The 57,309-nt window shown below is 60.4% G+C and carries 53 protein-coding genes and 1 pseudogene (2 of these 54 running past the window's edge); 27 read left to right on the forward strand and 27 right to left on the reverse strand.

The genetic code is table 11. The features are described from left to right. On the reverse strand, positions 1-212 hold the beginning of the coding sequence (locus tag KHO31_RS27685) for a ribonuclease activity regulator RraA (protein WP_201086018.1). It extends 511 nt beyond the left edge of the window; only the first 212 of its 723 coding nucleotides appear in the window; it begins with the start codon at positions 210-212; the stop codon falls past the left edge of the window. Between the two features lie 494 nt (positions 213-706). Here KHO31_RS27685 and KHO31_RS27690 point away from each other — a divergent pair, with 494 nt between their 5' ends. Further along, positions 707-1,219 (forward strand): response regulator, encoded by a 513-nt coding sequence (locus tag KHO31_RS27690; protein WP_201078617.1) that lies wholly within the window; start codon positions 707-709, stop codon positions 1,217-1,219. 39 nt (positions 1,220-1,258) lie between these two features. Here the strand turns inward: KHO31_RS27690 and KHO31_RS27695 are convergent, their stop codons facing one another. From KHO31_RS27695 to KHO31_RS27705, 3 genes are all read right to left on the reverse strand, one after another. Further along, positions 1,259-1,837, reverse strand: coding sequence for a Fur family transcriptional regulator (locus KHO31_RS27695; protein ID WP_201078615.1), 579 nt, complete (start codon positions 1,835-1,837; stop codon positions 1,259-1,261). 97 nt (positions 1,838-1,934) lie between these two features. Next, a complete protein-coding gene (locus tag KHO31_RS27700; protein WP_201122887.1) occupies positions 1,935-2,561 on the reverse strand; it encodes a glutathione binding-like protein in 627 nt (208 codons plus the stop codon). Positions 2,562-2,582: 21 nt separating this feature from the next. Next, complete coding sequence (locus KHO31_RS27705) at positions 2,583-3,209, reverse strand: glutathione S-transferase family protein (RefSeq protein WP_211624580.1); 627 nt, start codon at positions 3,207-3,209, stop codon at positions 2,583-2,585. Positions 3,210-3,444: 235 nt separating this feature from the next. On the opposite strand from KHO31_RS27705, the gene KHO31_RS27710 reads away from it, so the two are divergent. After that, a complete protein-coding gene (locus KHO31_RS27710; protein WP_201078609.1) occupies positions 3,445-5,130 on the forward strand; it encodes an ATP-binding domain-containing protein in 1,686 nt (561 codons plus the stop codon). 66 nt (positions 5,131-5,196) lie between these two features. Here the strand turns inward: KHO31_RS27710 and KHO31_RS27715 are convergent, their stop codons facing one another. Next, positions 5,197-6,144, reverse strand: coding sequence for a phosphoribosyltransferase (locus KHO31_RS27715; RefSeq protein ID WP_201078683.1), 948 nt, complete (start codon positions 6,142-6,144; stop codon positions 5,197-5,199). A gap of 272 nt (positions 6,145-6,416) precedes the next feature. On the opposite strand from KHO31_RS27715, the gene KHO31_RS27720 reads away from it, so the two are divergent. Together KHO31_RS27720 and KHO31_RS27725 are read left to right on the forward strand one after the other, a co-directional pair. Then, a complete protein-coding gene (locus tag KHO31_RS27720; RefSeq protein ID WP_201078607.1) occupies positions 6,417-6,959 on the forward strand; it encodes a molybdopterin-dependent oxidoreductase in 543 nt (180 codons plus the stop codon). Beyond that, entirely contained in the window at positions 6,929-8,776 is a 1,848-nt protein-coding gene (locus KHO31_RS27725; RefSeq protein ID WP_201086019.1) for an ATP-binding response regulator, read from the forward strand. Before KHO31_RS27720 ends, KHO31_RS27725 begins: the two co-directional genes overlap by 31 nt. Before the next feature lie 79 nt (positions 8,777-8,855). Here KHO31_RS27725 and KHO31_RS27730 read toward each other — a convergent pair whose 3' ends face one another. From KHO31_RS27730 to KHO31_RS27740, 3 genes are all read right to left on the reverse strand, one after another. Further along, on the reverse strand, positions 8,856-9,710 hold the full coding sequence (locus tag KHO31_RS27730; protein WP_201086020.1) for a helix-turn-helix domain-containing protein: 855 nt from the start codon (positions 9,708-9,710) through the stop codon (positions 8,856-8,858). Between the two features lie 304 nt (positions 9,711-10,014). Further along, positions 10,015-11,355, reverse strand: a complete 1,341-nt coding sequence (locus tag KHO31_RS27735) for a type II toxin-antitoxin system HipA family toxin (RefSeq protein ID WP_201108323.1) — start codon at positions 11,353-11,355, stop codon at positions 10,015-10,017. A 2-nt stretch (positions 11,356-11,357) separates the two neighbouring features. Next, positions 11,358-11,612, reverse strand: a complete 255-nt coding sequence (locus KHO31_RS27740; RefSeq protein ID WP_201078599.1) for a helix-turn-helix transcriptional regulator — start codon at positions 11,610-11,612, stop codon at positions 11,358-11,360. Positions 11,613-11,818: 206 nt separating this feature from the next. Here KHO31_RS27740 and KHO31_RS27745 point away from each other — a divergent pair, with 206 nt between their 5' ends. The 6 genes from KHO31_RS27745 to zwf all read left to right on the forward strand — a co-directional run bounded on the left by KHO31_RS27745 (position 11,819) and on the right by zwf (position 17,814). Continuing rightward, positions 11,819-12,451, forward strand: coding sequence for a C39 family peptidase (locus tag KHO31_RS27745; RefSeq protein ID WP_201078597.1), 633 nt, complete (start codon positions 11,819-11,821; stop codon positions 12,449-12,451). A gap of 97 nt (positions 12,452-12,548) precedes the next feature. Then, positions 12,549-12,809 (forward strand): hypothetical protein, encoded by a 261-nt coding sequence (locus KHO31_RS27750; RefSeq protein WP_211624582.1) that lies wholly within the window; start codon positions 12,549-12,551, stop codon positions 12,807-12,809. Positions 12,810-12,942: 133 nt separating this feature from the next. Then, on the forward strand, positions 12,943-14,046 hold the full coding sequence (locus tag KHO31_RS27755) for a potassium channel family protein (RefSeq protein ID WP_201078593.1): 1,104 nt from the start codon (positions 12,943-12,945) through the stop codon (positions 14,044-14,046). A gap of 81 nt (positions 14,047-14,127) precedes the next feature. Continuing rightward, complete coding sequence (gene lhpH, locus KHO31_RS27760) at positions 14,128-15,135, forward strand: trans-3-hydroxy-L-proline dehydratase (protein ID WP_201078591.1); 1,008 nt, start codon at positions 14,128-14,130, stop codon at positions 15,133-15,135. 40 nt (positions 15,136-15,175) lie between these two features. Further along, positions 15,176-16,129 carry a bifunctional Delta(1)-pyrroline-2-carboxylate/Delta(1)-piperideine-2-carboxylate reductase gene (gene lhpI, locus KHO31_RS27765; RefSeq protein WP_201078589.1) on the forward strand — a complete coding sequence of 318 codons (954 nt, stop codon included), beginning with the start codon at positions 15,176-15,178 and terminating at the stop codon, positions 16,127-16,129. 203 nt (positions 16,130-16,332) lie between these two features. After that, positions 16,333-17,814, forward strand: a complete 1,482-nt coding sequence (gene zwf / locus KHO31_RS27770) for a glucose-6-phosphate dehydrogenase (RefSeq protein WP_201078587.1) — start codon at positions 16,333-16,335, stop codon at positions 17,812-17,814. A gap of 111 nt (positions 17,815-17,925) precedes the next feature. Here zwf and KHO31_RS27775 read toward each other — a convergent pair. The 3 genes and pseudogenes from KHO31_RS27775 to KHO31_RS27785 all read right to left on the reverse strand — a co-directional run. After that, positions 17,926-18,102 (reverse strand): annotated as a pseudogene (locus tag KHO31_RS27775) (DotU family type IV/VI secretion system protein); the annotation flags it as partial. Between the two features lie 413 nt (positions 18,103-18,515). Then, positions 18,516-19,472: a LysR family transcriptional regulator gene (locus tag KHO31_RS27780; protein WP_201078585.1), complete on the reverse strand. Its 957-nt coding sequence runs from the start codon at positions 19,470-19,472 to the stop codon at positions 18,516-18,518. A 1,111-nt stretch (positions 19,473-20,583) separates the two neighbouring features. Further along, positions 20,584-21,636 (reverse strand): NAD(P)-dependent alcohol dehydrogenase, encoded by a 1,053-nt coding sequence (locus KHO31_RS27785; protein ID WP_201078583.1) that lies wholly within the window; start codon positions 21,634-21,636, stop codon positions 20,584-20,586. Positions 21,637-21,956: 320 nt separating this feature from the next. Between KHO31_RS27785 and KHO31_RS27790 the strand changes: the two genes are divergently transcribed. Then, on the forward strand, positions 21,957-22,967 hold the full coding sequence (locus KHO31_RS27790) for an AraC family transcriptional regulator (RefSeq protein ID WP_407945968.1): 1,011 nt from the start codon (positions 21,957-21,959) through the stop codon (positions 22,965-22,967). Positions 22,968-22,988: 21 nt separating this feature from the next. Here the strand turns inward: KHO31_RS27790 and KHO31_RS27795 are convergent, their stop codons facing one another. From KHO31_RS27795 to KHO31_RS27805, 3 genes are all read right to left on the reverse strand, one after another. After that, positions 22,989-23,762, reverse strand: a complete 774-nt coding sequence (locus KHO31_RS27795) for a molybdopterin-dependent oxidoreductase (RefSeq protein WP_201078581.1) — start codon at positions 23,760-23,762, stop codon at positions 22,989-22,991. Further along, complete coding sequence (locus KHO31_RS27800) at positions 23,759-24,391, reverse strand: cytochrome b/b6 domain-containing protein (protein WP_201078579.1); 633 nt, start codon at positions 24,389-24,391, stop codon at positions 23,759-23,761. Before KHO31_RS27800 ends, KHO31_RS27795 begins: the two co-directional genes overlap by 4 nt. A 99-nt stretch (positions 24,392-24,490) precedes the next feature. Continuing rightward, positions 24,491-25,123: a hypothetical protein gene (locus tag KHO31_RS27805; protein WP_201078577.1), complete on the reverse strand. Its 633-nt coding sequence runs from the start codon at positions 25,121-25,123 to the stop codon at positions 24,491-24,493. Positions 25,124-25,307: 184 nt separating this feature from the next. Between KHO31_RS27805 and KHO31_RS27810 the strand changes: the two genes are divergently transcribed. Together KHO31_RS27810 and KHO31_RS27815 are read left to right on the forward strand one after the other, a co-directional pair. After that, entirely contained in the window at positions 25,308-25,979 is a 672-nt protein-coding gene (locus KHO31_RS27810) for a heavy metal response regulator transcription factor (protein WP_201078575.1), read from the forward strand. Beyond that, complete coding sequence (locus tag KHO31_RS27815; protein ID WP_201078573.1) at positions 25,976-27,376, forward strand: heavy metal sensor histidine kinase; 1,401 nt, start codon at positions 25,976-25,978, stop codon at positions 27,374-27,376. Before KHO31_RS27810 ends, KHO31_RS27815 begins: the two co-directional genes overlap by 4 nt. Here KHO31_RS27815 and KHO31_RS27820 read toward each other — a convergent pair. The 6 genes from KHO31_RS27820 to KHO31_RS27845 all read right to left on the reverse strand — a co-directional run bounded on the left by KHO31_RS27820 (position 27,373) and on the right by KHO31_RS27845 (position 37,983). Further along, the gene (locus KHO31_RS27820) at positions 27,373-27,792 is read right to left on the reverse strand and encodes a VOC family protein (RefSeq protein ID WP_201078571.1); all 420 of its coding nucleotides are present in this window, start codon (positions 27,790-27,792) and stop codon (positions 27,373-27,375) included. The two genes, KHO31_RS27815 and KHO31_RS27820, sit on opposite strands and share 4 nt — an antisense overlap. A gap of 289 nt (positions 27,793-28,081) precedes the next feature. Beyond that, positions 28,082-28,942, reverse strand: a complete 861-nt coding sequence (locus KHO31_RS27825) for an HAD family hydrolase (RefSeq protein ID WP_201078569.1) — start codon at positions 28,940-28,942, stop codon at positions 28,082-28,084. A gap of 49 nt (positions 28,943-28,991) precedes the next feature. Further along, entirely contained in the window at positions 28,992-35,612 is a 6,621-nt protein-coding gene (locus KHO31_RS27830; RefSeq protein WP_201078567.1) for a non-ribosomal peptide synthetase, read from the reverse strand. 47 nt (positions 35,613-35,659) lie between these two features. Then, positions 35,660-36,490, reverse strand: a complete 831-nt coding sequence (locus tag KHO31_RS27835) for a hypothetical protein (RefSeq protein ID WP_201078565.1) — start codon at positions 36,488-36,490, stop codon at positions 35,660-35,662. Between the two features lie 134 nt (positions 36,491-36,624). Further along, a complete protein-coding gene (locus tag KHO31_RS27840; RefSeq protein ID WP_201078563.1) occupies positions 36,625-37,245 on the reverse strand; it encodes an acyl-homoserine-lactone synthase in 621 nt (206 codons plus the stop codon). 15 nt (positions 37,246-37,260) lie between these two features. Beyond that, the gene (locus tag KHO31_RS27845) at positions 37,261-37,983 is read right to left on the reverse strand and encodes an autoinducer binding domain-containing protein (protein ID WP_201078561.1); all 723 of its coding nucleotides are present in this window, start codon (positions 37,981-37,983) and stop codon (positions 37,261-37,263) included. 635 nt (positions 37,984-38,618) lie between these two features. Here KHO31_RS27845 and KHO31_RS27850 point away from each other — a divergent pair. From KHO31_RS27850 to KHO31_RS27860, 3 genes are all read left to right on the forward strand, one after another. Then, the gene (locus tag KHO31_RS27850; protein ID WP_201078559.1) at positions 38,619-39,953 is read left to right on the forward strand and encodes a hypothetical protein; all 1,335 of its coding nucleotides are present in this window, start codon (positions 38,619-38,621) and stop codon (positions 39,951-39,953) included. Between the two features lie 78 nt (positions 39,954-40,031). After that, positions 40,032-41,264, forward strand: coding sequence for an MFS transporter (locus KHO31_RS27855; protein WP_201078557.1), 1,233 nt, complete (start codon positions 40,032-40,034; stop codon positions 41,262-41,264). 83 nt (positions 41,265-41,347) lie between these two features. Continuing rightward, positions 41,348-42,475, forward strand: coding sequence for a porin (locus KHO31_RS27860; RefSeq protein ID WP_211624584.1), 1,128 nt, complete (start codon positions 41,348-41,350; stop codon positions 42,473-42,475). Positions 42,476-42,555: 80 nt separating this feature from the next. Here KHO31_RS27860 and KHO31_RS27865 read toward each other — a convergent pair whose 3' ends face one another. Then, positions 42,556-42,897: a zinc ribbon domain-containing protein YjdM gene (locus KHO31_RS27865; protein WP_074287721.1), complete on the reverse strand. Its 342-nt coding sequence runs from the start codon at positions 42,895-42,897 to the stop codon at positions 42,556-42,558. A 207-nt stretch (positions 42,898-43,104) separates the two neighbouring features. Between KHO31_RS27865 and KHO31_RS27870 the strand changes: the two genes are divergently transcribed. Next, positions 43,105-43,428, forward strand: coding sequence for a VOC family protein (locus tag KHO31_RS27870; RefSeq protein ID WP_211624586.1), 324 nt, complete (start codon positions 43,105-43,107; stop codon positions 43,426-43,428). Positions 43,429-43,632: 204 nt separating this feature from the next. Then, the gene (locus KHO31_RS27875; protein WP_211624588.1) at positions 43,633-43,935 is read left to right on the forward strand and encodes a putative quinol monooxygenase; all 303 of its coding nucleotides are present in this window, start codon (positions 43,633-43,635) and stop codon (positions 43,933-43,935) included. A 91-nt stretch (positions 43,936-44,026) separates the two neighbouring features. Here the strand turns inward: KHO31_RS27875 and KHO31_RS27880 are convergent, their stop codons facing one another. After that, positions 44,027-45,559, reverse strand: a complete 1,533-nt coding sequence (locus KHO31_RS27880) for a sensor domain-containing diguanylate cyclase (RefSeq protein ID WP_201078549.1) — start codon at positions 45,557-45,559, stop codon at positions 44,027-44,029. A gap of 227 nt (positions 45,560-45,786) precedes the next feature. Between KHO31_RS27880 and KHO31_RS27885 the strand changes: the two genes are divergently transcribed. Next, positions 45,787-46,719 carry a 2-hydroxyacid dehydrogenase gene (locus KHO31_RS27885; RefSeq protein WP_201078547.1) on the forward strand — a complete coding sequence of 311 codons (933 nt, stop codon included), beginning with the start codon at positions 45,787-45,789 and terminating at the stop codon, positions 46,717-46,719. A 64-nt stretch (positions 46,720-46,783) separates the two neighbouring features. Here the strand turns inward: KHO31_RS27885 and KHO31_RS27890 are convergent, their stop codons facing one another. Further along, complete coding sequence (locus KHO31_RS27890) at positions 46,784-47,542, reverse strand: GntR family transcriptional regulator (protein ID WP_211624590.1); 759 nt, start codon at positions 47,540-47,542, stop codon at positions 46,784-46,786. A 296-nt stretch (positions 47,543-47,838) separates the two neighbouring features. Between KHO31_RS27890 and KHO31_RS27895 the strand changes: the two genes are divergently transcribed. From KHO31_RS27895 to KHO31_RS27920, 6 genes are read left to right on the forward strand one after another with little or no spacing between them, the layout of a single operon-like run. Next, on the forward strand, positions 47,839-48,573 hold the full coding sequence (locus KHO31_RS27895) for a succinate dehydrogenase/fumarate reductase iron-sulfur subunit (RefSeq protein WP_211624592.1): 735 nt from the start codon (positions 47,839-47,841) through the stop codon (positions 48,571-48,573). Continuing rightward, positions 48,570-48,914: a succinate dehydrogenase gene (locus KHO31_RS27900; RefSeq protein WP_200653704.1), complete on the forward strand. Its 345-nt coding sequence runs from the start codon at positions 48,570-48,572 to the stop codon at positions 48,912-48,914. The genes KHO31_RS27895 and KHO31_RS27900 overlap by 4 nt, the downstream gene beginning before the upstream one ends. Next, positions 48,911-49,306, forward strand: a complete 396-nt coding sequence (sdhC, locus tag KHO31_RS27905) for a succinate dehydrogenase, cytochrome b556 subunit (RefSeq protein ID WP_211624594.1) — start codon at positions 48,911-48,913, stop codon at positions 49,304-49,306. The genes KHO31_RS27900 and sdhC overlap by 4 nt, the downstream gene beginning before the upstream one ends. Before the next feature lie 24 nt (positions 49,307-49,330). Then, positions 49,331-50,236, forward strand: coding sequence for a fumarate hydratase (locus KHO31_RS27910; RefSeq protein ID WP_201078539.1), 906 nt, complete (start codon positions 49,331-49,333; stop codon positions 50,234-50,236). Further along, positions 50,226-50,861 (forward strand): fumarate hydratase C-terminal domain-containing protein, encoded by a 636-nt coding sequence (locus KHO31_RS27915; RefSeq protein WP_200653707.1) that lies wholly within the window; start codon positions 50,226-50,228, stop codon positions 50,859-50,861. The genes KHO31_RS27910 and KHO31_RS27915 overlap by 11 nt, the downstream gene beginning before the upstream one ends. A gap of 22 nt (positions 50,862-50,883) precedes the next feature. After that, positions 50,884-52,620 (forward strand): L-aspartate oxidase, encoded by a 1,737-nt coding sequence (locus KHO31_RS27920; RefSeq protein WP_211624596.1) that lies wholly within the window; start codon positions 50,884-50,886, stop codon positions 52,618-52,620. Here KHO31_RS27920 and KHO31_RS27925 read toward each other — a convergent pair. The 4 genes from KHO31_RS27925 to KHO31_RS27940 are packed head-to-tail and all read right to left on the reverse strand — an operon-like array spanning position 52,551 to position 56,201. Continuing rightward, positions 52,551-53,468, reverse strand: a complete 918-nt coding sequence (locus KHO31_RS27925) for a LysR substrate-binding domain-containing protein (protein ID WP_201078535.1) — start codon at positions 53,466-53,468, stop codon at positions 52,551-52,553. The genes KHO31_RS27920 and KHO31_RS27925 overlap by 70 nt on opposite strands. Positions 53,469-53,484: 16 nt before the next feature. Beyond that, entirely contained in the window at positions 53,485-54,390 is a 906-nt protein-coding gene (locus tag KHO31_RS27930) for an ABC transporter permease (RefSeq protein ID WP_200653710.1), read from the reverse strand. Next, positions 54,383-55,180 (reverse strand): ABC transporter ATP-binding protein, encoded by a 798-nt coding sequence (locus KHO31_RS27935; RefSeq protein WP_200653711.1) that lies wholly within the window; start codon positions 55,178-55,180, stop codon positions 54,383-54,385. Before KHO31_RS27935 ends, KHO31_RS27930 begins: the two co-directional genes overlap by 8 nt. A gap of 1 nt (position 55,181) precedes the next feature. Next, the gene (locus KHO31_RS27940; RefSeq protein WP_201078531.1) at positions 55,182-56,201 is read right to left on the reverse strand and encodes an ABC transporter substrate-binding protein; all 1,020 of its coding nucleotides are present in this window, start codon (positions 56,199-56,201) and stop codon (positions 55,182-55,184) included. Between the two features lie 615 nt (positions 56,202-56,816). Between KHO31_RS27940 and KHO31_RS27945 the strand changes: the two genes are divergently transcribed. Further along, a complete protein-coding gene (locus KHO31_RS27945) occupies positions 56,817-57,161 on the forward strand; it encodes a UxaA family hydrolase (protein ID WP_234487979.1) in 345 nt (114 codons plus the stop codon). 90 nt (positions 57,162-57,251) lie between these two features. After that, a protein-coding gene (locus tag KHO31_RS27950; protein WP_236564299.1) for a UxaA family hydrolase crosses the window boundary here: on the forward strand, positions 57,252-57,309 show its 5' portion. Its footprint extends 1,118 nt past the window's final position; the window shows 58 of its 1,176 coding nt (coding positions 1-58); it begins with the start codon at positions 57,252-57,254; its stop codon lies off the right edge, out of view.

Below are 57,309 nucleotides of genomic sequence, written 5' to 3' on the forward strand. Positions count from 1 at the left end.
GCAAATAGTTCGAGCACGTCGATGTCCTCCCGAGAGGGAATGTTGCGCAGCGTAAATGCCGGCCCGACCAGATTTGCGCCGCTGTGTGCGGCGAGCGGCGCGACGCCCTGCATGAACGTATTGCGCAAGCCGCGCTTGAACAACTGGGTGGTCAGCGTGGCGGTGCTGACATGACGGAGTGCTTCGAGCGTGGCGGAGTCGAGATCGGACATGGTGTCGGGCGGCCTCAGATTGTGGTGGCAGCGAGATGGCGCATGTATGACGTGCTGCATCGCAGCGGCCGAGTGCCGCCGCTGCGCTCTCGCGCACACGATGATAGCGCCGCCCTGGATCGCGCGGCAGGCTCGCGCAACCGTTCCGATGCAGCAGCCAAACGGTGGCCAAACGGTGAAGTCGGCGAGGCACGAGACGTGCTACCTGACGGGTGGATGTGAACGCCGCGCAGGAACGTGCAGCAGTACCGGCGTCGCAAAAAACATGAATATCAGGGAAGGCGCTGGGCGGGCAAGGCGGCGCACACGAGCTTGCAGCCGCCGCCACGGCGAATCGGGTGGTCGGCATCGGTCTGCCGGGGCGATGGCGCCGAGGGCCGGTATTTCATCCGCGTGCAATTTTGGCGCGTTACTGTGCGCACGCGTTGCGCCCAGGCCATGTTTTACAATCGCGGGCCTGAATGCAACTCGACGCATGAAATCGAGTCGGAACCATGAACAGCAAACCCGTAGCCGCGCAAATCGGCGGCAAGCAGCAAGACAAAACGTTGGCCGCGTGTGACGGCCTAACCGGTTTCTTAGAGCAGCAACAGAACATGAACGGAGCATTGAGACTCGCTCAGGCCACGATCGTACTCGTCGAAGACGACCCGGATAGCCGGGAATCACTGGCCTTGTTACTCGAGGCGGAAGGGGCGCATGTTGTCGCTGTGGCGGATGCGGAAGCGGGCGTCGAAGCGGCACTGCAACTGTTACCCGACGCTGTCGTGTGTGACCTCGAATTGCCGGCCATGGACGGTTTTTATCTGATCCAGCGGCTGCGCGATCACGAGATTCGCGGCGACCACGCGCCTTCGGTGGCCGTGGCGCTCACGGGCCATACCGACGACGCTTACCGCTTGCGCAGCATCGGCGAAGGCTTCCAGCATTTCATGACCAAGCCGGCCTCGCCGGAAGACCTCGTGACGTTGTTACACGACGCAATCGACGCCCGCGCTGCGGGCTGAGGTTTTTCGCGGGCGGGTGGCGGTTTTTGTCCGCCGCTGTCATTTGGCGGCGGCGACCGGCGTTGCGGCACCGGCGCTGGCCGCTTCCGCTGCCTGACAGGCGGAACACAATCCCTTCAATTCGATTTCGTCGCTGGCAAGGCGATAGCCCGCGTCTTCGATTTGCGCGACGAGCGCCTGGCGCAGCTTGGGCTGATGCAGTTCGGTGACGTTGCCGCATTGCTGGCAGACCACCAGAATGCCGTGCTGGCACTGCGTCAGGTCGTGGCAGACCGTGAACGCATTGATCGATTCGATGCGGTGGACGAGCCCAGCCGAGAGCAGAAAGTCCAGCGCCCGGTAAACCGTGGGCGGCGCCGAGCCGGGATGGATCTGGCGCATGTCGTCGAGCAACGAATACGCCTTGGTGGCGCGCCCGGAATTCAGCAGCAATTCGAGCACTTTGCGGCGGATCGGCGTGAGTTTTTCGCCGCGTTCGCGGCAATATTCTTCCGCGAGAGTCAATGCGGCTTCTTGCGAATTACCGTGCCCAAGGTGTATTTGCTCCGGCTCATGATGAGGAGCGGAGGCGGCAAGGGTGGCTTGGTCGGCGGTCGCGGCGGGCTTGGCGGTCTTCATGGGTCGATTATAAAGGCCATCGGGCTTCGCTGTGCCGGTGTCCGGTGCGCCTGCCGCGCGCGGCAGAGCGCCGCCGCGAGGCATAAGGCTGCCGGACTCAGTCGAGCTTCACCGCAAAGCCGCGCTGCACGCCGGGCCGCGCGAACAGCGCCGCGTACCAGCGTTGCACGTTCGGATAAGTGGCGAGGTCCACTTTGTGCCGTTCGTGACGCCATGCCCAGCCAAGAATCGCGAAATCCGCCACCGACAATTCCCCCGCCACAAATTCCGTTTGCGCGAGGCGCCGGTCGAGCACGCCATACAAACGGTGGGTTTCGTCCGAATAGCGCTTGAGGCCATAGGCGCGGTCGGCGGCCGACTCGAGCGCGGCGAAGTGGTGCACCTGACCCGGTATCGGCCCGAAACCGCCCATTTGCCACATCAGCCACTCGAGCACCGGGACGCGTTCGCGCAGCGTCTTCGGCAGGAATTTGCCCGTTTTTTCGGCGAGATACAGCAACACTGCACCGGACTCGAAGACGCTGATCGGCTGGCCGTCGGGCCCATCCGTATCGACGATCGCGGGAATCCTGTTGTTTGGGCTGATGCGCAGAAAATCAGGCTGGAACTGATCCCCACGGCCAATGTTGACCGGCTGCACCGTGTAGGGCAGTTCCATTTCTTCGAGCGCGACGCTGACCTTGCGGCCGTTCGGCGTGCCCCATGCGTAGAGGGTGATCGACATGTCGGATGGCCGCAGGGTGGCTTACGTCAGCGGGAAATCGATGTATTTCTTGAACCCCGGGCGCGTCGCAATCCGCGAATACCAGCGCTCCAGATTCGGCAGCGGGGGACGTTCGACGCCATCCAGCCCGAACCAGCGTTTCGCGTACGCGCCGATCACGATATCGGCGAGCGTGAACTTCTCGCCTTCGAGGAAGAAGCGGCCTTGCAGATGGTTGTCGAGCAGGCGCCACTGCAGCGTGACCGCGCTGAAGTCGGTGGCGAGTTTGGCGGCGTCGCGCTCGGCGGCGGGCGTGCGCACGAGGGCCCAGAACACAGGCTTTTCCGCGGGCTGCAGCGTGGTGAGCGACCAGTCGAGCCAGCGATCGATGCTGGAGCGCAGTTTCGGCTCGGACGGATACAGGAGGCTCGATTCACCGTATTGCAGCACCAGATAGCGCAGGATCGAGCTCGATTCCCACAGCACGAAGTCGTCGTCGACCAGCGTCGGAATCTTGCCAGTCGGGTTCATTGCCAGATAGTCGGGTTCGTTGTTGCGGCCGAATTGCAGGCCAGCGTCGATGCGTTCATACGGCAGCACCAGTTCGTCACAACACCACAAGACTTTCTGTACGTTGACCGAGTTGGTGCGTCCCCAGATCGTAATCATCCGGCAAATCCTTTTTTTTACATTTACGGTTGGCAAGCCGCGCGAGGCGCGCGGCGTTCAGCCAGTAACGATACACGATGCGCATGGGTTTGCGCGCCGCCAGCCTGCAATCTGCCGCGTGAAGTGCGGCCCGAAGCGTGTTCCCCATCGAGGTCCGCAGGGCACCCGAACCGCCATGCCGGCAACGCGCGGGCGTTGCGTACAATGGGCGCAACCGAATATGACGAGGCACCGCATGGCCCGCATTGTCCCCGACGACTGGAAGAGCCTCGCCGCCACCGGCGCGGCGGCACGCGAACGCGAAACCCTCGCGTTGCTGGAAGAAGCGCTTCCCGATGGCTACACCGTCTATCACGGCGTGCACTGGACCCGCCTGAATCAGAACTTTTCAGTATTCGGCGAGGCCGACTTCGTGGTTGTCAGCCCCGCCGGGCGCGTGATGATCGTCGAACAGAAAACCGGTTTCCTGCGCGAAACGCCGAAGGGACTCGTCAAGGTCTATCTTCAGACGGAACGTAATGTGGCGATCGCGCTCGCTCACACTGTCGAAACGCTGCACCGGCGCTTCACCGCGGCGTTCGGCGCGGGCACTTATTTCATCGAAGAACTGCTGTATTGCCCGGACCACATCGTCAAGGACGCGGCGATCGCGGGTGTGAACCCTTCGCGGATCGTCGACGCGACGCGTAAGGACCGGCTTGCGGCGATCATTCGCGAAGCCTTGCCGGCCGACGAGCCGCGCCTGGCCTGCGCGCCGAAAATCCACCACTTTCTCGCCGACGAACTCGCGCTCACGCCCGACGCCAGCGCGCTGGTCGGCCAGGCCGGCACGCTCGTCACGCGCCTCGCGGGCGGCCTCGCGACCTGGGCGCGGCGGCTCGAGTTTTCGCCGTTCCGGCTGCGCGTGATCGGCACGGCGGGTTCCGGTAAGACGCAACTGGCGGTGCAGGTGATGAAGGACGCGGTGGCGCGCGGGCAGCGGCCTTTGTACGTGTGTTTTAACCGGCCGCTCGCGGATCACATCGCTCGGGTCGCGCCGCCTGAGGCGAAGGTGGCGAACTATCACCAGCTATGCGACTGGATTGCACGCGATGCGGGCCGCGAGCCGGATTTCCAGTCCGGCGACGTATTCGATCAGCTTGAAACGATTTTCGCCGGAACGCCGATCGACGCGCGCTGGCAATTCGACGTGCTGATCGTCGACGAAGGGCAGGATTTCCAGGAGCCGTGGGTTGCCGCACTCGAGCGCCTGTTGCGGCCAGGCGCCGCGTGGTGGTGGCTCGAAGACCCGCTGCAGAATCTGTATATGCGCGAGCCGGTCGAGCTGCCCGGCTGGACCACGCTGAAAGAGACCACCAACTACCGCAGTCCGCGCGACATTCTCGATTATGTGCGCGACGTGGTCGGCGCCTCGGTGCCGGTCGCGGCGGGTCTGGCATCGGGCAGTCCGTTCGACGGCTCCGATATTTCACTTTCGGTCTACGACGAAGCGAATGCCGCCGAAGGCAGCATCGAGGCGACCAAGCGGGCGATCACGCAGGCGTTGTCGCTCGGCTTTCGCAAACAGGACATTGCCGTGCTCTCGTTTCGCGGCCGCGAAGGTTCGGCGATGACCACGCAGGATCATCTCGGCCCGCATCGGTTGCGCAGTTTTACGGGTAAGTACGATCTGTTCGGCAACCCGGCGTATCGCGAAGGGGATGTGCTGTTCGAGTCGATCTATCGCTTCAAGGGGCAGGCGGCGCCGTGCGTGATTCTCACTGAAGTCGACTTCGAGTCGTTCGATGAACGCATCGCGCGCAAGCTGTTCGTCGGCGCCACGCGCGCGACGATGAAGCTGATCATCGTTGCCTCGCAGCGGGCCGCACGGCATCTGCATTTGCGCGACGGTAAAGAGGTCAAGGAGGCGAAAGAAACCTAGTGCTGGCTCGGACCGATGCGCGAACCCGGATTCACGCGTTCGGGCCTACGCTCTCAAATCCACGCCTCACGTCCATGCGCGCGCGCCCACCAGCATGCCGGTTTGCGTGAGCGCGTCCCACCAGATCACGCGCAGGAGCGGCGCCTGCTGCGCGATCAGCAGCGCCTGCACTGGATCGCTCTCGACAAAATGCGTGACACCGCCGCGCAATGCGGCAGCCGCCTTGTGAGCGGCGGCGCCGGCGGGACTTTCGTCGTGCGTGCCGGGCGTGCGCATCACCAGTTGCATGTGACCGAAGCCATGCCGCGCGAGCCACGCTTCGGTGCGTGCGCGATCCAGTTCCGGCCGGCCCGTGATGATCGTGCGAACGCGTTGCAGATCGATGCCGGGCAGCACGTCGAACGGCAGCAGTTCGTCGCGTTCGGCGAGCGCCGCCGCGAGATCCTCGTCATAGCGCGCGAGCGGCACGTCGGGTAGCAGAATGCCGTCGAGGTCGATTGCGTAGGTGGCGTATTCGTGATCGTCGGCCATGGCGGGCGCCGCCCCCGCTTGCACGCGTTCCCAGTCCTCACGATAACGCTCGGTGTAGGCCTGGCGCTCCCACGGAAACAGCGCGAAGTAGCCGCGGGCGTCGATCGCGTAATCGGGTTGCGTGCGGCTCAGGTCGTCGACCGCGGCGGTCAGTGTTCTGACATCGAGGTCATGCTGTTGCAGGAATGCGATGCAATCAGTCAGGGTAAAGCCGCGCCCCGCGATGTCCTCGCACAGCAGCACTTTCGAGCCCGCGGGCGGGATCGGCAGCGTCGAATCCCAGGCGACCGTGCGCGACTGGCGGTCGTAACGCAGGAATGCGACCGGCGTGCCGGCCGCATGCGACACCATCAACGCAAGCGGCGCGCCGCCACGCAGAATACCGATCGCCATCGTGAAGCGCTCGGCCAGCAAGGCGGGTTGCAGCGATTCGATCCAGTGATCGAGTTGTTCGTACGTCAGGGGCAAGACCGGCTTGTTCATGACTCGTATGGCGTCGCGTTGCGCACGTGGGGCAGGTGTCTCGTCAGCGGGGAGCAGCACGGCGGCAGGTCCTCGTTTTTGAGACAGAGAATTTTGGCGATATTATGCATGCGGTTCAAAGATCGCGCGTCGGGGTGACGCGTGTTGCCGGACGGGGCGTGTCGCGAAGACCGGCGCCGGGCCGGAAAAGGGCGCCGCAGCTTCGCTAGCAGGCTGAGTCGACGCAGCGCGGAGCCGCCCACAAAATAACAAACGAGGGAATAAGCAAGCAAATGACCAAGGTGAGCGCAGGGCTGGATGTCAGGAAAGGCGTGTACTGGCGCGCAGGGTGGGCGATGGGTCTGATCTTCGCGCTCGCCGCGTGGAGCATGCAGGCGCAGGCAGACTCGTTGCCCTTGTCGCTCGACGTAAAGGGCAAAATCAGCAAGACCAACGATGCGGCGCACCAGTTGTATCACTTCACCGAGGCACAACTGCTCGCGTTACCGGTCCATTCCATTACGACCGCCACCACCTGGACTCCGCGTTCCACCTTCACAGGACCGCTGCTCGCGGATATCCTGAAGATAGTCGGCGCATCCGGCAGCGCAATCGAGATCCATACGCTCGACGACTATACGTACACCATTCCGGTGTCGGACTGCGATCGCTACGGCGTAATCGTTGCCTACAGCATGAACGGCCGGCGCCTGAAGATCAGCGACTTCGGGCCGCTGTTTCTTATGTATCCGCGCGACGCGTTCCCTGATGAACTCATGGGCGCGGCGGGCGACTCGAAATTCGTATGGCAGATCAAGGCACTCGTCATCAAATAACGCGCCGCCCCTGGCGCCGTGTCCTCTATGTGCTGATCTGGTTGACCGCGCTCGCGGCGCCGGCCGGCGCAATTGGCTATCTGTTGTACGCGAACCTGCTCAATCCGCGCGCTACCGAACAGCTGACCGGTCAGTACGACGGCTTCTATTGGGACGCCGCGCAAATGCAGATCGCCTACGCGCGTTTCGAGAACCAGTTGCTGCTGTATCAATCCGGTGTCGACGACGACTATCAGCGGCTCACGCTGCGCTACCAGTTGCTGCAATCGAAGCTGCATGTGCTGGCCGGTTCGACGCGCCGGCTGACCACGCAGCTCGCACTGCTGCAACGGCAAATGGACGAGATCCAGTCGCTCGATCATCTGCTTGACGGGATTCAGCCTGAGGTGGATTCCTTGCCGAAGGACCACCGCCGCGCCAATGAGATCGTCGTGGAATTGCGCCAGCATTGGAATGAGGTCAACGATCTCGCGTTGAGCCGCCGTTTCGCTGACGTGGCCGACCGTGAGGCGATGAACCGCGATTTCATCGACAAGCGCCGCATGCTGTTCGCGGGCGGCCTGTTGCTGCTGCTACTGTCGGCGGCCGCGACCACGTTGCTGGTGTTCAACGGCCGGCGCCGCACGCGCCTGATGCATCAGCAGCACGCGGCGCTCGAAGCCGAGCATCAGGCGAGCCGCGCGGCGCGCGAGGCGAGTCTCGCGAAGGACGCGTTTCTGGGCATGATCAGTCACGAACTGCGCACGCCGTTGCATGCGATCGTGTCGTCGATCGAATTGCTGGGCTTCAACTATCACTCCGAGGCTGATCGTAAAGTCATTCAGCGGCTCGAAACCGCAGGGCGCCATCTGGAAGCACAGATGAAGGACCTGACCGACTACGCACGTCTCGGCGCCGGCAAGCTCGAATTGCGTCACGAGCATTTCGAGCCGCGCGAACTGCTGGCGTCGATCGTCGACGAACACGCGATGTCGGCCGCCGCCCGCGGCCTCAAGCTGGAAAGCGAGGCGAGTGGCATGAGCGGGCTCGTCGATTCCGATCCACACCGTATTCGCCAGATCGTCAACAACCTGGTCACCAACGCGATCCGTTACACCGAAACCGGCACGGTGCGCGTGCAACTGAGGCAGCGGCCGGCGGTGCTGATCTTCGTCGTCAGCGATACGGGACCGGGCGTGCCGCATGCGCAGATTCCGCTGATCTTCCAGGAGTTCACGCAGCTGGACGCGTCGCGCACGCGCCGCTTCGAGGGCGCGGGGATGGGGCTCACGATCGTGCAGGGGCTGGTCAGGCTGTTCGGCGGCACCGTCGAGGTGGCGAGCACGGTGGGTGTGGGCACCACCTTCACGGTGACGATCCCGGTCACGCCGGTGGCGGCAACCGCGCCACCCGGCGTGGCGGCGCACGCCGAACCGGGCGGCGCGCGCCCTTGTGTGCTGATCGTCGACGACAACCGCCTGATTCGCGAGTCGCTCAGCGAAATGATCGCGCACATGGATTTCGACGCGCACGCCGTTTCCAATGCCGACGATGCGCTAGCGTGGCTCGACGCGCGCCGCTGTGACGTGGTGCTGCTCGATCTGCATATGCCGGATCGCGACGGTTATGCATTTCTCGCGGATTTCGCGGCACGCGGGGGACCGTCGTCGAGTGTTCCGGTGATCGTGGTGAGCGCGTATGCACCGGAGGCGAGTGTCACAGGAGGAGCGGGAGAGGCCGGCTTGCAGCCGTTTTTCGAAGCGTTATTAAAGCCAGTACATTACGAGGAGCTGCGCAGCGCGTTGCAGCGTGCTTTGGCTTCGCGGCATTCGGCGTGACGTGACGCCCGGGAAGATGCAGATGGAGGAGGACTCAGCATGAGCACACACCTTCAGCCGCTTGCCGGCGCATGCATCATCAAGGCCGGTTGAGGCGCTTGGACAGATCGGCGACCAGGATCGCCATGCGCGCGGGCTTTTCATAGCACGCGACGTCGTAATTGCGGATGACCTGGCTGATCTCCGATTCGCTGGCCTTGCCGGTCAGCAATTCGCCGGTCAGCACGAAAATCGGCGCGTCCGGATTCTCCGACGCCCGCACCGCGCGGATCGCCGCCGCCGAGGTTTGCGAGCCGAACAGCCAGTCGATCACGACGCCGTCGAAGATCTGCGTATGCAGTTGTTCGGCGAACGCCGCGAGGCCGTAGATCGCCACCGCCGTGAAACCGCTGCGCTCGAGATAGTCGCGCAGGTTGTCGGCGGAGGCCTGATCGTCGTCGACCACGGCGATGGTCGGCTTGTCGGTTTCAGCGCGGCGCGGATAGATCTCGATCTTGTGGACTTCGTACGCGCTTTGGTAAAGCGTGCCGTCATGACGCGCGACACGCCATTGACCGAGCTTCGGGTACGCGACAAATTCCGGACGGCTGCCCGGTTCGAGCGCGGCGCCGACCCATGCGGTGCAGGCCAGCTCGATTGCGCCGATGCAGAACATCGCCTCCTGGGCGATGGCGCCGACCATGCCCGGATCGAGCGACTGTGCGCCGAATAGCTGAGCGGCAGGTTCGCCGAACACCTCGGCGACCTTCTTGATCTGCGAGAGGGTCCACGGACTGTTGCCGCGCAGCTTGCGGTGTCCCTGCGAAAAACTCAGATCGAGGATGCGGCACAACTCAGTGGTTTGCTGGCGTTTGCCGATTCCATGCCGGCTCATTAACTCGCGCACGCGCTCGGCGACGGCGATGGAGTCAGGTGAGTGTGTTTCGTTGGCCATACTGCGTGAGAGTCTGCCTTCTTGAAGGGTGGCGATGGCGCGTGCGATACGGCACGCGCAGCGGGGCCATGCACATTGGATGCGCATTGACGCGGCGACGCAGGGGTCAGCAAATGTACCGTAAAAAGTAGCACGGCCTGTGTTTTTGTATGACCGCCGCCGAGCTTGTCTATGCGAGGTCCGAACGAACAAACTCGGCGATCTGTTTATGCTTTTAGCATTGAACGTATTTTACCGATGAAACCGCACGTAATCTGTAGAGAACTAACTTTGACAGGTGTATTCCCTACTTCCCTACGCGACGCTATGCCGGCGGCATTGTGTCGAGTTTCGCTGCCGAGCTTTTCAGGCCTTTGAAAATCCGCTCGGCGACCTTCGCCGGAAAACGTTCGGGCAAGTCGGCCGCGACCCGCGCGATGACCTCCGGCGTCTGTTCGATCAGCCGTTGGATCAAAGGCTCGGCGTTCGCGCCGTACGAGCACCTCAGCGCCATGGTGTTGAAGTGGCGCCGCTGCACGTCGCGGAAGGCGTCGTGTTTGCTGCGTGACCACATCGCCATGGCGAGCCTGGCCTTGAACCACGACCACTGGTTCGGGCCATTGCCTTCCACCGGCCAGATCGACATCACGTCGTAAAGCGGCGTGAGACGGTACTGGCCGCCCGCCAGCAGGCGAATGCTGAAGTTCTTGGCGTGGCCGTCCGGCGCCGCCAGCATCCAGAACAGGATCTGGCTTGCCAGCAGCGTCTCGATGTCGTGTTGCGCCGACACCGATTGCTGGAGAATCCGCGCGAGGTCGAGCACGCCCGGACCACCTTCGTTTTCGTACTTGCGATGCGACGGCACGCCGTACACCTGGCAGAAGTCTTCCTGCGGCAGGCGCAGCAGCCATTGCCCGCCCGAATGCAGTTGCCGGTCGAAGCGTTCGACGCTCAGCACCCGCTGCTTGCCGAACGTCATGATCTCGGCGTTGGCCACCGGCAGGCCGTAGGCGCGCAGGATCCGCAGACACAGCCATTCGTTTTCGACCGAAGTGCTGAGGTCGGCAAGCTTATTGCCGACCAGCCCGAGCGGTAGCTTGAAAATATGCGTGGTGGGCGTGGCGCCATGCGGACGTTGCCACTTGCCTTCGTGCCACAGCAGGGCGGTTTTCTCCTGCGCGCCGGCGAGCGAGATGCGGAAATCGTCCGCTTCGTCGAGCGTGCCGAGGGTGGGATTGCTGACGGTGCGCGCCAGCATGGTCTCGATCTCACTGTCGGAGAGCGGCGTGCCCTCGATTCGTTCGACGCCGGCCGGCACGTCGTCAGCGGCCAGCAACTGGACGGCGCCCACACAATCGCGGCCGATGGCTTGCAGCAGGTCGAACGCATCGAGCGTATCGGTCTGGTAGCGTTGAGCGATGCGCTTTCTGATCGCCTCGCTGTCGGGCAGCAGATTGTCGAAATAGTTGAGCACCCGCGGCCCTTTGTGTGCCTCATTGCTCGGCGTGAATGGCAGCGAGAGCGAAAGCGGTCGGCCCGCGGGCGAGGCGACCCACGCGGGATCGTAAGCGAACTCCATGGGGCCGCGGGTGGGCAGGCGCCAGATGCCGACGCGCTCGCCGTTGGCCCACACCGAAAGCGCCCGCGAATGCGTTTGGCGGCCCATGCTTACCACTCGATCAAAGGCGCCGGCTCAGGCGCCGGCTGGTTCTTGTCGCGCACCTGCAATTGCAGGCCGTAGGCGCCGCACAGCGCCAGCAATTGTGCGAGAGTGAGGGCGGTGGCGTCGGTTTCTAGCGCCGAGACGCGGCTCTGGCTGACACCGATGCGCGCGGCGGCTTCGGCTTGGGTAAGGCCGGCCTGACGCCTGCCGGCAGCAAGCAGTTGGGCCATCTGGTCTGGCGTGGCGACGAGGTGGATCATGGCAAATTATCCGTGAGACGAATAAATAAACTTTATGCGTCACACAGATATTTGTCAAATATTCTTGTGGCGCATATTTTACAAATATCTGTGTGGCGCATAAACGGCAAATATTTGCGTGACGCATCAATTTCATCTGCCTGTGCCCTGTCCCGATGGCCGTGTAGCATGCTGTAAAAACATCTTCTATCGACATCGCGCGACTCATGAGCCAACCGACGCTACGCCACACTGACGTGCCGTACTACACGCAATGGGGCAGCCCCGAATGGGTGCGCCACATCGTCGAACACCTGGGCGACCCGTGCGACGACCCATACTGGGCACGCAGCGGTTTCGCCGACCCGCAGCGTTACCGTTTCTGGGCCAAGCGCCTGTGCGGTCTGACCTGCCTCGAATCCGCGCTCGACTACTGGCACATCGACCATGCGCCGCGCGCCACGCTGCTGGATGAAGCGCTGCGGCACGGCGTGTACCGGTTGCGCGATGACGGCGGCGTCGACGGTCTGATCTACCGGCCGTTCGCCGATTGGGTCGGCGAGGCATTCGGCATTCAGGTCGAGGTGCTGCCACAGGCGCCGCTCGAAGAGATCGCCGTGCGCATCGACGGCGACACGCTGGCGATCGCCTCCGTGAGTCCCGAGATCCGCTATCCGGAGCGGCCGAACCTGCGCCAGGGCGGCCATCTGATCCTGCTGCACGGGCGCGATCGCGATGGCGTATGGTTTCATAATCCGTCCGGCATTGCGCCCCACCAGGCGGATGTGTACTTGCCATTCGCAACGATGGCGCGTTTCTACGCAGGGCGTGGCATGACGCTCACCCGCATCGCACGCTAGACGCGGCAGCCGGTAAACTGTTCGGCGAGCGCACTGATCGGGCCCGTTTTCTGCTGAGGAGTTTCACACCGACCTTTGCGATACTGGAACGCGAGTCATGAATCGAATCTCTGCCTTGCTCGTCGCCAGCCTTGCCGCGTTCTGCGCCGTCACCGCAGCGAATGGGGCCACCCGGGACGAACAGGCCAAGGCCTGCCGCCGGGACGCGCTGCATTTCTGCATCGTTGACGTTCCGAACAGGGAAAAAATCATCGCCTGCATGAAGCGGCATCTCGACGAACTCAGTCCGGCGTGCCGCGCGATGTTCGATGGCGGCAAGAAGGGCGACGCTAACAACGCCAACGCCGCCTCGCAGTGAACGTGGCGGCAGCGCGCCGCTGCTGTTCGGCGGATCACGCTAACCCTTGCACGCCAGCCGGGTTCCGACGATCCGGCCCCACGGCGCGCCGGGCGTCGTAGAATCGCTTGTTCCCGACTCCCGGAGTAACCGCGTGTCTGATCAGCCACACCCGCAGCCACGCCCGCCACGCTTTCGCCTGCCGCGCCGTGCCCGCACACCCTGGCAGGCGCCGCGTGCCCGCACGCTCTTCACGCGCCCCGCGGCGTCGCCGCAGCGCGTGCTGCTGCAGCGTATTTATCTTGTGCTCGGCCTGTGTGTGCTCGCCTTCGCGGTGCTTTATCTCGATCGCGACGGCCTGCAAGACGCCCACCGCAAGGTGCTCGGCATCGTCGATCTGATGTACTTCACGATGGTCACCGTCGCCACCGTCGGTTATGGCGACATCGTGCCGGTCACCGCCCGCGCGCGGCTCATCGACGCCTTCTTCATCGTGCCGATCCGTATCGTCATCTGGTTCGTGTTTCTGGGCACCGCCTATCAGTTCGTCATTCAACGCGTCATCGAGGAATTCCGCATGAAACGCCTGCAAAAACAACTGCGCGATCACGTCGTGGTGTGCGGCTACGGATTGAGCGGTTCGGTCGCGGTGCGCGAGCTGCTGGAAAGCGGCTTCGCCGCGGAATCGATCGTTGTCATCGATTCACAGCAGGCGGTGCTCGAAGCAGCCACGGCGTTAGGTGTGGCGGGCCTGCTCGGCGATCCGTCGCGTGAGGATCTGTTGCAGCAGGCGCAGGTGCGCATCGCCAAAGCGGTCATCATTGCCGTCAGCGACGACGCCATCGCGATCCTGCTCACGTTGACCGTACGCAGCGTCGCGCCGGACACGAAGATCGTCGTGCGGATTCAGGAGCAAACCTATCAGCGCCAGTTGCGCCAGGCCGGTGCGGACGTGATCGTTTCGTCGACCAAAATCGGCGGTCTGCTGCTCGCCGACGCGGTGGGCAGCAACTATCTTGTCCCGTTCGTCAACGATCTGCTGTCGTCGCGCGGCCGTGTCAATCTGGTGGAACGTCCCGCCACGGCGCTCGAAATCGGCCGCTGGAGCAATGCGCTGCCGGGCGCGGTGGTGGTTGGGTTGATACGCGCCGGGCGGATGCTGTCGTTCTATGAGGACGAGCCGTGTCCGATCGAGCCGGGCGATCTGCTGATGGTGATCCAGTCGTCGCGCCATGTGAGCGAACCATCCGGCGGCTAAACCATACCGCGCTGGCGCGCAACCGGGTCTGCTCGCAGGCGTTTTCCGCTTCCTACATCCACACTCAGCAAGGCCGCACGCATGAAACTGAACCGCATGATCAGCACGGTCGAAGTGCACACCGCCGGCGAACCGTTTCGCATCGTTACGAGCGGCTTGCCGAAGTTTCCCGGCAAGACCATTGTCGAGCGGCGCGCATGGCTCAAGGAGCATGCCGATCATTTACGCCGCGCGCTGATGTTCGAGCCGCGTGGCCATGCCGATATGTACGGCGGTTATCTGACGGAGCCGGTGAGCGAAGGGGCGGACTTCGGCGTGATCTTCGTGCACAACGAGGGTTATAGCGATCATTGCGGCCACGGCGTGATCGCCCTCGCGACGGCGGCTGTCGCACTCGGCTGGGTCGAGCGCAGCGAGCCGGAAACGCGTGTCGGCATCGACGCGCCCTGCGGTTTCATCGAAGCGTTCGTGCAATGGGACGGCGAGCAGGCGGGGCGGGTGCGCTTCGTCAACGTGCCGTCGTTCATCTGGCAGCGCGACGTGACGGTGCACACGCCGAATTTCGGCGAAGTGCGCGGCGATATCGCGTTCGGCGGTGCGTTCTATTTCTACACGTCGGGCAAGCCCTTCGATCTGAACGTGCGCGAAGCCGAGATCGACCGGCTGATCCAGTTCGGCGACGAAGTCAAACGCGCGGCGAACGCGGCCTTCAAGGTCGAGCATCCGCTGATTCCGGAGATCAACCACATCTACGGCACGATCATCGACAACGCACCGCGTCACGCCGGCTCGACGCAGGCCAATTGCTGCGTGTTCGCCGACCGGGAAGTCGACCGCTCGCCGACTGGCTCCGGCACCGCGGGCCGTGTCGCGCAACTCTATTTGCGCGGCGAATTGGGACGCGACGAGACGCTGGTCAACGAATCGGTGATCGGCACGATATTTCGTGGCCGCGTTGTGTCGGAGACGAAGCTCGACCGTTTCGACGCAGTGATTCCGGAGATCGAAGGCGACGCGCACGTGTATGGTTTTGCAAACTGGATCGTCGACGAACGCGATCCGCTGACTTACGGTTTTCTGGTGCGCTGAATCGAACCCAACCCATCGCAAGGACTGGAAAGACTCGTTTATGACCCGCCCGACCACGCAGATTTTCGACGCTGCCGCCACCGCGCGGCTGATCCCGTATCCGACGCTCGTCGACACCTTGAAGCGCGCGAGCATCGACTACGCGCAGCAACGTATCGTGAGTCCTGAACGACTCGTCGTGCCGCTCAACGAGGGCGGCATCATGCTGTCGATGCCGGCCACCGCGCCCGATCTCGCGATCCACAAGCTGGTCAACGTGTGCGCAAGTAACGGACCGCGCGGCATCCCGACGATCCATGGCCAGGTGATGGCCTTCGACGCCGACACCGGCGAGACGCTCTTCATCCTCGACGGGCCGACGGTAACCGGGCGTCGCACGGCGGCGATGTCGATGCTCGGCGTACACACGTTCGCGCCGGCGAGGCCGCACGAATTCCTGCTCATCGGTACCGGCACGCAGGCCGTGAATCATCTGGAAGCGATCGGCGAACTGTTCCCCGATGCGCGCGTGTGGGTGAAGGGCAGTGCGCCCGCGCGGGCTGAAGCGTTTTGCGCCGCCCATGGCACACGCGGCGCGCATGGCGGCAAGGCGCGCGAACTGCAACCGCTGACCGACCCAGATGGGAACATTCCTGATTCAATCGACGTGGTGATCGCGCTGACCACCAGCAAGCAGGCCGTCTATGACGAAGCGGCGCGTGCGGACCGGCTCGTGATCGGCGTCGGCGCGTTCACGCCGGCCATGGTCGAGATCGGCGCGCGCACGATCGCAGGCAGCGCGCTGTTCGTCGACGACGAAGCCGGCGCCCGACATGAAGCCGGTGATTTCATCCAGGCCGGCGTCGATTGGGCGCAGGTCGGTGGAATTGCCGCAGTGGTGGAAAATGCCACGTTGTTGCCGCCAGGAAAACCGCTTGTTTTTAAAAGCGTCGGTTGCGCGGCGTGGGATCTGGCGGCCTGCCGCGTGGCGCGCGAAGCCTTGTCAGGCGGCTGATCGCGGACCGTTTGCAAGGCCCGGCGCAGGGCGGTTCGCAGGTCCTGGTTGGCATCTTGCGCCAACCTGCGGCACATGTTGCCGTGCAAACAATCTCAAAACGTTGCAACATAGACGTTTGCCAGAAAAAGGTGCCGGTCCGCCGGCGTTTTTTTGCCCTTTGTCCGTTGACTTGACGCCTACCACGACGCTGCGACCGCGCTATGACGACCCACCACGCTTCTGCCACTCCCGACCTGCCGCTCGACATGATCATCTTCGGCGGCACCGGCGACCTGTCGTTTCGCAAGCTGCTGCCCGCGCTCTACATGGCGCATCTGCACTGCAATCTGCCGCCGGATACCCGCATTCTCACGATCGGCCGCAAGCCGTGGTCGCGTGAGGAGTACATCAACGAATTCATGGAAGCGAAGGCGAAACCCTTCATCGAAAAGAAGGCGTTCGATGCCGCCGCCTGGGACAAATTCCTCGCGCTGTTCGAGTACGTGCGCATGGATGTCGATTCGGTCGAGGACTACCAGCGTCTGAAGGAGGCCTCGCGCGACGGCGTGCGCCGCGTGTTCTATCTCGCGACTTCGCCGGACCTGTTCACGCATATTTGCGAAAACCTTTCGGCAGCGGGATTGGTCGACGAGAATTCACGGGTTGTGCTCGAGAAACCGCTGGGCCACGATCTGGCGTCCGCGCAGGAGATCAACACGGCGGTCGGCAAGCATTTCAGCGAAGCGCAGATCTACCGTATCGACCACTATCTCGGCAAGGAAACCGTGCAGAACCTGATGGTGCTGCGCTTTGGCAACGCGATTTTCGGCCCGCTGTGGCAGGCGCCGTATATCAAGCGCGTGCAGATCACGGTGGCCGAAGAGGTCGGCGTGGGCAGCCGCGCGGGCTTCTACGATAAGACTGGCGCGCTGCGCGACATGGTGCAGAACCACTTGCTGCAACTGCTGTGCATCGTCGCCATGGAGCCGCCGGTGTCGCTCGATCCGGATGCGGTGCGTGACGAAAAACTCAAGGTGCTGCGCTCGCTGCGGCCCATGACGCCCGAGGATATCGCTCGCGATACCGTGCGTGGCCAGTACACGGCCGGCGCGGTGAACGGCGAGCCGGTCAAGGGCTACCTCGAGGAAGACAACGTGCCGCCGGGTAGCCGTGCCGAGACTTTCGTCGCGTTGCGCGCGCATATCAACAACTGGCGTTGGGCCAATGTGCCGTTCTTCCTGCGTACCGGCAAGCGTATGCAGAAGAAGGTGTCGGAGATCGTTATCGAGTTTTCCGAGTTGCCGTTCTCGATCATTCCGAGCGGTGGGCGCAACTACGGCAACCGTCTCGTGATCCAGTTGCAGCCGGAAGAATCGATCCAGTTGCAGATGCTCGCAAAGGAGCCGGGCAGCGGCATGCACATGCTGCCGGTGAATTTGAATCTGGATTTGCAGCAGGCTTTCACCGAGCGTCGCGCGGAAGCGTATGAGCGTTTGCTGATCGACGTGATTCGCGGACGCCTCACGCACTTTATGCGCCGCGACGAACTCGAAGCCGCATGGGCGTGGGCCGAACCGATTCTGGAAGGCTGGAGCAAGTCGGGCGACAAGCCGCGCGGCTATACGGCAGGTACGTTCGGACCGGCTGCGTCGACAGCGCTGATGGCGCGGGAAAATGCCGTGTGGGCGGAAGAATCGCAGTAAGCAGGGTATTTCGCTTTGGTGGTTCTCTGACGCTTTGAAGTGTTAGCCACATAAGAAAAGGCGGCCCGCAGAAACGGGCCGCCTTTTTTCGTTACGTGTTGCCGTGCTGATTTAAGGCAATGAAATCGTTAACGTGGCTGATTGCGGTCCGAGTTTGACCACCTGCGAATACGGCGCGAGCGTGCGCAACGTCTGATCGCGCAGATAGGTGTTCAGGCCGAGATAAGCGAGCAGTCCGACCAGCGCGAACACTGCGCCGATCGACCACAATGGCACCTCACGCTTGAGCACGTCCTCGTGACTCGCGGCAGCCAGGTTCGTGGTCTGCGCGGCTCACAGCCGCCGCAGCAGCGTTCACGGTTTTGAAGCTCTCATTGCTGACGATGCGTGTCACTCGACGCGCATCTGCTTCACCGGAAACTCGAGCAACGCACACACGTGCGCGCAGGTGGGCACCCTGGTCGGGATAGAGCGCCTTGATCGGCTCGGTTTCGCTGGGATCGAATGCTTCGAGCAACACGTCAAGTTGACCGGATACATCCGCTCGCCGCCCGGGGGGGGGGGCAGAGGATGACGGTCGTCAAACGTTTCGACAATCCGAACTCTTTCAATTTTTATAGTTGATCTGCTGACGCAGTTGGTGCGGAGGACACTACCGAACTAACGCGTCCGCAATATTGCGAATCTGCATGAAACCCGCCTCAGGCGGGATGCAGGCCACGCAACAGTTGACGGACTCGCGACAGGTCCTGATCGACGTGTTCGGTCTGCTCGAACAATTCCGCGAGCCAGTCGACGAAGGCCCGCACGCGCGGGGACACGCGGCGATTCTTCACATACGCGACCGAAACCGGCATCGGCACGGGTTTCCATTGCGGCAGCACTTCGCGCAACAGTCCCGAATCGAGGTAGGGCTGTGCGGCGATCCGTGCGGGTTGGATCAACCCCAGACCTTGCAATCCGCAGGTGAGATAGGCCTGCTCGTCGCTGACTTTGACGAAGCCTTTGACCTTGACGTTTTGCGCTTCACCGTCCACTTCGAAGTCGAAATCGACGTCGCGGCCGTTATGCGGCGACATGCAATTGACGGCGACGTGTCCGCGCAGATTGTCGAGGTCGGCGGGCGTGCCGTGACGGGCCAGGTAGGCTGGGCTTGCGCATGTCACGTGCTCGAGGGTGCCTAATTGCCGCGCGATCAGATTCGAATCTGGCAATTCGCCTAGCTGGATGCTGCAGTCGATGGCTTCCGAGATCAGGTCAACCGTGCGGTTGCTGATGCCGATCGCCAGATCGAGGTTCGGATAGCGGGTGTGGAAGTCGTCCAGAGCCGGCAGGACGATGGCGCTCGCTACCGCGCCGGGCATCTCGATGCGCAGGCGGCCGGTCAGGTTATCCGTTGCATGACGGAGGCTGGCTTCCATTTCGTCGATGTCGGCGAGGATTTGCGCGCAGCGCTCGTAGTAGGCTGCGCCTTCTGGCGTGATGCTCAGGCGCCGCGTTGTGCGGGTTAGGAGGGCGGTGCCTAGCAGGGCCTCCAGGTTCTGGACGATGGTTGTCGCTGTCGCGCGGGGGATGTCTAGGGATTCCGCTGCGCGGGTGAAGCTGTTGGTGTCCACGATTCGGATGAATGTCCGCATTGCAGTTATTCTGTCAATCACGATTCAAACTCCTGTTGGTGTTAAGGGTTCTCTTTTTGCCTTTGGCGGCGGCATTGTCTGTGTGCCTGCGGCGATGGCTTTTTTTTGCTTTTGGTTTTTTGTCTTGCTCAGTGCGTGTGTTTGTTTGCCTACGGCGTTGGGCTTTGCCTGGCTTGGTTGCCTGCGCGGCGCTTGTTTCTGTGTGCCTGCGGTGTGGGCCTTTCCTTGGTTTCTTATTGGTCTATTAGCGTCGCCCCTGTGCGGGGCGGCACCTACTTTTCTTTGCATGCCGCAAAGAAAAGTAGGCAAAAGAAAGCGGCTCAAACCGCTAGCTCATAAGTGGGTCCTCTGGCTTGGAGGGGACAGTGGAGCATCTGGAATCTGTGCTCTCGCATATTTCGCCCCGGTGACAAGGCAGTCATTCTTCCGGCGGCGCTGCGCGCGCCGACGTGGTGCTTCGTTAGAGCCGCCCGCCGTTGTTATGCCCAACAGCACTTCACAAAGCCGCCCGCTGTATTTGATGCCCGAGGCACTTCAAAAAGGCGGTTTGCCGTATTTACGCTCAGCAGCAGTTCACCCGGCTCCCCGCCGGTTTTGATATTCGCAGCACTTCAGAAGCTGCTTGTCGTAGTCGGTACTCGCGGCATTTAATCAAACCGCCTTCAGCCTTCAGCCTTCAGCCTTCAGCCTTCAGCCTTCAGCCTTCAGCCTTCAGCGCTTCGCATGCCGCTAGTTATGTTGAGCATCGCGGCGACTCCGAGACACTAAGTCCGTCAACATTTCGCCGAGGCGAAGCCGACGGCCCCCACCTCGTCCAAACGAAGCCATGGGTTTGCATGATGCCCCCTTCCGGCGAGCACGGAGTGCGAGGCGGGAGGTATGACGGCTTTGTCACTCACGCTGAGTGCGCGAGAGCACAGATTTCAGATGTACCACTATCGTGGCTGTGCGGGGGACCCGCTTAATAATTAGCGGGGTGAGCCGCTTTCTTTTGCCTACTTTTCTTTGCGGCATGCAAAGAAAAGTAGGTGCCGCCCCGCACAGGGGCAACGCTAATAGACCACTAAGAAAACAAGGAAAGGCCAACGCCATAGGCAAACAGAAACCAAGCGCCGCGCAGGCAAAAACCCAATCACTTCCGTAAGGAATCCAGATCAACCACAAACCGATACTTAACATCACTCTTAAGCATCCGTTCAAAGGCCTCATTAATCCCCTGCATAGGAATCACTTCAATATCCGAAGTAATCCCGTGCTCGCCGCAAAAATCGAGCATCTCCTGCGTCTCGGCAATGCCGCCAATCAATGACCCAGCCAGACGGCGACGCTTGAAGATCAGATTGAACACCTGCGGCGACGGATGATCATGCTCCGGAGCACCCACCAGCGTCATCGTCCCATCACGCTTCAGCAGATTCAAAAACGGATTCAAATCATGCTGCGCAGCCACGGTATTCAGAATGAAATCGAAGCTGTTGGCATGCGCACCCATCTCCTCAGCATTCTTCGAGATGACAACCTCATGCGCACCAAGCCGCTTGGCATCTTCAATCTTCGACGGCGACGTCGTAAACAACACGACATGCGCGCCCATCGCACGGGCCAACTTCACACCCATGTGACCCAGGCCGCCCAGCCCGACAATCCCGACCTTTTTGCCAGGACCGGCACCCCACGTGCGCAGCGGCGAATACGTCGTAATGCCCGCGCACAACAACGGCGCCACACCCGCCGGGTCGAGATTCTCCGGCACGCGCAGCGTGAATGCCTCATCCACGACCAGTTGCGTCGAATAACCACCGTAAGTGACCTGACCGTCAACCCGGTCAACACCGTTGTACGTGCCGACAAAACCGTTTTCGCAATACTGTTCGAGACCTTCCTCGCAACTCGCACACGTACGGCATGAATCGACCAGGCAGCCCACGCCCACCAGATCGCCTGCCTTGTACTTCGTCACGTCCGGGCCGACCGCCGTCACGCGGCCGACAATTTCATGGCCCGGCACCACCGGAAAAACCGTGTTCTTCCATTCGTTGCGTGCCTGGTGCAAGTCGGAATGGCACACGCCGCAGAACAGGACTTCCATCTGCACGTCATGGGCGCGCAGTTCGCGGCGCTGGATTTCGAACGGAGCGAGCGGCGCGGTAGCGTCGGTCGCTGCATAGGCATAAGTCGTGCTCATGGGTAGCTCCAGCAAAGAGGGTGATGTCACAAGGCGCCGACGATGAGCGACACGCGTCGCCGATGCGGCTAAACCTTGTCGTGAACCGGGATCACGGCGCGGGCGGTGGTCGACGTATTCACCGAAAAAGTGAACTGGCAACCAGGCCCGGCGCAGCGCGGAAATAGATGATCCGGCAGGGTTCCCATAGTAGGAGCCAGGAGCGAACCGGGGAATACCTGAATGTCTTGAAGATTTGCCTAAAACTCCTGGCAATGAGCGCAGTAGGTCGTTTGGTGCTAAATTTCAAGCATTATTCTCTTGCGCGTCACTATATCGTCATGTCAACCCGTTCCGTTGAACCCGTATCGGTCGAGCGCGGCCCGGCCAACCGCGACCCGGCTGGCGGCCCCGTCGATCCTGCGCAGCAGCGTCTGGTCGAATTATTCGATTTGCTCGCACCCACTCCGGGCATGACGCGCTCGAGCTTCGAAGGTGTCAACCTGATGCGCGCCAATAGTCCAATGCCGCGTATGCCCGTGATGTACGAGCCGAGCATCGTGATCGTCTGCCAAGGGCGCAAGCGTGGTTATCTCGGCGATCAGGTGTTCCAGTACGACGCGCAGCAGTATCTGGTGCTGTCGGTGCCGCTGCCGTTCGAATGTGAAACCGAGGCGAGCCCGGAAGAGCCGTTCCTCGCCATCTCGGTGCGTGTCGATCTGACCATGGTGGCGGAGTTGTTGATGGCGCTGAACGAAACGCAAGGCGCCACGCAGAACGAGCCGCTCGGCATCTATTCGACGCCGCTCGATCCGGCTCTGAGCAATGCCGTGCAGCGTTTGATGGAAGCGCTGGCCTCGCCGCTCGATGCGCGCATTCTCGCGCCTGGCGTAGTCCGCGAAATCTGTTATCGCGTGTTGACGGGCGAGCAGGGCGATGCGATTCGCGCGGCGCTCACGCATCAGAATCATTTCGGCCGCATCGCCAAGGCGCTAAGGCGCATCCATGCCGACTATCACGGGCAACTCGATGTCGATACGCTCGCCTCTGAAGCGGGCATGAGCCTCGCCGTTTTTCATGCGCAATTCAAGGCTGTGACAGCGACGTCGCCGATGCAGTACGTGAAGACCACGCGTTTGCATCACGCGCGGTTGCTGATGGTGCAGGATGGTTTGAATGCAGGTGCGGCCGCTGCGCGGGTCGGTTACGAAAGCGCGTCGCAATTCAGCCGCGAGTTCAAGCGCCTGTTCGGCTTGAGCCCCGTCGATGAAGTCAAGCGCATGCGCGCTGTGTACGATGCGCCGCCGCCGCGCTTGGTCAAGCCGGTCGCGCGTTATGTGACAGCGGTATAAGCGCGTTTGCAGAAAACGTCGTTATAGACCGCTGAACCAGTTGTACCCCTGGTCTTCCCAATAGCCACCAGGGTTCGTGTTGGTCACGAAGATCGCCGCGATGTGCTTCGGATTCTTGAAACCCAGTTTGGTCGGCACGCGCAGCTTCAGCGGATAGCCGTATTTGGCCGGCAGCGGCGCGTCGCGGAAATCGAGTGTCAGCTGGGTTTGCGGATGCAAGGCCGTCGCCATGTCGAGGCTCGAATAATAACGATCCGCGCATTTGAAGCCGACGTAGCGTGCGCTCAGATCGGCGCCGATGCGTTCGAGGAACGTGCGAAACGGCACGCCTCGCCATTGCCCGATCGCGCTCCATCCTTCGATGCAGATGTGCCGCGTAATCTGTGAAGCCTGCGGCAAGGCGCGCAGTTGATCGAGATTCCACGTGCGCTTGTCCTGCACCAAACCCGACACTTCCAATTGATACGTCGAACCGTCGATATCCGGTGCGTCGAACTCCGGATAGAACGCGTTGAATGGGAACGGGTCAGTGATTTCGCTTGCCGAATAGGTGGGTGCAAGTTTGTTGCGGTCGAACAGCCATCCTTGCACGCGATCGTTCCAGCGCGACATGGCCCATAAAACCTTGTCGACCGAATCGCCGTCCTGCATGTTGCAGCCCGAGAGCATCGCTAGCGCGCCGATCGAAAGCGAAGAACGCAGGAACAATCGCCGTTGCAATCGTTCAATTTGCGGTTTGTGGTCGGCGAGGACAATGCGCGCGCTGCGCGAGTCCTTGCGTTCTGATTCGCTCATGCCTTGCTCCTTTCGTGCGTGGCGATTCGGGCGCGACCGGTCAACATCGGCAGCAGCGTGCGCGGCACCAGCAGCACCAGCGCCAGATGCACGACGACAAAACCCACCACGCCGGCCATCGCGACAAAATGCACGCGACGCGCGAAATCGAAGCCGCCGAAGAGCGCGGTAAGCCACGAGAATTGCACGGGCTTCCAGATCGAGAGCCCCGACGCGACCAGCAGCACGCCCAGCAACAGTACGAGGAGATAGAGCGCGCGCTGCACCGCGTTATATTTGCCGGTATCGTGCGGCAGCTTGAACTGCATCGCTAGTGCGGCATCGTGTACGACGTCGCGTGGATAGACGGGCAACAGTTTGCGACGGAAATGGCCTCGCCCGATGCCATACGCCAGATACAGCAGGCCGTTCGCGCACAACAGCCACATCGCCGCGAAATGCCATGCAATCGAGCCGCCCAGCCAGCCGCCTACAGTCGCCCACAGCGGAAATTTGAATGGAAAGAAAGGCGACGCGTTATAGATCGCCCAGCCGCTCATCACCATGCAGACCATCGCAAAGGCGTTAATCCAGTGCGTGATTCGTACGACGAGCGGGTGGACGACAGAGCGCACTTGCGGTTCGGGCATGGCGAGCGGTGATGAGACAAAGAAAATTTGAAAGCCGCGTCATTGAGGCACGCGGCTATTCGAATGGCTGAAACGGCGAACGCTTGAAAAAGCGCCGGATCACATTGGCGGCGTTACACCGTGCTCGCCGGCCGAGATGAAATTCGCCGCCATCGAGCCGTCAGTTTCCTTATGAGCGAACAGCACGACCTTCGCGCCCGGTACCAGCAGCGAACGGTCACCCGGTTCGAGCGCGACGATAGGCACGTCTTGCGGAATCACGATCTTCTTTTCGCCGTCCTTGTACTTGACGGTGATCGTGCGGCCGTTGCTGACCACGAGCGAGCCCACCGTGCCGTTGGTCATCGTGCTGTTCGAGCCGAGGTCCCACGGGCGATGACCTTCGCCGGAGCCGCGCATGCTGGCCGGGAAGACGTGCACTTCGAGTGCCTTCAGCGTGCCATCGGGCTGCGGGATCGCGGCGGTGCCGACATAGCTGTCCGGCTTGATATCGTTGGCGCTGGCGATCGCGACGCCGCGAATCGGCGTGTCCTTGGCGAGCTTCACGTCGACGTCTTTGCCATCGCGCGTGTGGACCTTGAGCACGTCGCCCGAGAGCGAGGTCACCGTGCCGCGTACGCCGGTGGGCGCAGCGGTCTGGGCTTGCGCGGCGGATCCCGCGGCGAACAGCGAGGCTGCGACGAGCGCCGGGGCGACGATGGCGCGAATCGCATTAGCGGAAACAATCTTCATGAGTCTGCTCTGGGTGGGTGAAGGATAGGGTCAGGTTAGGCGCGCGACTGGCTCCGGAGAGTGACAGACGGATGACAAAAACGTCATGAACGGCGCGCCGCGGCCACGTAGAATGGCCGCCATATCCACGTCTTCATTCATGACCCGCGCCCACGGCGGCGCTCGGGGTCGGAAACCAGGCACCATGAGCATCCTCGTCATCGAAGACGACCCGAAAACCGGCGACTACCTGAAGAAGGGGCTGCGTGAAAGCGGCTACGCAGTCGATCTCGCGCGCACCGGCACGGACGGCCTGCACATGGCACTCGAACACGCATATGACCTCGTGGTGCTGGACGTCATGCTGCCGGGCATCGACGGTTGGGAAATCATGCGTGCGCTGCGGGCGCGCCGTGACCTGCCGGTGATTTTCCTGACCGCGCGCGATCACGTCAGCGACCGCATCCGCGGCCTTGAACTCGGCGCCGACGATTACCTCGTCAAACCGTTCTCGTTCACCGAACTGGTGTTGCGCATCCGCACATTGCTGCGCCGCGGCGTGATCCGCGAGAGCGATGTGTTCGAGATCGCCGACCTCAAGCTCGACGTCCTGCGCCGCAAGGTCACGCGCGAAGGCGTCGAGATTCCGCTGACCAACAAGGAATTCATGCTGCTGCATCTGCTGGTGCGCCGTCAGGGCGAAGCGCTGTCGCGTACGCAGATCGCCTCGGAAGTGTGGGATATGAATTTCGACAGCGACACCAACGTGGTGGACGTGGCCATCAAACGCTTGCGCGCCAAGGTCGATCATCCGTTTGAAAAGAAGCTGATTCATACGGTGCGCAGTATTGGCTACACCTTCGGCGAAGGCTCATGAAACTGTGGACCGAACGTTCGTTGACGGCTCGCACCACGGTGCTGTTCGCGTCGATCGCGTGCGTGGTGATCGGCACGCTGGGCGCGTATTTCTATCACTCTGCCCAGCTGTCCTTGCAGCGCCGCGCGGACGTGGTGCTGACCGGGCGTGTGGAACATTTCAGCCGCATCGTGCGCGATCTTTATTCGGTCAGCGAATTGAAGAACCGGCCGTTGCTGTTCGAGACCATGCTCGGCGCCGAGGAAGACGTGCTGCTGTTCCGCCGGCCAGGCGAAGCGCCGTTCATCGACGTGAACCCCGGCAACATTGCGGTGCCCGCGCTGCAGGGCGGCACAGAGGGCCGGCTGCCGACGCTCTCGGACATCCGCCAGACGATGTTGCCGGACGGCGTGCCGGTTCATTGGGCGGTTGCTACTGTCAAGGCGCGCGAGGACGGCAGCGAGGTCGAAGTGATCGCTGCGCATCCGATGACTCAGGAAGTGCGGATGCTCGCCGCGTACCGCAATCGCATTGTGCTGGCCACGCTGACCGGCATGCTCGCGGCCACGTTGCTCGCCTACTATGTGCTGCGCCGCGCGTTGCGGCCGGTGCGCGAGATCGCCACGCGGGCGGCGCAGATCAGTCCGGCGAGTTTGTCGGTGCGGCTCGATAGCGAGGCGGCGCCGGTCGAATTACGCCAGCTCACGCACGCCTTCAACGCCATGCTCGACCGTCTCGCCAATGGGTACCAGCGCCTCTCGCAGTTCTCCGCCGATCTGGCGCATGAAATTCGCACGCCCGTGGGCGCCTTGATCGGCCAGACCCAGGTGACGCTCGCCAAACCGCGCGAAACCGACGAGTATCAGCAACTGCTCGAGTCGAATCTCGAAGAGCTGAACCGCTTGAGCAACATCGCCGAAAATATTCTGTTTCTCGCCCACGCGGACCATGCTGCGCTGTCCATCGACCGTGAGCCGGTCGACCTGCGCGTTGAACTGGCCAAGATTGCAGACTATTTCGAAGGCCCCGCCGACGAACGCGGCATGCGCTTTACCGTCGAGGCTCAGGGCGTGGCGTCGGTCAATCCGATGCTATGCCGGCGGGCGATCAACAATCTCGTCGTCAATGCGGTGCGATACGGCGCGGGCCATACGGTGGTGCGTTTGAGCGGCACGCAGGACGAACAGGGCGCGATCGTGGTGGTGGAGAACGACGGCGCGCCGATTCCTCGCGAGCAACTGGACCGCCTGTTCGATCGTTTCTACCGCGCGGATGCGGCGCGCAGCGCGTTCACCGAATCGAGCGGGTTGGGACTCGCGATCGTCAAGGCGATCATGCATCTGCACGGCGGCACGGCGCGTGTGGTATGTCCGGTGCCGGGTGTGGTGCGCTTCGAATTGCGCTTTCCGGGCGCTTAGCGGGCTGCTTGCGTGGCTGCAGTCGTGTCCGGCTCGTGGCAACACACACAGAGCTTGTTGCCATCGGGATCGCGGAAGTACGCGCCGTAATAGTCCGCGTGATAGTGCGGACGCAAACCCGGCGGCCCTTCGCAGGCGCCGCCTTGAGCGAGCGCCGCAGCATGCGCGCGATCGACCGTGGCGCGGTCATTGGCAAGGAGGGCCAACATCTGGCCGTTGCCTGCGGTGGCGGGTCCACCGTTGTAGGGCTTGCTAATCACAAACAGTGGCCGCGGTGCATCGGCCGCCATCCAGCCGGCCCAGCAAGCATCTTCATCGCGGAACTTGAGCCGCAGCCCTAAGGTTTCCATCAGCACGCTATAAAAATCGAACGCGCGCTCGAAATCCGAAATGCCGACGAATACATGGGAAAGCATTAGTGCCGCTCCTCGTTTGCGTTGCAGGCCGGTTCAAACCGGGCGGGATTCTTCAAACCTTTGCTGGCCAGCGGGTTGCCGTTGGCGTCTTTGACGACGCGCTCGTGGGCGCGTCAGCGTTCGCGGTGGTGGTCATCGGCCACTCATGTGCGTTATCCGGGTAGACGTGATTTTAGCCGTCCGGGTCAGTGTGTATTGCGAAAGCGGGCAGGAATCGTCGACATGATGTTGTCCACATGACCTTTCAAACGAGCCCGCGAGCCTTGCGGACGGCTTTCGACTATGACGGTCAATCCGCGATGGCCAGTTCTTTTGACAGCGCAAGTAGCTGTTCCAGATAGTGCGCTACTCCATCCCTGTAATTGGGTAGCGCCTGCGGAAGGTTCGGTAAATGACATTGCAACTCGGTCATGGCGTTACCCATGAGCACACCGTGACCTACCGATCTGAGAAGTTCCATGTCGTTCATCGCGTCACCTAGGGCAATGGTCTGCGTGAGCGAGATATGTTGGCTCGCAAGAAACCGCTTGGCGGCGGTCATTTTGCTCAGATTCCGCGAGACTATATCAATGGTTTTCGGGGATGATTTGCTTGACTCGGATACAGCACCAAAGCGCTCGCGCAATGCGACGAGCGCTGTATCGGTTGTATTGGCGTCACCGTGCAGAAGAATCTTGAATGGCGCAATGTTGTGGAGTGTCCGTTCGTCATGATAGTGGCAGGTCAGCCCGGAGCTCGCAATATAACCGGTGAAGTCGGGATTGGGCGTCAAGGAATGCCAGCCAGCGCGCGAAAACAACGTGACGTGCAAAGGGAGACGGCGCGTAAAGCGCAGAATTTTTCCACTCAACGCCGGTGCCAGTGTTTGTTCAAATACAGGTGAATGTTGCGGACCAGTCTTGACCAGAGCACCGTTACAGGAGAGAACAGTTGGCGCGAAGCTGAGTTTTTGCAAGACTCGTCTGGCGTCTTCATCAAGTCGCCCGGTGGCAATAATGATCATCATGTTGCGCCGGTGCAGAAGTTCAAGAATTTTGATGGAGTAGTCCGAAATCATTCCGCGGTCGTCCAGAAGGGTGCCATCAAGATCGATAACGACAGCACGCCATGGTTCGGAAGATTCTCTGGAACGTAAAAGTTGAGATGACATTGAAGTGCTCCTTTCGATCACGCATGATCCACTGGTGTTTTTAGAGAAACTACATTTCACCCCGTGCCAAAAGCGTGTTTTGCACAGTTGATGGATTAATCGGCGCCGTCACCATGTTGATTAGCACCGAAACAAAGCGTGCCAGGAGCTGAGCGGCCGTCTCTTCACTCAGCTCTCGCGCGTCGTAGAACAATTGAAGCTGCAGACCTTCCGATTGGGGAGTCAGACAAAACACTGTCTGATGGTTGCTGCCGGAAACCGCCTCCAGCAAACTGATTCTAAATGGTGGATCACTGCCCAGATCGAGTTCGGGCATATTCTGAAACACGAACAAGCTGCCAAAGGGCGACTCGGGAACCCAGTTCTGGTTGTAATGGTTCAAATCATAGAAGGCGAATTGCTGACGGTCCGGTTGAGTACGGGCAATGTCATCAAGCAGGTCTGCCACGCTGCGTTGACGAATCGCCGTCAAGCGAAGCACCGGACTGGCGATAAACAGCCCAACCAGATGCTCAGCGTCGTCGACTTGCGTCGGCCGTTCACTCATCGTTGACCCGATAGAGATGTCGTCCTCGTCCAGACTTTCGGAAAGCGTCACCATCCATGCCAACTGGCAAAGCTGATTCGCGGTATAGCAGTGCGTCTTGCCGAATGCATAGAGCGCGTCTTTCTGTTTCAACGTCAGTGTCGAGTTCACGCACCGCATGCGGAAATGGCGACGCGTATCGACCGTTCTCGTGGCGTCGCTGGGTAAGCGCTGGTTCTGCTTCGCGTCTTGCAGGTAGAGACCCCAGAACGTTCGCGCTTGCTGCTGGTTGAAATCGCGCCGCAGAAATATGGGGAATGGGGAAAAACTGCGAATGCGATTGGCCGCCGGTACGCCCTCACGGAGCGAAACATACGCCGCGGCGATCTCTCTCAACAAGGTTCGAAACGACCATCCGTCAAATAGAACGTGGTTGAACGTAAAGATCAGTATGTGGCGTTCGGCGTCGATTCGAGCCATAAAGATGCGAAATAACGGAGGCTGCTCGAAGTCGAATGGCTGATTACGTTGTTGCAAAATGGTCTGGCGCAAGGTGTCTTCCCTGGCTCGTTCGTCGAGCACGCTCCAATTCGCGATCTGAATCGGCACCGTTACCTGCTTACAAATAAATAGATGCGGATTGCCAGGGGAGCCCATGTCGCTGAACCCCGCCCTCAGGACGTCGTGTTGCGCCGCGACATGTGCCCACGAGTCAGCCATGCGCTGCGGATCGAACAGTCCATCTATTTGAAAAACGGCCTGGTCGATCTGATAGTCCGGATCGACGCGATTGAAATACATCAGTTCGCGCTGCACATCGGTCGCGCGGTAGACATTCTCGATTTTATGCTTTTCCTGAAGCCGATCCAATTCGGCCGGAGCGATTGCCGTATCGGGAAAATCACTGGGGGTAAACAAACTGTGCTCTTGCGAGGTTTCGCTTGCACACAGGTCAATGATCTCGTTGAGCGCGCCGGTGAAATCGTTCGCCAGTTTTTGCGCGACATCGTGACGTAAGCGGCTTGTGAGAGACAGTTGCAAACTTTGCTCGAAAACGCCGCCAGCGATGTTGATGAGATTGCGATCCTCGTTGCGAGGGTCTACCAGGGTGCCGCAACCGTTGATAGAGAGTTGCCATGCACCGCCTGATTCGCCGGATGTGAATTGTCCGAGGTAGTTAAAGCTAATAGGGGGAAGGCAATGGGCTTTGAGCGCGCCGATGTCGATATCGCCGGTGTACGTGTATTTAAGCGCGCCGTAACCTATCCCCTTATCGGGAATTGCTCTCAGGGATTCCTTGATGCTGCGCAATGTACCGATAGTCGTATCTTCGGTCGCGAGCTTGATGGGATACATGCAGGTAAACCAGCCAACCGTGTGGCGGATATCCAGATTCGGATTGATCTCTTCTCGGCCATGACCTTCGAGCGTGAGCCAGCTTTCCCGGGAACCGTGCCAGCGCTGCAGTGCAATGATCAGCGCGCTAAGCAGAAGATCGTTGATTTCAGTATGGAATGCAGTTGCTGTTTCCCTAAGCATGCGACTGGTTTGCACCGTGTCGAGCTGGATTGGGGTGTGGTGATAGTCAGCGATGATGTCGGCACGTTGCCAGTAGTTCGGCTGGTTTGCAATTTGGCGCTGCCACATCGCAAGCTGGCTCGAATGTTCTGTCGCGTAGTTTTCGACTGCAGCTACCCATTGCCGATAGCTGCTTCCCTTTTTTTGCAGAGATTCCCCTCGGCTCAGTGTCTTTACGTCGTCCTGGATAATGCGCCAGGAAATGGCATCCATCACCAGGTGATGGGCTGCAAAGAACAGGTGCTGCTGATCGGCTGCTGCGATGTTGTGAATCCATGCAATGCACCAGAGTGGGCCGCGTGTCAAATCGAAACCGCTTTGCAATTTGGTCAGGTGGTTTTCCAGGGCTTGCTGTCCCATGGCCGCGTCCAGTATCACCACTCGGGGGGCGGGGAGATCTTTCTGATAGCTTTGCGCGGTGATTCTCGTCACATCATGCTGGAAGTTCGCCCGCAGCATGTCGTGGCGGGCATGTAAGGTCGCGATCAAATCGTCCACGGCCGAGCGTTGCATTACCGGCACGTGCACAATAAAGGCCTGATTCCAGTGATGCGGTCTCGGAAACTCTTGAGATGCGAACCAGCTTTGTATTGGCAGGAGCGGAAACTGTCCGCTTAGCGTCCCTTGTTCACTAATCTGTCTTGAGGTGGTTTGGCGGTTCTCCAACCAGCTTGCGAGGCGGGCAATCGTTCGTTGTTCAAACACGTCGCGTACTGTGCAGACAATGGCGCGTTTGCGTAATTCGGAGGTTAGCAAGATGCTCAGAATGGAGTCACCGCCAATGCGGTAAAAATCATCTTCCACGCTGATTTGTGTCGCGCCGAGCACGTGGCACCATGCAGCATGCAGGTTTTTTTCGAGGGCGGATCGTGGCGCGAGCCCTGATGCGTCGTCTACTCGGGTTTCAAGTGTGTGCAGCGCTGCTCTATCCAGTTTTCCATTCAGCGTCAGTGGCAAAGAGTCCAATGGGATAAAGTGAGCCGGGATCATGTAGTCTGGCAACTCCTGGGTCAGCCAGGCGCTCAGATGTTCGACAGTCAAGGGGCTGGCTGCGACATACCAGGCCAGCAGTTCGTGCCGGCGTCCACTTTGTCCTTGTTGCTCGCGGGCGGTGACAACGCACTGCTTAATGTCTGAATGCATCAGAAGTTTCGCTTCAATCTCTCCTAGCTCGATACGATAGCCACGAATCTTGACCTGGAGGTCATTGCGACCTAGATACTCCAACTGGCCGCTCGCGGACCATCGAACCAGATCACCCGTTTTGTACATGCGCTCCTGCCCATCCTTGACAAAAGGATTGCTGACGAAACGATCGTGTGTCAGTGATGGCAAGTTCAAATAGCCGCGGGCCAGACCTCCGCCGCCTATGCAAAGTTCACCGATAGCGCCGCGTGGAAGCAGGTTGCCGTGCTGGTCAAGCACATAGCATGTGCGATGTTTCAGCGCGCGACCGATGGGAATAGGGCTCGTACTCTCAGTGCTTGTGGCGTCCGTGATGCTGTAGGTCGTGGCAAGTACCGTACTCTCCGTCGGTCCGTAGCCATTGAGAATGACTTCCGGTCGTAAAGGCTGGTTCGCCAGTTGACGCATGATCTCCGGCGTCAGCGCTTCCCCCCCTACCAACAAGTAGCGAAAGCGAGAAAACTGCGCGGGATTTGACAAAAACATGTGATCGAATAGGCTCCGGGTGATGAGGCCAATAGTCACCTGCTGCTCGCGCAGAAACGCTTCAAAAAGCTGCGAGTCGCTCCACAGTTGTTCATGCTCCACCGACATTGCCAGTCTTGCGCCATTGAGCAAAGGTCCCCAGATCTCCATGGTTGCTGTATCGAAGGCCAGGCTGGCCATTTGCAGAAATGTATCTTGCTCGTCTATGCGTATGGTGTCGGAGTCAACGACAAGTCCGATGATGCTGGACTGCTCGATCAGGACCCCCTTAGGATGACCTGTGGTGCCGGACGTGTAGATCACATTCGCCAGATGACCTGGGCCACGATAAACGCGAGGATTTTCTTCACTGGCGTGGGCGGCGCAATGCCGATCGACGACGATCCATTCGGCATGAGGTGCGCAAGGCTGCAAACCCGGTAAGAGGGCTGCCTGTGTCAACACGAGACGACTGCCCGCATCGGCGAGGATATAGCGCTGGCGCTCGGAAGGCGCTTCGGGATCCATCGGTACATAGGCTGCCCCGGCTTTGATTACCGCCAGCAAGGCAATCAGCGTGTCCAGGCTGCGGGTCATGCAAACTGCGATCAGCGTGTCTTCTTCTAGCGGTAAGCCGGTCAGTTGCTGGTAACGCTGGCGAATATGATGCGCGAGTTGGTTGGCGCGCCGATTGACTGACTGATAGTCGTATTGATGGGTTTCACTCGCAAGGGCAATACGCGTCCCATGACGCTCCACCATCAACTCAAAACGTGCTGCCAAACCGTGATCAGGCACTGGCGAGGCTGGAGGATTCCACGCGTGGATGAGCTGATATCGTTCCTCAGCCGAAACGATATCAAGTGTGCCGTGCGGTGTTTCTCCCGCGCCGGGTAGGGCGAGCAGTACGTTTCGAAATTGCTCCGTCAAACGCGCGATATCAACGAGCGCAAAGCTGTCTGCATCATATTCAAAGCGCAGCGTCAGTTCATCTTGTTGGTGCCGGGCAGTGATGACCAGCGGGTAGTCCAACTGCTGCTGGGAATTGCTCGGTCGCGCGTGCAATTGCCGTGGAGCAGGCAGCGCATTCGGGTAGTTTTCAAATGCAATCAGGCTGTGGAAGAGACGGTCCTCGCCGCGTTGCCGCGTTGGTGGCGTACTGTGGCAGTAAGTATTTAGCTCCCCGATGCGCCGCTGGATCTGGCTGAGCATTTCATCTACGGTCGCTCCTTGCGGCCAGTTCAAGACCAATGGCAAGGGGGCGCCATAGAGCGGGCCGCAGGTGTCAAGTCCGTCCTTGTCGAAATCCCGCTCGCGGACGATGGATCCGACTGCGGTTTGCGAAGCGCCACTCCAGACCTGGAGGATCTTGTGCCAACTGAACTGCACAAGCGCATGCACCGTAAGCCCCCGGGCATGGCAGAAAGCTTGCAGCGATGCGGTCAGTGAGGCATCCACCGTCAGCCCCTGAGACGCAATGTTTGCCACAGTACACACTCGTCGCGGATCGAAACGTCGCGTTGCCATGACACCGATGTCAATAGCTGGTCCGAGGTCTCTACGTTGCTCTATCGACCACGCGTCTTCCACTCCTTTGGCGCGGTGAGCGCGGAGAGTCTCGGCGGGGTTGGGCGCGGTGAGTGTGCCTTGCTCCTGTTCGTCAACCGGCGGCAAAATGCCGATCGGTACATCTGGCAGCAATAGCAACTGCCGCAGAAAGAAATGAAAATGCCTGGAACACGCGTGCATTTGATCCGCAGAAAACACGTCGCGCAAATAACGTAGGCGAAAGGTGAAGTTGTCGTCGTACTCGCAGTACTCCAGCAAGAGTGATGCACCGCCCATATCGTCGAAGTAGCGCTGATTCGCTTTCGTTTTGCAGTCGCCGAACTGCATTGCGTAATCGCGCAGATTCGTTTGTGCAAACCCTATATCGAAGAGATTGACGCCGCAAGCTCGCACGATCTGGTGAGTGGGCAGTTCGGTATAGCGACCGCCGCTGGCCGAACGCGCTTCCCGAAAGAATTTTAAGTTGCCCTCGTACAACTGGCGGAATGTCCCGCTCAGCAGCTGACGCATTGGTAACGCGGCGACGTTGATATGCGCACCCAGGGAAAAATCACGCCCGGCCTCAATAGACACAGGGAAACTGATCTGCATGGTATCCGTGCTGCCGTAGCGGCCCAGGAGTGCCCCCCACGCACTGATAAACAGGTGAAATGGTTTAACGTGGCGAAGCGGTTTATCTGGGCGACAGTTCTTCAATTCCGGCTTGCTCAGTGAGAAAAATATGGCATTGCCCTGGCGGTTCAAGCGATCCGCCCCGGGGAGTTGTGCAGTGGCGTGGTTGCGATTGAAATCGTGGCGCCGATTTTTCCAGAAAATATCACCACCCGATCGATGCAGTTCTTCACTGTCGCGTGAGATTTTTTCATTGATCCTGGAAATTTCCTTCACTCCGAGCGGCCTTGAGGTGACGATCCCGTTGTACCGCGCCTCGATTCCTTTAATAAATTGATCTAGCGATGGACCGTCGATAATCAAATGATGTACTACGATGATCAACTCATACTCCTCCTGTCTGATCTCAAATAATGCAAATCTGTAGAGTGGCCCGCGTTCAAGATCAAATGCCTGTCTTACGAATGCTTGTTGTTCGTCGATGCCGCTAAATCGACGCAGTCGTCCCGATGTAAGATTCTTCACCCAAAAAAGCTGACCGTCTTCGTCGAGAAGATGGCTATCGAATAACACGTGATCAGCAATAAATTCATCAATTGATTTTTCCAGAAGTGCGATGTCCAGTGGGCCGGTAATCGTTTGATCCACGACGACATTGTAGGAGCATGACTCCGGTGAAATCTTGAATTCGTTCCAGAAAATCAATGAATATGGAGAGCATTTTATCTTGTGCATAAAATTATCCAGTATTTAAATGATCGACACCGTAGCTGCACGCTATGCTAGCGTCTGTCAATGCGGCCAATCCACACCCGATCCCGATCGAGGATAGGCAAATCGGTGAGGTAGCCAACAAGCATGTAAACGGGTTTTTCGAGAAGCACCGGCATATTTTCGATGATTCGTGGTGCATGCTTGCTGTGAAGCAGGACGCGGCAATTTTTCCTGAATAGTGCTGCAACCCCCAGCCCCCACGTAAAGTGGGAGGCTGTAGTGTCTGAAATGTCAATGACCTCGGCATATTCCTCGGTTATTCCGACGGTAAGATATTTTTCCTCGTCGCGAAGATAATGAATTTTCTGATATAAAGGATGGCTGCCGAGATAGTTGCTGGTACGTTGATCTCGCTTGCGGCCAAGATGATTTCGCCAGACGTAATCCGGGATATGGTGCAATTCCGTTAGCGTGCGTGATTCAACCGGTTGGGGTTGGCAGGTAACTTCCGTGTAATCAATAATCTGGGTTCTGGGCGTGAAGTATTTATGGAATATTTTTTCGTAGGTGAGGATTTTTCTTGCGTCAGAAAAACACATGACCAGATCGGATTTGTTGTTGTAAGCGTGCCGAAACAGGTTGATTATCACGTTTCGTGATTTGCAGCGTTTGTCGACACCGAGGTCGCCCAGTAAGTTCACGGCAAGCTCGCGATTGTTTATCCGGAATTCATAATTTCTGGAATACATTATCCCGAGACATTCCTCATTTTCCTCAAAACAGATGGCTTGATGATTCGATGGTTCGCAGCCAAGCGGGTCGTGGAAATTTTTCCAGTTGAAATAGTGTTTTCCTCCCAGATCTCTTTCGAAAAAGTGAGTGAGCAGGTCGTAGTCCATTTCTTGCATCGCGCGTCGAACAAACACGGGGCCTCCGTTGAAAAAGCCGTGGGAAACTGCACGTTGTCGAGTGAGGCGAGGAGGGGCCACTAGCCGAACGTTCTCAGCAGCAGTCTTATCGCATCGCCGTCCGTTCAGATGGCATCGCCGGTGCGACGAACGGGGGTGTGCATTTGCCGTTCAAGGGCACCGTCTCTTAAGGCCCTCATTGCATCCGCGTCGACATCCAGCGAAAACGCGGCCACGCCGCCTCTGCCAGGGCGTATCGGCCCGATCGGCTGAAGCACCAGTCCCAAGCGCCGATAGAGTCGTTGCATGCCGCAAGGAGCAACGCCGATCAAGCGACGCACTCCTAACTGTCCAGAATATAAAAAGAGCGATTCCAGGAGTCTGCGCATTGTTTGAACGTTGACGGCGGCGCCGTTATGGAAAGTTGTGAATCGAGACAATTCCCATGTGAAAGGGTCGCTTATCAACGGACGGGAACATAAGTCGGGAAAGATTTCACCCAGAAGGTAGGGCTGAGTGGTGGGCAGCAATCGCGCATAGCCACAGATACGGCGGTCCTGCGTATAGGCAACGACGTTAGTGGAGTCGTCGCGATCAAATTCGTCCCATTCCTCGACCGTTTCAGCACTAACGGACGGTAGTTCCCATTTCATATGTTTGACGAACACCGTATGTCGATACAAGCCAAGTTGCTGTCTTGCGGCGGGGCTCAGGTTCTTCATTTTAGTGACTACAATATCTTCCATGACACATCTCCGTACTTATAGCAATCCGTACGCAACCGCATAGGCTGCTGCGCTGCCCTTGGAGGGGGCAGCGAGTTTTCTCATGCAATTTTTCACATGAAAATTCACTGTATCGACTGAAATATCAAGGGCGTTTGACACCCCCTTTGCCGACTTTCCGTCCGCGGTCCAGCGGAGAACCTCGATTTCGCGATCGGTGAGTTTCACGTTGTTTGTGGCGAGCCGCTGCCGATCCGAAATCCCGGTGATGCACGACATCGAAAGATGGGCGAGAGCGGCGAGAAAAGGCCGCAGTGCTTTGACCTCTTCAGAACTGAGCGGATGACTGTCCCTTGCTAGCGAGTAGACCCCCGGCTGTCCGCGCGGCCCCCAGCAAGGCTGCGAAATACCGATGGCGAGTCCCGCTGACTTCGCTTCGTCCCATAGTTGTTTCGCGCCGGCAAAGAGATCGTCGTTCCATATTGCGGGAGTAAGGTCGGCCGATTCTAGTCGGGCGACGGGATCTACCTTCAGATACTCCTTTTCCCGATATCTCGACACCCATGACTCGGGATAGGAGCTTTTTATAAAGATGTTTCTCGAACTGAAAGGCGTGCGCGTGACGTAGCCAAATGCAAAATATGGAAATCCGAGATCTTGCGACGCACGCGACAGCGTGGAAAATGCTGCGTCGATGTGCGTACAGGTTTGCAATTGGAAGAATAGATCGCTCCACCAATCGGATAGATGTCGAGGCACTGTTGGACTCCGCTATTCAAGTTCTACTGACTGACTTTTTTTGAATGAATTAGTGCGCATTCCTGGGGTATGTCCTGGCAATGCGCGCAGTAATTGTCCCCTTGCGCGTCGTTTGAGCTTTATATCGTAAAGCATAAAACCGCTCGTTTGGCGTGCGAAATCAATCTCCTACCATTTTTAGTGCTGTGGTGCAGTGACGCACACTCGATTATTTCCGAACGGTTGTGCTGGAAAATAACATGCGGGAGATGCACCCATTTTTCGATGCGCTGGAAATATTTTTATATTTGACGGTTTTTTGAGCGCGGCATAAAAATATAACGATTGCAAAATTCTCCCGTCTCCGTGATTTTTAAGCGTAGATGGGCAAACTCCATTGCGACGGGCTGCCGCGCGATTGTCGACCCATATAAGTCAATCAATCCAACCCTTTATTTCGTCAATGATAGCCATCTGTTTATTCGAGCCTGAAAACTAACCATCGGATCTTGGCTACCAATCGTCGGAGCTATTCCGTAATTTAATTTGTGTAATTATATGTGTCGTCGAATCTGTTTCGATAAATAGTATTTTGATAAATATTATGGATTTATCAGGGATGAATTTTTGTTTGAATTTATGTCAAGGAGTTTTGCGTGAATAGTTCAGATGTTTGCGATCTTCCGATCTTTGATCCAGATAAGGACTGGATAACATTAGAAAAGAATCATTCGAACGCAGAATTTAACCAGGCCTATTCCCATGTGCAGCGTCGCACCGCAGACGACAATCTGGCGATGAGCTTTGAGGGCAACCAGTCGCGCCCGTATCCGGTTATGTCTGGGGTCTGCGCACTGCACGCTGAAGCGCAGGCGATCCTGGAGAAGCGAGTCACGATCGTATACGGTGCTTTGCAGAAGATCGTCGCGGCGTATCGTGCAGACGCGAATCTTCAGGCGTTTCTGGACATTCCAGGCCCACTGAAGCAGTGGGTGCGGGAGGATGCTCATCCCGCCAATAACAACGTCGATCTATGCCGATTCGACCTGATGGGGCGCACGCTATCGGAACTCAAAATCATTGAGTTCAACTGTAATGCGCCCGGTGGAATCGTGTACGCGGGTTTGATCAACCGCTACTGGCGCGAGGCGCCATTTACGTCGGAGCTTATCGGCTCATGGGGCGGTGCGTCGTCCACGTTTGAGCGCGAGGACTGGGTTGCCACATGGCTGTCAAAGTTAGCGCGTCAACGTGGCATGTGTGACGTCAAAGGCATTGGACTCTTGCATCCAGAGGGCGGAAATATTCTCGAATTACCTCATCTGAAGAAGCGGCTTGAGGCGATCGGCCTGCATTCGGTCATGCTCACGCCCGAGCAGATCAACCAGAGCGATGAGCAATCGTTCCAGCTTGCCTACCTGAAATATGGTGTGCAGCGCGCCATTCAGGACGTCCCGCAATGGAATCAGTTCTGCCGAAGTATCGTAGAAGGCCGACTTGTGGTTCAGTCATCGCTGGCGGGGCGTTGGATCGGTGACAACAAGCTATGCGTGGCGGTGATGTCCGATCCCCGTTTCTCTTATCTCTTCGATGATACCGATCGTGCGGCTATCGGCACCATCATTCCGATGAGCTGGAAGCTGGGTGACGGTATCACGCAAAGAGACGTGATCGATGACAAGGACGACTTCGTCATCAAGCATCCGTACGGAACGCGCGGAGCGTCGGTTCATGTCGGCCGTGATTACGACGATCGTGCATGGCGGCAACTGATAAACAAGACCTCATCGCTCGGCTATGTCGTGCAGCAATATGTTGAATCCGACTTTGAGATTGACGGAGAGTCCTGCTTTCGGGATCTCGTGGTCATGATCGCCAGCGGCGCGATCGTCGGGTACGGATCGCGAGTTAGCCGGGCGCGCAAAGTCAACATCGCGCAGGACGGGCGAAAGATGGCGGTGCTGAGTTCCCTCGGAGCAACGCACTCATGAAGACAGTTAAGCGTCATTCCACTACTTTCTCGCGCGCTCGGACTGCGCCCATTGTTGCACCTCTTTCAGCGTTAGCTCGTGCGCGAGAGTAAGCGGTTCGGCGCACTGGCCTGCAAGGACTTCAGGCTGTTTATTTTCGGTAACAGCCTGTCTTTGGTCGGGACCTGGGTGCAGCGGATCGGCACAGGATGGCTTGCATGGGAGGCAAGCCATTCGAGCATGTGGCTCGGTATCCTCGCGTTGGCGGATCTTTTTCCGACGGTGCTTCTTGCACCGATAGCCGGCGTCATTGCGGACCGTTGCGACCGGCGCCGCATCATTCTGTATTGTCAGTATGTGGGGGCGGCAATGGCCGTCTTGCAGGCCGGTCTGCTTTTGAGTCATGCCAGCTCGATGGAGTGGCTCCTTGCTGTGACATTCATATCGGGCATAGCAAGCGCGCTGTGCCAGCCCGCACGGCTCTCATGGATCGCAACGCTGGTGCCGCAGCGGAGGGTCGCTTCGGCGGTCGCAATCAATTCGCTATGCTTCAATCTCGCGCGCTTTGTCGGTCCGGCCATTGCGGGAGCATTGCTGCTGAAGCTGGATCCTGCAGCGTTGTTTTTGTTCAACGCGCTCAGCTACGCCGCGTTCATCGCCGTGTTCTTTCTCATTCCAGTTCAACCACATCCGGCTGAATCTGCACTGCCGTTGTATTGGCTAAGCGATATCACCGGCGGAGTTCGCTACCTGCTGTCGAACGTCCCGCTGCGGGCGACCCTCGTGATCCTGGCGGCGTCCGCCGTGTGCATTCGCGGCGTTCCGGACATGGCACCGGCGATTGCCGGTGAACTGTTGCAGCGTGGCCCGCAAGGCTTTGCGTCACTTGTGGCGGCGACAGGCGCCGGCGCGCTGGTGGGCGGCGTATGGTTTGGCAGCCGTGGCCAGACAAAATTGTTAATGACCTTGATCAGGTTGCACGTTCTGAGCGCATCGCTTTGTGCGCTAGCTTTATCGCTCACGCACAATTTTCGACTGGCGATTGTCCTTTTCTTTGCGATGGGCTTTTCGGTGGTCGTGACGGGTATCGGCGCCCAAACGTTGATTCACCTGTCGGTGCCGCAAACGATGCGAGGGCGCGTGCTCGCGTTGTACGGCGTCATTTATCGTGGTGGACCGGCACTGAATGCCTTGTGGCTCGGCGCGTCAGCGCCACTTTTGGGGCTGCGTATGGTGCTCGGTCTTGGGGCACTGCTGTGCTTCGCCGCTTACTGCACCGCAATGATTTGCGCAACTCGACTCGCTCGCCACCACCTCCCGCCCGAGCAATGACAGGCGCGGGGTGGCTCGAGCGGTTCATGTCCGTCATGGCGAGCCGGCGCCGAGTGGTGCCCGTCCATATACTCACATCGTTGATGAGCAGTGTCGCAGAGGACGCACGCGCCGAGCGCGGCGTGACGGCTTACGGCTTGGTGGACGCCGGATTGAGCTACGTGTCGAACGCGGCGGCCTCCGGGGGGCGTTCGCCGTTGCTCAGGTACGCTGACGGCGTCGCACGCGGCAATCGATGGGGCCTGCGCGGCATGGACAAGCTTGGCAATGCACTCAGCGCGACTTTTGTACTGGAAAGAGGTTTCGGCACAAGTGGTGGCGAGTCATCGCAAAGCAGTGCGCTCGCTCGCATCGCTTATCTCGGCGTGTCGATGCGCGGTATCGGCGCGCTGACGTTTGGGCGCCAAACCGCATTGTCGGCGTTGTACGTAGGTAGCAACTACACGATGGGAAGCCAGTCGGCCGCGGGCAACTACGCCTATCATATCAATGACATCGATCAGTTGGCATCTGGACGCGTCAGTAACGCAGTGAAGATTAGTATCACGAAATTTTACAGGTTGGAGATTGGCGGCATGGCTGCATTCACCAACCGGACGGAAGCGGCGAGCGACGCGGGTCACGATGTTTTATCGAACGCGTACAGCGTGGGACTGAACTACATCAGCGAATCGTTTGCCATGGGTGCGGCGTACACCGGCATCCATTTTCTGAGTGGCCCGACGGCACCGCTGCCCAGCATCACCGTCGCGAACGTTAGGGTGGGCGATCTGCGTCATCTGGGCACTTACGCCGTGGGCGCGCGTTGCATCATCGGCGCAATGCGCGTCTGGGCTAACGTCACCCGCACCACGTTGGCGCCGAGGGCCGGCGCCGCATCAAAACTCGATAACCTCGAAATAGGGGGCAGGTACGCCCTGACGGCTGTATTCGGCCTTGCGCTCGGCTATACGCGTTCGACGCTTGTGGGTGCGTCCAGCGGCAGGTGGAATCAGATCAACATGGCACTGGACTATGCCATGTCGAAGCGTACCGACGTTTACGTTGTGGCGATTCGGCAAACAGCGTCGGGCAGCAATACCGTGGCCGGCGTGCCGGTGCCGGTGCCGGTGCAGGCGGAAATTGGCTCGAGCCCGCGTGTGATCGGCAATTCAGGAACGGGCACCAATAGCCAGATGGCGCTGCGCATTGGCGTGCTCCATCGATTCTGACATCAACGGGTCGGCTCGCTGCGCACCGGCCAGCCACGGACCTTTGCGCTCCAGCCGGTTCAGTTCGCCCACGCGTCGCTTCAAACCTTCTTCAGATACTCAGCCTTCAGCATGAAGTTGCCTGCGTCCATCTTGCAGTCCACTTCGTGATCGCCGCCGACAAGGCGAATGCTTTTCACCTTGGTGCCCATTTTCAGCGTGATTGACGAGCCTTTCACCTTCAGGTCCTTGATCAGCACCACCGCGTCGCCGTCGGCCAGCGGGTTGCCGTTGGCGTCCTTGACGACGCGCTCGTCGGCCTCGTCAGCGCTCGCGGCGGCGGTCATCGGCCACTCGTGCGCGCAATCCGGGCAGACGTAATTTTCGCCGTCCGGGTAGGTGTTTTCCATTGCGCATTGCGGGCAGGCGGGAATCGTCGACATGATTTTCTTTCCAGAGCGCGGCGCGCCGCGGATAACTTCAGGGTCGGCGAGTATAGCGGACCTTGACGAAGCCACATTCGTCCTACACGCCGGAAGCTGCTTTAGCGCAAACCGGTAATGGCGATACCGGGATGTTTGCACAACTGGTTGCGGCGGCGCTTCGCCGATACGATGAATACACCCATCCTAACTTTCAGGGCAACCGCAATGAAACGCTTTCATATTGCTTTGGCTGTCGCCAACCTCGACGCTTCCATCGAAGACTACACCCGCCGTCTCGATCAGCCACCCACCGCGGTTGTCCCCGGCCGTTACGCGATGTGGCGCACCGATCTGCTCAACTTTTCGATCAACGAGATGCCGGATAAAAGCGGACAGCTTCGGCACGTCGGCTTCGAGGACGATTCAGTGGAAGGCCACTCGAGCAGCAAAGACGTGAATGGGCTCGAATGGGAGCTGTTTTCCGTAGAGGAGCAGGATCGGCGGATCGTCAGCACTTACGGCGAGGCGGTAAGGACGGACAAAGGCTGACGCGCTGGTTCCGCCCAGCAGCATTCGGGATGGCCGGTGCTCGACGCCGCACGACGCGCCCCTGCGCGCTTCGTCCTCTCTAGCGCAGCTTCGCGAACGCCGCCCTATACTTGCTGAGTGCTTGACGAGCAGAGGCCCTTCACAGCGCTTTGCCAGCCCCGCAAACCGGATCCATTGTCCTCATTTCACCCAAGGAGTCGCGCCATGGTCAAACTCGCTCTGTACGTTCGTCTTGAAGCCAAACCCGGCAAGGAACAGGATGTCGAGGCCTTTCTGCTGGGCGGCTTGCCGCTCGTCGAAGAGGAGCCTGCTACCACCGCCTGGTTCGGCATGAAGCTGGGACCGTCCACCTATGCCATTTTCGACGCTTTCCCGGACGAAGCGGGCCGCGAGGCGCATCTGAACGGCAAGGTGGCCGCCGCACTGATGGCGAAGGCCGGCGAGCTATTCGCCACGCCGCCCAGCATCCACAAGATCGACGTACTGGCGGCCAAACTGCCCGGCTGACTGAGCGTCCAGTCCGCCCGGGCATCAATCGACCGGCGCAGCCTTTTTAACAATCGCAAAACATCGCGCCAGCGTGCCAGGCGCCCGGGCGTCAATCGCCCGGCGCGTCCGTAGCCAGACGGTTTGCGTGATGCGCGTGCTTTTCCTCATACATCAGCAGATCGGCGCGTTGCACGCCGGCTTCGAGGCGGTCGCCGCGCTGGCACGTCGCCGCACCCATTGAAAGACTCAGTGGCGAGCCCGGATAAAACTGGTTGTTCAGGTCGACCAGCTGGCGGATCGCATCGACCATCGCGGCGCCGCTGCGCTCGTCGGTGTCCGGCATCAGGATCGCGAACTCGTCTCCGCCGATGCGCGCAGCGTGAAATGGCGCGTCCGTCGCCTTGGCCAGCACTTCGCCGGCGCGCCGCAGCAGTGCGTCGCCGGCCGCGTGGCCGAGCTGGTCGTTCACGCGTTTGAGACCGTTCAGATCGGCCATGATGATCGTCACCGGCCACGGACCTTTGCGCTCCAGCCGGTTCAGTTCATCGACGTAGAACGAGCGGTTGCGCAGCTTGGTCAGCACGTCATGCTTGCCCAGGAACTCCAGATAAGCTTCGGCTTTCTTGCGCGCCGTGATGTCGGTGAGGGCCACCAGCACCAGGTCCCAATTGCGTTCATGGCCCGGCAGTACGGAGAACTGCAGGTGCACGTGCACCTCGTTGCCGTCGAGCGAATAGTTGAGCACTTCGCGCTGCTGGAACAGTTTGCCGTCCCATAGATCGATCAACTGCTCGCGGAAATGCGGGCGCATGTCGTCGCGGAAAACGTCGGGCAGGCGCGCCAGCAGCGTTTTTTTGTCTTTCGCCACGAACATGTCGAGCGTGTGCTGATTCACGTCGAGTACGTGGATTTCCTGCATGCAGCGCTCGACAAACTCGGGATGCACGTCGGTGAACACCCGAAAATCGCTGATCCCGGCTGAGCGCGCGTCGTCGAGCAGACGCTTGACCGCGCTGAAATCTTCCACCCACAGCGACACCGGCGAATGTTCGAACAGGCCGCGCACATACTCTTCGGCAAGCGTGACGCGATGCCGCGCGCCTTCCAGTTCGGTGATGTCTTCGACGGAGACAAGCACGCGGTCCCAGCGTTCTTCGTGGCCGGGCAGTACGGCGCCCTTGAGCAGCACGTCGAGCCGGCGGCCGCCGAGCGTGTAGTTGACCGTCTGGCTCGTGAACTGCACCTGGCCCGCCCACAATTGGCATAGCTCTTCGAGGTGGGTCTTGAGCATGTCGTCGCGGAACACCGAGGCGAGATTGGCGGTGAGCGTGTCGAAATCGGCGGCCTCGAACTGTGCCAGCGTCTTCTGGTTGACCTTGATGACACGGATGCTGTGCGCGCATTCGGCAACCCGGTTAGGTTCGGCGGCGAAATGGGCGCGCAGGTCCGTCACACCTTGTGCCCGCCATGCGTCGAATAGCGCGCGCACGCCGCTGAAGTCTTCGAGCCAGAGCGAGACTGGCGCGAGTTCGAACATTTCGGAATCGTCCCGCAAGGGGACTTCCTTCGGGACGCCCCCCAGGAGGACTTCCTTTGGGGCGTCGTTGGCGGGCACTGAGCCGCGCGGGATGTTGTCCAGCATGGGATTCCCGTGGTCGGAGTTCCGGCTATTCTAAAGCGGCTTGGGGTCGGCTCAAAAGAAAGGCGCATGACGCGTCCTGTTCGCGCCGGTCCATCCACGAATATAACGGCGTGGCTCGGATGGACTTTAGGCGCACGGCAGCGGGCTTGCAGCGGGGCTGCGGGAGGCTTGTTACACTCACTCGTCACGTCTCCCGTCCGTCACCGCCTTAAGAAAAAGCGCCCGTTATGAAACCATCCCTGCTGGTTCTGATCCCCTTGAAGGACGCAAGCCGCGCCGGTGTCGAGGCTGCTTTCGACGTCGTCTATGCACCCGATGCTACCCAGCGGGCCGCGGCGATCGCCGCGCATGGCGAGACGATCCGCGCCGTGCTGACCAACGGCACGACCGGGCTGACGGCTGCTGAAATCGACCGGATGCCGCAACTCGAATTGGTCAGCGCGCTCGGCGCCGGCTATGAAAACCTCGCCATCGACCACGCCCGCTCGCGCGGCATCGTGCTCGTCAACGGCGCGGGCACCAACGATCACTGCGTGGCCGATCACGCGTTCGCCTTGCTGCTCGCGGTGGTGCGCGACGTGCCGCAACTCGATCAGGGCACCCGTGAGGGCGTCTGGCGCGACACGCTGCCTTTGCGGCCGAGCGTGTCCGGCAAGCGGCTCGGCATCGTTGGGCTTGGCAATATCGGCGAAAAGATCGCACGGCGTGGCGCCGGCTTCGAAATGGAAATCGGGTATCACAACCGCAAACCGCGTGAAGGCTCGTCGCTGCGCTATTTCGACAGCGTGCGGGGGCTCGCGCAGTGGTGCGATTTTCTAGTGGTGGCGACGCCGGGCGGCGCCGGTACGCGTCATCTGATCGGCGCCGAGGTGCTGGAAGCGCTGGGGAGCGGCGGTTTCGTGGTCAACGTTTCTCGCGGCAGTGTGGTGGATACCGCAGCGTTGGCCCAGGCGCTCGCCGCCGGCGCGATTGCCGGTGCGGGTCTGGACGTCTATGAAGGCGAGCCGCATCCGCCCGAGGCCTTGCTCACGCTGCGCAACGTGGTGCTGACTCCGCACGTGGGCGGCCGCTCGCCGGAAGCGATCGCAGCCTCGGTCGACAATTTTCTGGCCAATGCGAAGCGGCATTTCGCTGGCGAAGCGGTGTTGACGCCGATCTGAGCGGCACACGCGCGCAAGCCGCACGTTCGCCGTTTACGGCTGTCGACCTTCTACTAAGGCCGGCCTACCGTTGTTCTTCGCGGCCTGCGTGGGTGCCGATGTATTCGTACTCTTCGGTATTCAGCCGCGAAACGCGCAGTTCGACCGCGCTGCGGTGATACGAGTAGGCGATCCGCCGGATTTCGAGCAGCGGTCCACCGACGCTCACGTTCAACTGCGTGCTTTCCAGTTCGTTGGCCGATGCCACGCTCACGCGTTCGTCGGTCTCGACCACGTTGATGCCGAACACGTCCTGGTAAAAGTTGTAGAGCGTATTAGGCCGGTTACGGAGTTTCGCTTCGGTGAGGCCAGGAAAATGCGCTTCCGGCACCGTGATGTGTTCGATCAGAACGGTTTTGCCATGCAGTGCCAGGCCGTTGACGAACTGGAACACGCGCGCACCGGTTTCGATGCTGAGCATCGCAGCTACCTCGCGGGACGCACGCGCTTTTTTAAATTCGATCAGCTTGACGACGGGATAGGCTTTGTCGCCATCGCGCCGGACGATGCGGAAAAACCGGAAAAAATGCCGGTCGCGCTGATGCATGGACACGAAGGTACCGAGACCCTGATGACGGATCAGAATGTTCTCGGCGCAGAGTTCGTCGATTGCTTTACGCAGCGTGCCGATCGACACGCCGAACCGTTCGGCGAGCCGCTTCTCCGAAGGAATGCATTCGCCGCCTTTCCATTCGCCCGCCGAGAGCGCGGCCAGAATCGCGCTCTTGACCTCCTTGTACCGCGTGCCGCCCAGCGCGGGCGGATTGATGGCGAGCGTGCTCATGACAACCCCTGAGATGCGCGAGCCGCGCGATGCCGCTCGCGAAGGTTAAACCTGCCCCGATTTTAGCCGACTATCTCATCTAGCACATCTAGATGAGATAGTTTCTGTAGGCTCGTCGCGACAAGGGTTTTTACCTGCCAAACGCACTGGCGCACCGGTGTTTCGCGCCACGCATCCACAAGAAACACTTGTCCTTCAACCAAGAATTACTGGCTTTTCAAGTGGGCACGCACGGCTCTAACCTGATGACCAGCCAGTATCTTTCAGCAGAACAATTGGGCATTACAACTATCCCTATGCAGCCTTCCGTCAGCGATTTGCTGAGTGTGCGCGTGTGGCGCGGTGCCGAAGACGGCGCCTTCGAATCATTCGAGGTTCCGCGCCGCGCCAGTCAAACCGTGCTGGACGTCGTCACGCATATCCAGCGCTGTATCGACGCTACTTTGTCCTACCGGTTCGCGTGCCGCGTCGGCATGTGCGGTTCCTGTGCGATGACCGTGAACGGCCGCGCGCGCTGGACCTGCCGCACGCATGTGGCGAAGGTGCTGCGCCATCCTGGCGATGTGCTCGAAATTGCGCCGTTGAATCATCTGCCGATCGTCAAGGATCTCGCCGTCGACATGACGCAGTTCTTCGACAAATGGCGCGACGCCAAAGGTTTTTTTGCGGGCAATCGTGACCGTAGCGCTCCGCTCGAACAGGTCGATCCGGCTTCGCCCGAACGGCAGGCGGCCGATGCGGGCATCGAGTGCATCGGCTGCGGCGTGTGCTATGCGAGCTGTGACGTGGTCGGCTGGAAACCGGACTATCTCGGACCGGCCGCGCTCAATCGCGCATGGACCCTCGTCAACGACGTGCGCGATGTCCAGCAGGCCGCTCGCCACGATGCGGTCGCCACCGATGCAGGCTGCCACTCATGCCACACGCTCGGCTCGTGTACGGAGCGCTGTCCGAAGGCACTTGCGCCGACCGCCAGCATCGCCGGCCTCAAGCGTGCGGGCCGGATGCCGCCGAAAGGAGGCCCGCGATGAATCGAAGCCTCAACGGCTGGTGGCTGCAGCGCTTGTCCGCGATGGTGCTGACGCTCTGTGTCTCGGTGCATCTGGCGACCATGGTCTGGGTCGTCCACGGTGGCCTGCGCGCTGTCGATGTGATCGGGCGTCTGCATGGAAACATCGTATGGGGCGTGTTCTACGCGGTCTTCGTGATCGCGGCGGCTGTGCACGTGCCAGTGGGCTTGCGTCGTATCGCGGACGAATGGCTGAATTGGCGTGGTGCGTGGGCGGCACGCGCCAGCATGCTTGTGGGCATTGCGCTGGCGCTGGCCGGCCTGCGCGCGGTCTACGCGCTGATTGCGGGAGCACCGGCATGAGCACCCACGCACGCACGTCCACACGCACGGTCACGCCTGGCCGCAAGCTCGACTTCCGCGCCCGCAATCATCCCGCGTGGTGGGCCTTTCTGGTTCATCGGCTATCCGGTCTCGCGCTGGCCTTTTTCCTGCCCGCGCATTTCTGGGCACTCGGCACGGCGCTCAACGGCGCCGCGTCTTTCGAGTCGTTCCTGACGATCACGCGTGCGCCGGCATTCGTTTTCGCGGAGTGGGGGCTGGTCACGCTGCTCGCGGCGCATCTGATCGGCGGCGTGCGTCTGTTATTGATCGAGTTCCGGCCGTGGAGCGGTTTGCGTAAGGATCTCATCGCGTTGACCGCCGGCGGCGCGTTTGTCATCGGCATGGCGTTTGCGCTTTCACTGACCCTGTGAGCGAGCGTCTTCGAAGAGGCTTCAATGGAAACCACGACGAGATTCACAACGGATTTCACCGTCGATTACGCGTTGATCGAAGAGATTGCCAAGACGCTGTATATCCGCTCGCTCAAGCAGCTTCCGCCGGATATCAAGGACGGCATCGCGAAGCTCGAAGCCGGCGAGCGTAACGACACCGCGCGGCGGGTGCTCGGCACGATGCGCCAGAACATCGTGGTGGCTGAGCGTGACGACAATCTGCTTTGTCAGGACACCGGGCTGCCGATCTACAACATCACGATCGGCCAGGACGTGCGGTTCGACGGCATGCGCCTGAAGGCTGCGATTCGAAGCGGCTGTGCTCGCGCCACGCATGAGCATCCTCTACGCTCGTCGGTTGTCCATCCGCTTACGCGCCACAACGAGCAGAATTCTTGCGGTGCGGAAGTCCCCGTGATTCATGTCGATTTCGACGATTCGCCGGGGACGCTGTCCATCGAAATGATTCCGAAGGGCAGCGGCTCGGAGAACAACTCGTTTCTACGCATGGCGATTCCGGCTGAGGGTGTCGATGCGATCCGGCGCTTCGTGATTGATTGTGTAGTCGATGCGGGCGGCAAGACATGTCCGCCGACGATCGTCGGTGTCGGCATCGGCGGTACTTCGGACCTGTGCGTGGCGCTGGCGAAGCGCGCGGCCACGCGGGCGCTCGGCACCCACTGCCGCGATGAACACGGTGCGGCGCTGGAGCAGCAGTTGTCGGCGGCGGTCAATCAGCTGGGCGTCGGACCGCAAGGATTGGGCGGCGATGCGACCGCGTTCGCCGTGCACGTCGAACTGGCTGCCACTCACATTACGATGAACCCGGTCGCCGTGAACATGCAGTGCCATTCGGCACGGCGCGCGCGCGCGACCGTGACCGCGCAGGGAGTGGCATATGGCTACTGAAACGCCTTCCACCGGCACGCATCACACGCTCGACATGCCGGCGAGCGAGGCGCAGATCCGCGCGTTGCGCATCGGAGATACGGTGACGCTCAATCACACCCTGTTCGGTATTCGTGACGCCACCCAGATCCACATGTTCGACCACGGCCGCACCACGCGCTTCGATTTGCACGGTCACGCAGTGATTCATACGGCGCCGAATGTGCGGCGCGTGGCGGTCTCGCCTGAGCATCCCGCAGGTTACGAACCGGTGTGCATCGGCACGACGACGTCCGCGCGCATGGAACGCTTTACCGCGCCGTTGATGCAGACCTACGGCGTGCGTGCCGTGATCGGCAAGGGTGGCCTCGGCACGGCCTCGAGCGCCGCGTTCGTGGAATTCGGCGGCGTCTATCTGGCGATCGTCGGCGGCACGGCGGCGTTGGAAACCACCTGGATCGAACAGATCGAAGACGTGGATCTCGACGATCTCAATCCCGAATCGCTCTGGCGCTTCAGGATTCGCGGCTTCGGCCCGTTGCTGGTCGCCATGGATAGTCACGGCGGCAGCCTCTACACGGCAGTTCAACAGAATACGCGGTCGCAGCGCGATGCAGTGCTCGCGTCGCTCGGCATTCGCGTGTGAGACGTATCCGGAACGCGACCCCATGAAACAGTTCGATACCGACATTCTCATTCTGGGCAGCGGCGGCGCCGGCCTGTTCGCGGCGCTGCACGCGCAGGCGGCCGCGCCGCAATTGCGCATTACCGTAGCGGTCAAAGGGTTGCTCGGCAAATGCGGCTGTACGCGCATGGTGCAGGGTGGCTACAACGTCGCGCTCGCACCGGGCGATTCGATCGAGCGGCACTTCATGGACACGATCGAAGGCGGCAAATGGCTCTCGAATCAGGACCTGGCGTGGATGCTGGTGACGGGCGCCGTCGAGCGGATTCGCGAACTGGAAAACGAACTGGGCTGTTTCTTCGACCGCAATCCGGATGGCTCCGTGCGGCAGAAAGCGTTCGCCGGTCAGACTTTCGACCGCACTGTCCATAAGGGGGACCAGACGGGCATCGAGATCATCAACCGGTTGGCGGAGCAGGTGTGGGCACGCGGTATCGACCGGCTGGAAGAGCATCGCGCGGTGGAGTTCATTCGCAGCCGCGACGGTGCATCGCTCGCCGGCGTGTTGATGATCGACATGCGTAACGGCGAATTCGTGTTCGTCCGCACTCAGGCCGTGTTGCTCGCGACCGGCGGCGGCCCGACCATGTATCGCTATCACACGCCGAGCGGCGACAAGAGTTGCGACGGCATGGCGATGGCGTTGCGCGCCGGCCTGACCCTGCGCGACATGGAGATGGTGCAGTTTCATCCGACCGGACTGCTGGCGGGCGCCGACACGCGCATGACCGGCACCGTGCTCGAAGAAGGGCTGCGCGGCGCGGGCGGGTATCTGCTCACCGGTGCGGGCGAGCGTTTCATGCAGGCTTACGATCCGCGCGCCGAACGTGCGACGCGCGATGTGGTTTCGCGCAGCATCTTCCGCGAGCTGCGCGCCGGCCACGCGACGCCCAACGGCGGCGTCTATTTGCAAATGCATCATCTCGGCGCCGAGAGTGTGCGCAAGCGCTTCAAGGGCATGGTCGAGCGCTGTGCCGACTGCGGCTTCGATCTGGCGGGCGGTCTCGTCGAAGTCGTGCCCACGGCGCATTACATGATGGGCGGCGTCGTCTTCGAATCCAATTGCGCGACCACGCTGCCGGGCCTTTTCGTGGCCGGCGAGGACGCGGGTGGCGTGCACGGCGCAAACCGGTTGGGCGGCAACGGCGTGGCGAATTCGACGGTGTTCGGCGGGATCGCGGGCGACACGCTGGCGGCGTGGGTGCCGCGCCACGGCCATTTCGCCGATGCCGATACCGACGCGATCAACGCGGCGATGGCCCGCTGCACTCGCCCCTTGCACCAGCCGCGCGGCAATCTCGAAGCGATCCGCGACGCGCTCGCCGAAGTCATGTGGAACGATGTCGGCATTCTGCGCGACGCAGCGGGGCTCGAGCGCGCGCGGCGTCAACTGGTGGAGCTTGACGCACAGCTCGACGAAACCGGTATCGACGGCCGCGATTTGCGCTTCAATCTGTCCTGGCACGACTGGATGAACCTGCGCAATCTGATCCTCGTAAGCCGCGCGATCACCGAGTCGGCGCTGCTCAGGGAGAACTCACGCGGCGCGCATTATCGCGAGGACTTTCCTGACGCGGGCGAACTGGAGACATCCGAATATATGTGCCTGCGCCTCGAAGGCGAAAACTTCGCGGCAAGCCGTCAACCGGTTCAGTTCACGCGGGTGCGTCCTGGCGAGTCGCTGATCGAAGAAGAAAGCTCGGCGGTGTCGATGAAATGACGCTTCACGGCATCCGTGAACGCCTCGCGCGGGTGATCGCGCCGTTCCAGCAGACCGACCCGGCGCGGCGTGATGCGCTCGGGCAGCGGCGTGACCTGCAGGCCCGTCTCGCGGGTCCAGTGCGCGTTGGCGAGAAGCGGCACGATGGACACGCCGAAGCCGCGCCGCACCATTTCAGAAATGGCCTCGATCGAATTCAGCTCCATGATCTCGTCGCTCGCAAAGCCGAGTTGGCGAAGCGCGTTGTCGACGAGCACGCCGGTCCAGGTATGACGGTCGAAGCGGATAAACGGCTCTTCGAGCAAGGATTCGATCGACGCGTGCTGGCCGCTCGCGGGTGAAATGAACACCATCGGTTCGCTATACAGCACGGTCCATTTGAGCGCCGCCGGCAGCGCGGACGGCGATTGCGCGACGATTGCCGCATCGAGTTCGCCGCTCTCCACGCGTGCCGCAAAATCGCTCGACAGCCCCGTGAACAGCTTCAGATCGAGACGCGGATAGCGTTGCTTGAGTTTGAGCATCGCGTCGGCAAACGCGCCCATCAGCGAGGAGACGAGGGCGCCGACGCGAACCGTGCCCGACAGCTCGCCGGCATCGCCCGTCGCGAGAATCTGCCGATAGTTTGCTACCAGCGTTTCCGCGAGTGGCAGCACGGCGCGGCCCTGTGCGCTGAGCGACACCGAGCGGGCTGCGCGATCGAACAGCACGAGGTCGAGATCGCGTTCCAGCGAGCGCATCTGCAAGCCGACCGCAGCCTGCGTCAGACACACCTCTTCAGCGGCGGCGGCGAACGAGCCGTGCCGCGCCACCGAAAGAAACGTCACGAAATAGCGAATCGCGCTCACGACGGCTCCGCTCCCTTTACTGCATGCCCCAGCGCTGCACTGTATGACGCTCCAGCACGCGGAAAATCAGATTCTCGACGGCGAGCCCGATCAGAATCACGGTGAACAGACCGGCAAACACATTGGCGATATCGAGCAGATTCTTGTTCTCGTAGATGAACCAGCCGAGGCCGCCCGAACCGGAACTCACGCCGAATACCAGCTCGGCCGCGATCAGCGTGCGCCATGCAAAAGCCCAGCCGATTTTCAGCCCGGTGAGGATGCTTGGGAACGCCGCGGGCACGAGAATCTGCAGCACGTAGCGGCCGCCACGCAAGCCGTAGTTGCGCCCGACCATCTTCAGCGTGTTGCTGACCGACAAAAACCCCGAGTGCGTATTGAGTGCCACCGACCACGTGACCGAATGCACCAGCACGAAGATCAGGCTGCCGTTGCCGAGGCCGAACCAGATCAGCGCCAGCGGCAGCAGCGCGATGGCGGGCAACGGATTGAGCATGGAGGTCATCGTCTCCAGAAAATCGGTGCCGATGCGCGAGGTGATCGCCGCAGCCGTGAGCAGGGCGGCGAGTACGATCCCGAACGCGTAGCCGATCAGCAACACATGGATCGACGCCCACGCCTTGCCCGGCAATTCGCCGCTTGCAATGCTTTTGAAGAAAGCATCGATGGTCGCGCTGAAGGTCGGAAACAGCAGCGGGTTGTTCAGCCAGCGACCATAGATTTCCCAGATACCCGCGAGCAGCATCAGAATGACCAGCTTGCGAATCCAGGCCTGGTTATAAAGCCGCTCGAACGGCGACAAGGGTTTTTCGACGACGCTGAACTCGCGTGTCTCGGATGGCTCGCGGACCACGTCGGCGCGCCGTACGACAGGCGGGACATTGCGATGACTGGAGCTGCCGTGGGTAAGCATGTCAGACATTTTCCGCCCTCTCGATTTCGTCTTCGAACAGCATGTGCTGGATGCGCTTTTCCAGCGCAATAGCGGCTTCCGGCGTCGCCGCCGTTTCAAGTTCGGCTTTCACCTGGCCGGGGTGCGGCGACAACAGCAGAATCCGGCTGCCCACCTTGATCGCTTCGGGAATCGAGTGCGTGACAAATAGCACGGTGAAGCGTGTCTCGTCCCAGAGCGCAAGGAGTTCGTCCTGCATCTTGCGGCGGGTGAGTGCGTCGAGCGCGGCGAACGGCTCATCCATCAGCAGGATGTCGGGCTCCATCGCCATACCGCGCGCAATGGCGACGCGCTGCTTCATGCCGCCCGAGAGCGTATGCGGATAGCTGTCGGCGAACGAGGAGAGATTGACCTTGTCGATGTAATGCATCGCGCGGTCCTCGATTTCCTTCGCGGGCAACCGATGCGACGCCTGCAGCGCGAACATCACGTTCTGCCTGACCGTTTTCCACGGCAGCAACTGGTCGAATTCCTGAAACACCATCATCCGGTCGGGGCCGGGGCGGGTGACGACTTTTCCCTTCAGCGAAATCGTGCCCTCGGTCGGCGCGAGATAACCGCCGACGCTCTTGAGCAAGGTCGACTTGCCGCAGCCGGACGGGCCCAGCAAGACAAATCGATCGCCGCGGAATACTTCGAAGTCCACGCGGTAAGTGGCCATCACGAGGGTTTTCGGTGTTTTGTATTGCAGCGTCACGCCGCGCACGGCAAGCAGCGGCGACGTGTCGGGATAAGGCGTGGCTTCGGTCGCGGCGCGCATATCAGCTTCCTTGCAGGGATTGAGCGGTCGGGAAAAACATGTCCTTCCACGATTGCGGCTTAGTCTTGATGAGCCCGGTGCGCGCCATGAAATCGGCGTATTTGATGGTGTTCTGCGGCACGGTGGTGAACGACACGTCCGGCGACGAGATCATTTTCTCCACTTCGTCGACGCTGCTCTTTTCCTTCGATATCCGCAGATAGGCGATGGCGGCCGCGTGCTTGTCATGATTGATCCAGGCTTCCGATTCGTCTAACGCGTCCATGAACGCCTTCGTCAGTTTCGGGTTCTCCTGATAGAAGCGCGTCGTGCACCAGACGAGGTTGAAACTCGATTTGCCGCCGAGCACGTCATACGAATTGAGCACGGTATGCACATTCGGCTTTTGCAACTCCTGTTCCTGGAACGGCGGCGAGCCGAAGTGCGCGGTGACCTCGCTGTTGCCGGACATCATGGCCTGCTGCGCATCCGGGTGAGCGAGCGACACGGTGTATTTGTCGAGTTGGCCCTGATTCCCCGGGCCGAATGCTTTTTCCGCAGCCATCTGCAAGGTGATCGCCTGGATCGACACCTTGGCCGCTGGCAGCGCGATCTTGTCCTGACCCGTGAAGTCCTTCACGGTCTTCACTTTTGCGTTGGTCGTATTGAGCAGCAGCGGCATCGAATTGATCGCAGCCAACGCCTTGACCTCGACCGGCGTGCCCTTGGTGCGCGACCACAGCAGCACAAGCGGCGCCACGCCCCCCGAGGCGATCTGCAACGAGTCGGACAGCAGCGAGTCGTTCATCACATTGCCGCCGGCAAACTCGACCCATGAAACTTTCAGATCCTTGATGCCCATCTGTGCCGCGTGTTTTTCCAGAAGCTTCTGGTCCTGCATGATCATGAGCGGCAGGTAGCTCACGCCATACTGGCGGGCAATCTTCACCTCGCTGAGTTCCGCGCGCGCGGAGCCGGCGGCAAGCATGCCGGACAGCATGCAGGCGACGCCTATCGATCGAAATACGCTCTTCACGTTCATTGCTGGCACACCCTATGGTTGTGGAGCGCCGGCGAGGCGCGCGTGGGGACGAAGAAAGAAAAACGAGGCAAGGCGGCCAGGCGCTCACTTGCGCAAGGCGATTTGCCGGACGCGTTGCGTGACTGCATGCGCTAATGAGTACGTCAATGGGTGCGCAAATGAGCGCGCGAGCGATGGAGCGAAGGGTGGCGTATGCCGCATGGGCGCAAGCAAGTCCCATGGCTTGTAGAGAGGGGCAAGCATCATGCGTGTCTCCTGTGGCCGGTCGTGCGTCGTGCGCGCACTGCATGCCGGCATGCGTTCAGCTCTTTTCCGGTGCGGCGATAAGCGTGTTGCAGTGCATCCAATGACCCGTGTTATGTAGGTCATCTGTATGAGTTCGAAGTCTAGGCGATGACGCGCGTGAAAGCAAACTGGTAGAAACGCGGCATGCATCGCATCGACTGCGTTCATCAGCCGCAAGCGCGGGCACTACTGGAAAACACTCATCCAACACATATAGATGACCTAGTTGACATACACAGACGTGCCGCCTAATATCAGTTCACAGCAGCGCGTTTGGCTCGCTGCCCCGGCGGGACCCACACCGCATTCAACACACGAACGGAGACGCTAATGAGCAATCCCACGGCAGACATCAACGGTACCGCGGCAGCGGGCGCGGCGCCTGAACGCAAGACGATTCATATCGTGCTGCACGAGGCGAAAGACACAGTCGGCGTGGCAGTCGTCGAGGGCATCAAGGCGGGTACGCAACTCAACGCGTGGATCATGGACGACGACGAGATCGTGACGTTTCCCGCCAAGCAGGACATTCCGATCGGTCACAAGGTGGCGCTCAAGGACATGGCGGTCGGCGACACGGTGTTCAAGTACGGCGTGGATATCGGCAAGGTGGTCGCGCCGATCAGCGCCGGCGAGCACGCTCACGTGCACAACATCAAGACGAAGCGCTGGTAAGCGGGGGGCGTCTTTCCAGCCACCGCTTGTCCTTTTGCGAACCGCATCAAACCGAACCGAATCGAACCGAACCCGAACGAGAGACACACCATGAGCGTGATTGATCTGGATACGACTTTCCGCGGCTATCGTCGCGACAATGGCCGCG

Source organism: Paraburkholderia domus, from assembly GCF_905220705.1.
Classification (GTDB): Bacteria; Pseudomonadota; Gammaproteobacteria; order Burkholderiales; family Burkholderiaceae; genus Paraburkholderia; species Paraburkholderia domus.

Coding starts and splice junctions, on each gene's coding strand:
- KHO31_RS27690 (WP_201078617.1), top strand. CDS start 707: ATGAACAGCAAACCCGTAGCCGCGCAAATCGGCGGCAAGCAGCAAGAC.
- KHO31_RS27695 (WP_201078615.1), bottom strand. CDS start 1,837: ATGAAGACCGCCAAGCCCGCCGCGACCGCCGACCAAGCCACCCTTGCC.
- KHO31_RS27700 (WP_201122887.1), bottom strand. CDS start 2,561: ATGTCGATCACCCTCTACGCATGGGGCACGCCGAACGGCCGCAAGGTC.
- KHO31_RS27705 (WP_211624580.1), bottom strand. CDS start 3,209: ATGATTACGATCTGGGGACGCACCAACTCGGTCAACGTACAGAAAGTC.
- KHO31_RS27710 (WP_201078609.1), top strand. CDS start 3,445: ATGGCCCGCATTGTCCCCGACGACTGGAAGAGCCTCGCCGCCACCGGC.
- KHO31_RS27715 (WP_201078683.1), bottom strand. CDS start 6,144: ATGAACAAGCCGGTCTTGCCCCTGACGTACGAACAACTCGATCACTGG.
- KHO31_RS27720 (WP_201078607.1), top strand. CDS start 6,417: ATGACCAAGGTGAGCGCAGGGCTGGATGTCAGGAAAGGCGTGTACTGG.
- KHO31_RS27725 (WP_201086019.1), top strand. CDS start 6,929: ATGGCAGATCAAGGCACTCGTCATCAAATAACGCGCCGCCCCTGGCGC.
- KHO31_RS27730 (WP_201086020.1), bottom strand. CDS start 9,710: ATGGCCAACGAAACACACTCACCTGACTCCATCGCCGTCGCCGAGCGC.
- KHO31_RS27735 (WP_201108323.1), bottom strand. CDS start 11,355: ATGGGCCGCCAAACGCATTCGCGGGCGCTTTCGGTGTGGGCCAACGGC.
- KHO31_RS27740 (WP_201078599.1), bottom strand. CDS start 11,612: ATGATCCACCTCGTCGCCACGCCAGACCAGATGGCCCAACTGCTTGCT.
- KHO31_RS27745 (WP_201078597.1), top strand. CDS start 11,819: ATGAGCCAACCGACGCTACGCCACACTGACGTGCCGTACTACACGCAA.
- KHO31_RS27750 (WP_211624582.1), top strand. CDS start 12,549: ATGAATCGAATCTCTGCCTTGCTCGTCGCCAGCCTTGCCGCGTTCTGC.
- lhpH (WP_201078591.1), top strand. CDS start 14,128: ATGAAACTGAACCGCATGATCAGCACGGTCGAAGTGCACACCGCCGGC.
- lhpI (WP_201078589.1), top strand. CDS start 15,176: ATGACCCGCCCGACCACGCAGATTTTCGACGCTGCCGCCACCGCGCGG.
- zwf (WP_201078587.1), top strand. CDS start 16,333: ATGACGACCCACCACGCTTCTGCCACTCCCGACCTGCCGCTCGACATG.
- KHO31_RS27785 (WP_201078583.1), bottom strand. CDS start 21,636: ATGAGCACGACTTATGCCTATGCAGCGACCGACGCTACCGCGCCGCTC.
- KHO31_RS27790 (WP_407945968.1), top strand. CDS start 21,957: ATGTCAACCCGTTCCGTTGAACCCGTATCGGTCGAGCGCGGCCCGGCC.
- KHO31_RS27795 (WP_201078581.1), bottom strand. CDS start 23,762: ATGAGCGAATCAGAACGCAAGGACTCGCGCAGCGCGCGCATTGTCCTC.
- KHO31_RS27800 (WP_201078579.1), bottom strand. CDS start 24,391: ATGCCCGAACCGCAAGTGCGCTCTGTCGTCCACCCGCTCGTCGTACGA.
- KHO31_RS27805 (WP_201078577.1), bottom strand. CDS start 25,123: ATGAAGATTGTTTCCGCTAATGCGATTCGCGCCATCGTCGCCCCGGCG.
- KHO31_RS27810 (WP_201078575.1), top strand. CDS start 25,308: ATGAGCATCCTCGTCATCGAAGACGACCCGAAAACCGGCGACTACCTG.
- KHO31_RS27815 (WP_201078573.1), top strand. CDS start 25,976: ATGAAACTGTGGACCGAACGTTCGTTGACGGCTCGCACCACGGTGCTG.
- KHO31_RS27820 (WP_201078571.1), bottom strand. CDS start 27,792: ATGCTTTCCCATGTATTCGTCGGCATTTCGGATTTCGAGCGCGCGTTC.
- KHO31_RS27825 (WP_201078569.1), bottom strand. CDS start 28,942: ATGTCATCTCAACTTTTACGTTCCAGAGAATCTTCCGAACCATGGCGT.
- KHO31_RS27830 (WP_201078567.1), bottom strand. CDS start 35,612: ATGCACAAGATAAAATGCTCTCCATATTCATTGATTTTCTGGAACGAA.
- KHO31_RS27835 (WP_201078565.1), bottom strand. CDS start 36,490: ATGGACTACGACCTGCTCACTCACTTTTTCGAAAGAGATCTGGGAGGA.
- KHO31_RS27840 (WP_201078563.1), bottom strand. CDS start 37,245: ATGGAAGATATTGTAGTCACTAAAATGAAGAACCTGAGCCCCGCCGCA.
- KHO31_RS27860 (WP_211624584.1), top strand. CDS start 41,348: ATGAGCAGTGTCGCAGAGGACGCACGCGCCGAGCGCGGCGTGACGGCT.
- KHO31_RS27865 (WP_074287721.1), bottom strand. CDS start 42,897: ATGTCGACGATTCCCGCCTGCCCGCAATGCGCAATGGAAAACACCTAC.
- KHO31_RS27870 (WP_211624586.1), top strand. CDS start 43,105: ATGAAACGCTTTCATATTGCTTTGGCTGTCGCCAACCTCGACGCTTCC.
- KHO31_RS27875 (WP_211624588.1), top strand. CDS start 43,633: ATGGTCAAACTCGCTCTGTACGTTCGTCTTGAAGCCAAACCCGGCAAG.
- KHO31_RS27880 (WP_201078549.1), bottom strand. CDS start 45,559: ATGCTGGACAACATCCCGCGCGGCTCAGTGCCCGCCAACGACGCCCCA.
- KHO31_RS27885 (WP_201078547.1), top strand. CDS start 45,787: ATGAAACCATCCCTGCTGGTTCTGATCCCCTTGAAGGACGCAAGCCGC.
- KHO31_RS27890 (WP_211624590.1), bottom strand. CDS start 47,542: ATGAGCACGCTCGCCATCAATCCGCCCGCGCTGGGCGGCACGCGGTAC.
- KHO31_RS27895 (WP_211624592.1), top strand. CDS start 47,839: ATGCAGCCTTCCGTCAGCGATTTGCTGAGTGTGCGCGTGTGGCGCGGT.
- KHO31_RS27900 (WP_200653704.1), top strand. CDS start 48,570: ATGAATCGAAGCCTCAACGGCTGGTGGCTGCAGCGCTTGTCCGCGATG.
- sdhC (WP_211624594.1), top strand. CDS start 48,911: ATGAGCACCCACGCACGCACGTCCACACGCACGGTCACGCCTGGCCGC.
- KHO31_RS27910 (WP_201078539.1), top strand. CDS start 49,331: ATGGAAACCACGACGAGATTCACAACGGATTTCACCGTCGATTACGCG.
- KHO31_RS27915 (WP_200653707.1), top strand. CDS start 50,226: ATGGCTACTGAAACGCCTTCCACCGGCACGCATCACACGCTCGACATG.
- KHO31_RS27920 (WP_211624596.1), top strand. CDS start 50,884: ATGAAACAGTTCGATACCGACATTCTCATTCTGGGCAGCGGCGGCGCC.
- KHO31_RS27930 (WP_200653710.1), bottom strand. CDS start 54,390: ATGTCTGACATGCTTACCCACGGCAGCTCCAGTCATCGCAATGTCCCG.
- KHO31_RS27935 (WP_200653711.1), bottom strand. CDS start 55,180: ATGCGCGCCGCGACCGAAGCCACGCCTTATCCCGACACGTCGCCGCTG.
- KHO31_RS27940 (WP_201078531.1), bottom strand. CDS start 56,201: ATGAACGTGAAGAGCGTATTTCGATCGATAGGCGTCGCCTGCATGCTG.
- KHO31_RS27945 (WP_234487979.1), top strand. CDS start 56,817: ATGAGCAATCCCACGGCAGACATCAACGGTACCGCGGCAGCGGGCGCG.